The 57671-nt window shown below is 61.6% G+C and carries 53 protein-coding genes (2 of these 53 cut by a window edge); 25 read left to right on the forward strand and 28 right to left on the reverse strand.

Translation table 11 applies throughout. The features are described from left to right. Both metX and metW read left to right on the forward strand, forming a co-directional pair. Nucleotides 1-1142, forward strand: the 3' portion of a protein-coding gene (metX, locus tag M0H32_RS19565; protein ID WP_248156909.1) for a homoserine O-acetyltransferase MetX. The gene continues 61 nt to the left of window position 1, outside the view; 1142 of the gene's 1203 nt are visible here — the last part of the coding sequence; its start codon lies beyond the left edge, outside the window; it ends in the stop codon at nt 1140-1142. A 1-nt stretch (nt 1143) separates the two neighbouring features. Beyond that, the gene (metW, locus tag M0H32_RS19570) at nt 1144-1776 is read left to right on the forward strand and encodes a methionine biosynthesis protein MetW (RefSeq protein WP_248156911.1); all 633 of its coding nucleotides are present in this window, start codon (nt 1144-1146) and stop codon (nt 1774-1776) included. 400 nt (nt 1777-2176) lie between these two features. On the opposite strand, the gene M0H32_RS19575 is transcribed toward metW, so the two are convergent. Beyond that, nucleotides 2177-2950: a class I SAM-dependent methyltransferase gene (locus M0H32_RS19575; RefSeq protein WP_248156912.1), complete on the reverse strand. Its 774-nt coding sequence runs from the start codon at nt 2948-2950 to the stop codon at nt 2177-2179. Between the two features lie 402 nt (nt 2951-3352). Between M0H32_RS19575 and gloB the strand changes: the two genes are divergently transcribed. From gloB to M0H32_RS19595, 4 genes are all read left to right on the forward strand, one after another. Continuing rightward, the gene (gene gloB / locus M0H32_RS19580) at nt 3353-4135 is read left to right on the forward strand and encodes a hydroxyacylglutathione hydrolase (RefSeq protein ID WP_248156913.1); all 783 of its coding nucleotides are present in this window, start codon (nt 3353-3355) and stop codon (nt 4133-4135) included. A 120-nt stretch (nt 4136-4255) separates the two neighbouring features. After that, nucleotides 4256-4471, forward strand: coding sequence for a hypothetical protein (locus M0H32_RS19585; RefSeq protein WP_248156914.1), 216 nt, complete (start codon nt 4256-4258; stop codon nt 4469-4471). Nucleotides 4472-4519: 48 nt separating this feature from the next. Beyond that, entirely contained in the window at nt 4520-4963 is a 444-nt protein-coding gene (locus tag M0H32_RS19590; RefSeq protein ID WP_248156915.1) for a cupin domain-containing protein, read from the forward strand. Then, the gene (locus M0H32_RS19595) at nt 4960-5466 is read left to right on the forward strand and encodes a hypothetical protein (RefSeq protein ID WP_248156916.1); all 507 of its coding nucleotides are present in this window, start codon (nt 4960-4962) and stop codon (nt 5464-5466) included. The genes M0H32_RS19590 and M0H32_RS19595 overlap by 4 nt, the downstream gene beginning before the upstream one ends. 284 nt (nt 5467-5750) lie before the next feature. Here the strand turns inward: M0H32_RS19595 and ftsY are convergent, their stop codons facing one another. From ftsY to dapF, 3 genes are all read right to left on the reverse strand, one after another. After that, nucleotides 5751-7034 carry a signal recognition particle-docking protein FtsY gene (gene ftsY / locus M0H32_RS19600; RefSeq protein WP_248156917.1) on the reverse strand — a complete coding sequence of 428 codons (1284 nt, stop codon included), beginning with the start codon at nt 7032-7034 and terminating at the stop codon, nt 5751-5753. A gap of 248 nt (nt 7035-7282) precedes the next feature. Beyond that, entirely contained in the window at nt 7283-8551 is a 1269-nt protein-coding gene (mtaB, locus tag M0H32_RS19605) for a tRNA (N(6)-L-threonylcarbamoyladenosine(37)-C(2))-methylthiotransferase MtaB (RefSeq protein WP_248156919.1), read from the reverse strand. Then, complete coding sequence (gene dapF, locus M0H32_RS19610; RefSeq protein ID WP_248156921.1) at nt 8548-9459, reverse strand: diaminopimelate epimerase; 912 nt, start codon at nt 9457-9459, stop codon at nt 8548-8550. The genes mtaB and dapF overlap by 4 nt, the downstream gene beginning before the upstream one ends. Before the next feature lie 535 nt (nt 9460-9994). On the opposite strand from dapF, the gene M0H32_RS19615 reads away from it, so the two are divergent. Beyond that, entirely contained in the window at nt 9995-11893 is a 1899-nt protein-coding gene (locus M0H32_RS19615) for a flavin monoamine oxidase family protein (RefSeq protein ID WP_248156923.1), read from the forward strand. 84 nt (nt 11894-11977) lie between these two features. Here M0H32_RS19615 and ypfJ read toward each other — a convergent pair whose 3' ends face one another. Together ypfJ and M0H32_RS19625 are read right to left on the reverse strand one after the other, a co-directional pair. Beyond that, on the reverse strand, nt 11978-12868 hold the full coding sequence (ypfJ, locus tag M0H32_RS19620) for a KPN_02809 family neutral zinc metallopeptidase (RefSeq protein ID WP_248156924.1): 891 nt from the start codon (nt 12866-12868) through the stop codon (nt 11978-11980). 26 nt (nt 12869-12894) lie between these two features. Further along, a complete protein-coding gene (locus tag M0H32_RS19625; protein ID WP_248156925.1) occupies nt 12895-13845 on the reverse strand; it encodes an asparaginase in 951 nt (316 codons plus the stop codon). 216 nt (nt 13846-14061) lie between these two features. On the opposite strand from M0H32_RS19625, the gene M0H32_RS19630 reads away from it, so the two are divergent. Next, on the forward strand, nt 14062-14547 hold the full coding sequence (locus M0H32_RS19630; protein WP_248156926.1) for a hypothetical protein: 486 nt from the start codon (nt 14062-14064) through the stop codon (nt 14545-14547). 36 nt (nt 14548-14583) lie between these two features. Here the strand turns inward: M0H32_RS19630 and M0H32_RS19635 are convergent, their stop codons facing one another. Beyond that, entirely contained in the window at nt 14584-15123 is a 540-nt protein-coding gene (locus tag M0H32_RS19635; protein WP_248156927.1) for a L,D-transpeptidase family protein, read from the reverse strand. 195 nt (nt 15124-15318) lie between these two features. On the opposite strand from M0H32_RS19635, the gene M0H32_RS19640 reads away from it, so the two are divergent. Together M0H32_RS19640 and M0H32_RS19645 are read left to right on the forward strand one after the other, a co-directional pair. Beyond that, nucleotides 15319-16002 carry a response regulator transcription factor gene (locus M0H32_RS19640; protein ID WP_248156928.1) on the forward strand — a complete coding sequence of 228 codons (684 nt, stop codon included), beginning with the start codon at nt 15319-15321 and terminating at the stop codon, nt 16000-16002. A 25-nt stretch (nt 16003-16027) separates the two neighbouring features. After that, the gene (locus tag M0H32_RS19645; protein ID WP_248156929.1) at nt 16028-16534 is read left to right on the forward strand and encodes a Crp/Fnr family transcriptional regulator; all 507 of its coding nucleotides are present in this window, start codon (nt 16028-16030) and stop codon (nt 16532-16534) included. A 187-nt stretch (nt 16535-16721) separates the two neighbouring features. Here M0H32_RS19645 and M0H32_RS19650 read toward each other — a convergent pair whose 3' ends face one another. The 7 genes from M0H32_RS19650 to M0H32_RS19680 all read right to left on the reverse strand — a co-directional run bounded on the left by M0H32_RS19650 (nt 16722) and on the right by M0H32_RS19680 (nt 22655). Beyond that, entirely contained in the window at nt 16722-17594 is an 873-nt protein-coding gene (locus tag M0H32_RS19650) for a protein-methionine-sulfoxide reductase heme-binding subunit MsrQ (protein WP_248156930.1), read from the reverse strand. A gap of 136 nt (nt 17595-17730) precedes the next feature. Continuing rightward, a complete protein-coding gene (locus M0H32_RS19655) occupies nt 17731-18522 on the reverse strand; it encodes a substrate-binding periplasmic protein (protein WP_248156932.1) in 792 nt (263 codons plus the stop codon). 762 nt (nt 18523-19284) lie between these two features. Beyond that, nucleotides 19285-19890, reverse strand: a complete 606-nt coding sequence (gene leuD / locus M0H32_RS19660; RefSeq protein ID WP_248156934.1) for a 3-isopropylmalate dehydratase small subunit — start codon at nt 19888-19890, stop codon at nt 19285-19287. A 22-nt stretch (nt 19891-19912) separates the two neighbouring features. Next, entirely contained in the window at nt 19913-20863 is a 951-nt protein-coding gene (argC, locus tag M0H32_RS19665) for an N-acetyl-gamma-glutamyl-phosphate reductase (RefSeq protein ID WP_248156936.1), read from the reverse strand. A 130-nt stretch (nt 20864-20993) separates the two neighbouring features. Next, entirely contained in the window at nt 20994-21563 is a 570-nt protein-coding gene (locus tag M0H32_RS19670) for a hypothetical protein (RefSeq protein WP_248156937.1), read from the reverse strand. Next, nucleotides 21547-22047 (reverse strand): hypothetical protein, encoded by a 501-nt coding sequence (locus M0H32_RS19675; RefSeq protein ID WP_248156938.1) that lies wholly within the window; start codon nt 22045-22047, stop codon nt 21547-21549. Before M0H32_RS19675 ends, M0H32_RS19670 begins: the two co-directional genes overlap by 17 nt. 41 nt (nt 22048-22088) lie before the next feature. Next, nucleotides 22089-22655 carry a peroxidase-related enzyme gene (locus tag M0H32_RS19680; protein WP_248156939.1) on the reverse strand — a complete coding sequence of 189 codons (567 nt, stop codon included), beginning with the start codon at nt 22653-22655 and terminating at the stop codon, nt 22089-22091. A gap of 107 nt (nt 22656-22762) precedes the next feature. On the opposite strand from M0H32_RS19680, the gene M0H32_RS19685 reads away from it, so the two are divergent. The 3 genes from M0H32_RS19685 (at nt 22763) to M0H32_RS19695 (ending at nt 29587) form a co-directional block, all read left to right on the forward strand. Next, nucleotides 22763-27574 (forward strand): NAD-glutamate dehydrogenase, encoded by a 4812-nt coding sequence (locus tag M0H32_RS19685; RefSeq protein WP_248156940.1) that lies wholly within the window; start codon nt 22763-22765, stop codon nt 27572-27574. Between the two features lie 247 nt (nt 27575-27821). Next, nucleotides 27822-29201 (forward strand): MFS transporter, encoded by a 1380-nt coding sequence (locus M0H32_RS19690; protein ID WP_248156941.1) that lies wholly within the window; start codon nt 27822-27824, stop codon nt 29199-29201. Further along, nucleotides 29198-29587 carry a hypothetical protein gene (locus M0H32_RS19695; RefSeq protein ID WP_248156942.1) on the forward strand — a complete coding sequence of 130 codons (390 nt, stop codon included), beginning with the start codon at nt 29198-29200 and terminating at the stop codon, nt 29585-29587. The genes M0H32_RS19690 and M0H32_RS19695 overlap by 4 nt, the downstream gene beginning before the upstream one ends. 82 nt (nt 29588-29669) lie before the next feature. On the opposite strand, the gene M0H32_RS19700 is transcribed toward M0H32_RS19695, so the two are convergent. The 5 genes from M0H32_RS19700 to htpX all read right to left on the reverse strand — a co-directional run bounded on the left by M0H32_RS19700 (nt 29670) and on the right by htpX (nt 38100). Continuing rightward, nucleotides 29670-31781, reverse strand: a complete 2112-nt coding sequence (locus tag M0H32_RS19700) for a methyl-accepting chemotaxis protein (RefSeq protein WP_248156944.1) — start codon at nt 31779-31781, stop codon at nt 29670-29672. Nucleotides 31782-31997: 216 nt separating this feature from the next. Next, a complete protein-coding gene (gene purH / locus M0H32_RS19705; RefSeq protein WP_248156946.1) occupies nt 31998-33614 on the reverse strand; it encodes a bifunctional phosphoribosylaminoimidazolecarboxamide formyltransferase/IMP cyclohydrolase in 1617 nt (538 codons plus the stop codon). Between the two features lie 95 nt (nt 33615-33709). Continuing rightward, nucleotides 33710-35476, reverse strand: coding sequence for a heparinase II/III family protein (locus M0H32_RS19710; RefSeq protein WP_345779350.1), 1767 nt, complete (start codon nt 35474-35476; stop codon nt 33710-33712). Nucleotides 35477-35605: 129 nt separating this feature from the next. Beyond that, a complete protein-coding gene (locus M0H32_RS19715; RefSeq protein WP_248156948.1) occupies nt 35606-36982 on the reverse strand; it encodes an RsmB/NOP family class I SAM-dependent RNA methyltransferase in 1377 nt (458 codons plus the stop codon). A 149-nt stretch (nt 36983-37131) separates the two neighbouring features. Further along, nucleotides 37132-38100 (reverse strand): zinc metalloprotease HtpX, encoded by a 969-nt coding sequence (htpX, locus tag M0H32_RS19720; protein ID WP_248156950.1) that lies wholly within the window; start codon nt 38098-38100, stop codon nt 37132-37134. Nucleotides 38101-38244: 144 nt separating this feature from the next. Between htpX and M0H32_RS19725 the strand changes: the two genes are divergently transcribed. Then, nucleotides 38245-38508: a DUF1674 domain-containing protein gene (locus M0H32_RS19725; RefSeq protein WP_248156952.1), complete on the forward strand. Its 264-nt coding sequence runs from the start codon at nt 38245-38247 to the stop codon at nt 38506-38508. A 10-nt stretch (nt 38509-38518) separates the two neighbouring features. Beyond that, entirely contained in the window at nt 38519-39037 is a 519-nt protein-coding gene (locus tag M0H32_RS19730) for a hypothetical protein (RefSeq protein ID WP_248156953.1), read from the forward strand. Between the two features lie 2 nt (nt 39038-39039). Here the strand turns inward: M0H32_RS19730 and M0H32_RS19735 are convergent, their stop codons facing one another. Continuing rightward, the gene (locus M0H32_RS19735) at nt 39040-39693 is read right to left on the reverse strand and encodes an SGNH/GDSL hydrolase family protein (protein ID WP_248156954.1); all 654 of its coding nucleotides are present in this window, start codon (nt 39691-39693) and stop codon (nt 39040-39042) included. 225 nt (nt 39694-39918) lie between these two features. Here M0H32_RS19735 and M0H32_RS19740 point away from each other — a divergent pair, with 225 nt between their 5' ends. The 8 genes from M0H32_RS19740 to M0H32_RS19775 all read left to right on the forward strand — a co-directional run bounded on the left by M0H32_RS19740 (nt 39919) and on the right by M0H32_RS19775 (nt 49875). Further along, nucleotides 39919-41142: an aminotransferase class I/II-fold pyridoxal phosphate-dependent enzyme gene (locus tag M0H32_RS19740; RefSeq protein WP_248156955.1), complete on the forward strand. Its 1224-nt coding sequence runs from the start codon at nt 39919-39921 to the stop codon at nt 41140-41142. Then, entirely contained in the window at nt 41139-43883 is a 2745-nt protein-coding gene (locus M0H32_RS19745) for a DNA translocase FtsK (RefSeq protein WP_248156956.1), read from the forward strand. The genes M0H32_RS19740 and M0H32_RS19745 overlap by 4 nt, the downstream gene beginning before the upstream one ends. A 116-nt stretch (nt 43884-43999) precedes the next feature. Continuing rightward, a complete protein-coding gene (locus tag M0H32_RS19750) occupies nt 44000-44647 on the forward strand; it encodes an outer membrane lipoprotein carrier protein LolA (RefSeq protein ID WP_248156957.1) in 648 nt (215 codons plus the stop codon). Continuing rightward, the gene (locus M0H32_RS19755) at nt 44644-45612 is read left to right on the forward strand and encodes an ATP-dependent carboxylate-amine ligase (RefSeq protein ID WP_248156958.1); all 969 of its coding nucleotides are present in this window, start codon (nt 44644-44646) and stop codon (nt 45610-45612) included. Before M0H32_RS19750 ends, M0H32_RS19755 begins: the two co-directional genes overlap by 4 nt. A gap of 93 nt (nt 45613-45705) precedes the next feature. After that, entirely contained in the window at nt 45706-46695 is a 990-nt protein-coding gene (locus M0H32_RS19760; protein WP_248156959.1) for an NADPH:quinone reductase, read from the forward strand. A gap of 96 nt (nt 46696-46791) precedes the next feature. After that, nucleotides 46792-47973, forward strand: a complete 1182-nt coding sequence (bktB, locus tag M0H32_RS19765) for a beta-ketothiolase BktB (RefSeq protein WP_248156962.1) — start codon at nt 46792-46794, stop codon at nt 47971-47973. 180 nt (nt 47974-48153) lie between these two features. Then, nucleotides 48154-48915, forward strand: coding sequence for a hypothetical protein (locus M0H32_RS19770; RefSeq protein ID WP_248156964.1), 762 nt, complete (start codon nt 48154-48156; stop codon nt 48913-48915). A 426-nt stretch (nt 48916-49341) separates the two neighbouring features. After that, nucleotides 49342-49875, forward strand: coding sequence for a hypothetical protein (locus M0H32_RS19775; RefSeq protein ID WP_248156966.1), 534 nt, complete (start codon nt 49342-49344; stop codon nt 49873-49875). A 73-nt stretch (nt 49876-49948) separates the two neighbouring features. Here M0H32_RS19775 and M0H32_RS19780 read toward each other — a convergent pair whose 3' ends face one another. From M0H32_RS19780 to yddG, 4 genes are all read right to left on the reverse strand, one after another. Next, entirely contained in the window at nt 49949-50155 is a 207-nt protein-coding gene (locus M0H32_RS19780; protein WP_248156968.1) for a DUF1737 domain-containing protein, read from the reverse strand. Nucleotides 50156-50173: 18 nt separating this feature from the next. Next, complete coding sequence (locus tag M0H32_RS19785; RefSeq protein WP_248156970.1) at nt 50174-51058, reverse strand: HpcH/HpaI aldolase/citrate lyase family protein; 885 nt, start codon at nt 51056-51058, stop codon at nt 50174-50176. A 122-nt stretch (nt 51059-51180) separates the two neighbouring features. Further along, nucleotides 51181-51396: a hypothetical protein gene (locus M0H32_RS19790; protein WP_248156972.1), complete on the reverse strand. Its 216-nt coding sequence runs from the start codon at nt 51394-51396 to the stop codon at nt 51181-51183. Nucleotides 51397-51467: 71 nt separating this feature from the next. Further along, the gene (yddG, locus tag M0H32_RS19795) at nt 51468-52382 is read right to left on the reverse strand and encodes an aromatic amino acid exporter YddG (protein WP_248156973.1); all 915 of its coding nucleotides are present in this window, start codon (nt 52380-52382) and stop codon (nt 51468-51470) included. Nucleotides 52383-52563: 181 nt separating this feature from the next. Between yddG and M0H32_RS19800 the strand changes: the two genes are divergently transcribed. Further along, nucleotides 52564-53025, forward strand: a complete 462-nt coding sequence (locus tag M0H32_RS19800; protein ID WP_248156974.1) for a GNAT family N-acetyltransferase — start codon at nt 52564-52566, stop codon at nt 53023-53025. 105 nt (nt 53026-53130) lie between these two features. Here the strand turns inward: M0H32_RS19800 and M0H32_RS19805 are convergent, their stop codons facing one another. Continuing rightward, nucleotides 53131-54180 (reverse strand): DUF2125 domain-containing protein, encoded by a 1050-nt coding sequence (locus M0H32_RS19805; protein ID WP_248156975.1) that lies wholly within the window; start codon nt 54178-54180, stop codon nt 53131-53133. Between the two features lie 96 nt (nt 54181-54276). Here M0H32_RS19805 and M0H32_RS19810 point away from each other — a divergent pair, with 96 nt between their 5' ends. Further along, nucleotides 54277-54807, forward strand: coding sequence for a gamma-glutamylcyclotransferase (locus M0H32_RS19810; RefSeq protein WP_248156976.1), 531 nt, complete (start codon nt 54277-54279; stop codon nt 54805-54807). Nucleotides 54808-55319: 512 nt separating this feature from the next. On the opposite strand, the gene M0H32_RS19815 is transcribed toward M0H32_RS19810, so the two are convergent. The 3 genes from M0H32_RS19815 to M0H32_RS19825 all read right to left on the reverse strand — a co-directional run. Further along, nucleotides 55320-55709 (reverse strand): hypothetical protein, encoded by a 390-nt coding sequence (locus tag M0H32_RS19815; RefSeq protein WP_248156977.1) that lies wholly within the window; start codon nt 55707-55709, stop codon nt 55320-55322. Between the two features lie 530 nt (nt 55710-56239). Next, complete coding sequence (locus M0H32_RS19820; RefSeq protein WP_248156978.1) at nt 56240-57016, reverse strand: lysophospholipid acyltransferase family protein; 777 nt, start codon at nt 57014-57016, stop codon at nt 56240-56242. Between the two features lie 55 nt (nt 57017-57071). Next, nucleotides 57072-57671, reverse strand: the 3' portion of a protein-coding gene (locus M0H32_RS19825) for a YdcF family protein (protein WP_248156979.1). It continues 90 nt past the right edge of the window; the window shows 600 of its 690 coding nt (coding positions 91-690); its start codon lies beyond the right edge, outside the window; it ends in the stop codon at nt 57072-57074.

Raw genomic sequence — 57671 nt, forward strand, 5'->3', positions numbered from 1 at the left:
CGCCTTCCAGCAAGCTTGCCCGGTTTCCGGCCGAAGAGCCGCTGGAACTGGATTCCGGTGCCCGGCTCGGCCCCTGGCAGATCGCCTATGAGACCTATGGCACGCTCAACGCGGACAAGACCAACGCGGTCGTGGTCTGCCATGCCCTGACGGGCGACCAGTATGTCGCCTCGACCAATCCGGTCACCGGCAAGCCAGGCTGGTGGAGCCTGATGGTCGGGCCAGGCCGGCCGGTCGACACCAACCATTATTTCGTGATCTGCGCCAATGTGCTCGGCGGCTGTCTCGGCACCACGGGTCCCGCGTCGATCAATCCGGCCACCGGCAAGGCCTATGGCCTCGACATGCCGGTCGTGACCATTCGCGACATGGTCCGGGCCCAGGCGCGTCTGGTCGATCACCTCGGCATCGATACGCTGTTTGCCGTGATCGGCGGATCCATGGGCGGCATGCAGGTTCTGCAATGGGCCGTCAGCTATCCGGAGCGGGTCTTTGCCGCCGTGCCGATCGCCGCGGCCGCAAGGCACACGTCCCAGAACATCGCCTTTCACGAGGTCGGCCGCCAGGCGATCATGGCGGATCCGAACTGGTGCGGCGGTGCCTATATCGAGGAAGGCGTGCGCCCCACCAAGGGCCTGGCGGTTGCCCGCATGGCGGCCCACGTCACCTACATGTCGGATGAATCGCTGCATCAGAAATTCGGCCGCAACCTGCAGGACCGGGACAGCAAGACCTTCGGCTTTGACGCCGATTTCCAGATCGAGAGCTACCTGCGCCACCAGGGCATGACCTTTGTCGACCGGTTCGACGCCAATTCCTATCTCTATGTCACCCGCGCGATGGACTATTTCGACGTCGCAGAAGAATTCGGCGGCTCGCTCGCAAATGCCTTCCAGGACACGAAGACACGCTTCTGCGTCATGTCCTTCACGTCCGACTGGCTGTTCCCGACGTCTGAAAGCCGGCGGGTGGTCAAGGCGCTGAACGCCGCGGCGGCCAACGTCTCCTTTGTCGAGATCGACAGCGACCGCGGCCACGATTCCTTCCTCCTGGACGTGCCGGAAATGTTCGACACGATGTTCGGTTTCATCACCGGTGCCGCGCATGCCCGTGGCATTCCGGCGCCTGGCGAGGAGGTCTGACATGAACCTTGCCCCCATGCAGACCCGGCCAGGTGAGGTGCGCGGCGACCACAAGGTCGTTGCCGAACTCGTGCCGCAGGGTGCGCGCGTGCTCGACATCGGTTCGGGCGACGGCGAGCTGCTCGATCTCCTGGTGCGCGAGCGCAATGTCGACGGGCGCGGCATCGAGCTGTCCCAGGACGGCGTGAACCGCTGCGTCGCCCGTGGCCTCTCTGTCATCCAGGGCGATGCCGACATGGACCTGACCGATTATCCGGACCGGGCCTTTGACGTCGCCATTCTCAGCCAGACTCTGCAGGCGACCCGGGCACCGAAGGAAGTAATGAGTGAGCTCCTGCGCATCGGCAAGCAGGTGGTCGTGTCGCTGCCGAATTTCGCCCATTGGCGCAACCGCGCCCAGCTCCTGTTCCGCGGCCGCATGCCGGTGACCAAATACCTTCCTTACGAATGGTATGACACGCCCAACATCCATTTCTGCTCGCTGCGCGACTTCGTCGAACTGTGCCGGGAACTGGATGCCGATGTCGAAAAGGCCATCGCGCTCAGCGCCAGGGGCAACAAGATCCCCGTCAACGCCCCCTGGTGGGTCTGGAACATCGTCGCCGAACAGGCCGTGTTTTTGCTGAAGCGGTAATACTCACCGTTTCGGACCGGGGCGAGAAATTCATTTTCTTCAGGACCCCCACCCCTAACCCCTCCCCACAAGGGGGAGGGGAATACCGCCGTACTCGAACACAAGGCCCAGTTTCATGAGCGAAGCCTTTTATGGCACTTAAGTTGTTGCGGTACAGCGCATAATCCCCCTCCCCCTTGTGGGGAGGGGCTAGGGGTGGGGGTCCTCTAAAAAAATATTCAAACCGCACCGTCATGTATGGACAAGCGCAGCGTGAGCTGCGTGCCGATCCGAAATCCAGCGAATCCTCGTGAGCGAAGCGATTTCAAAAAAGGGCGCGCCTGCGGCGCGAAAGATGTCTGGATTCCGGATCAGCGCTCGGCGTTGCCTCACTTGTCCGGAATGACGGAAGAAGGGTTTCTTAGACGTCCACCCGCCGATGCACGGAGCGGACGGGTTTGAGGCCTGTGGCGACGCCTTCCGGGATGAACACCGGACGCAGGACGTGCAACCGGCTTTTCCGGCCGCCCGAGGGCAGGCTCTGGAAGACGACCTTTTCCGCCTCCACCACCAAGATGCCGCCGAAAACCGGCCAGATGCGCCGGCCAACGCTTTCCCAGGTCCGCGCGGCCCGCAGCACAGCCCGTTTGCTCGACGGCGGCATGAACAGGGCTTCCTTGTCCTCCAGCACATTGAACTGGCAGCGCTTGAGCAGATCCTTCAACTGTCCGCCCGAATAGGGGCGGCCATAGCCGAAGGGCGAGAGTTCGGACCGCGCCCACAGGCCGCGCCGGTTGGGCACGACGGTGATCAGCCGGCCACCGGGCGCCAGCACCCGCCAGGCCTCCCGCAGGAGCGCTGCCGGATCGGCACAATGGTCGAGCGCGTGGACCAGCATGACCCGGTCGAAAAAGGCATCGGGAAAGGGCAGGTCGTCGTCTTCCACCAGCGCGCAGGCGCTGTCGCGTTCGCGCGGCCAGGACACCGCGCCCTGGGGCGCCGGCATCGCCGCGATGGCCCGTTCGGCGCTGTCGAGATAGGGCCGCATGAACGGGCCTGCATAGCCGATGCCGAGCAGGCTTTTGCCTTTCATGTCCGGCCACATCTTGTGAATCGGCGCACCGATCAGGCTGCGCAACAGACTTCCGAGCGGTAAATCGTAAAAGGCACGCAGATGGACGACGTCGAGATACATTCAGGCAGGCTCGATGGTTCCGGACGCCGCGATTGAACATGGAACGGGCCGTCAGCGCAAGATCTCATGGCTTGCCCTTGAAGACGCTCTTTGCCACTTAATACCAACCTCAATAGATAGGAACCGATCTGACCGTGTTTGGGGTCTGTTCGGCAAGGAGCAGGTTGCAGGGCGATACGGTTTATCGTTCAAAACCTGGGACGCAGCTGAACAGTCCCCAAACACGGCCTTCGGTGGCCTGCTCCGGCCCGCCGGACAGCGTTGCGCCGCTTGAACGGCCAACCAGGCCGTCCTGCGCAACGCGCCTTGCCGGCCAATCCGGACCAGCGCCATCAGATGGGTTTCTATCTATCGAGGTTGGTATTACGTTTCAACAAGCCTTCCCCGACACGGAGCCCGCCCATGGCCTTGCGCGACACCACCGAGATTCACCAGTTCCCCTGCCTCGACGACAATTTCGGCGTGCTGGTGCACGACACGGACACTGGCACCACCATCGCCTTCGACGTGCCCCATGCCGGTGCCTACGAGCAGGCGCTGGAGCAAACCGGCTGGACTTTGACCCACATTCTTGTCACCCACCACCACTGGGACCATGTCCAGGGTCTTGGCGAACTGAAACAGAAAACTGGTGCCACGGTGATCGGCCCGGAACGCTCCCGCCAGAAGATCGCGGAATTCGACCAGACGGTGGAAGACGATGACGACGTCCGCTGCGGCCCCTACGAAGTCAAGGCGATCTCGACGCCAGGGCATACGCTGGACCAGATCTCCTGGTACATCCCATCGATCGGCATGGCCCATACCGGCGACACGCTGTTTTCGCTCGGTTGCGGCCGTGTCTTCGAGGGCGACAAGGAAATGATGTGGTCGTCCCTGTCGAAACTTCTGCGCAAGTTGCCGGGCGACACCACGATTTATTGCGGCCACGAATACACGGAAGCCAATGCCCGTTTCGCGCTGACCATCGAGCCGGACAATGCCGACCTGAAGGCCCGGGCAGAGGAAGTCGCGGCTCTGCGGGCAAAGGGCGCGCCGACCCTGCCGACCACCATGGCCGCGGAAAAGGCCACCAACCCGTTTCTGCGCGCCGGCGAAGCGACGGTTGCCGCCGCCCTCGGCATGGAGGGCAAGTCCGCGGTGGACATCTTCACCGAGATCCGCACCCGCAAGGACAACGCCTGAGGCAGGCCGGTTTGCAACGCAGAATTGACAAGAGTTCCGTCTTTCTGCGCAGCGTGACTTAAAACCATGAGGTTTTGCCCCCATATGCACTTGTACCGTGTTCATGAAGGGGCAAACACCATGACACCTGCCAGTTCCGAAGCCCATCTTGCGCGCTCCGCCGAAGAACGCGCCAGAGACGTGGTCCACCGGATCATTAGCCAGGCCGAGGCCATCCCGGTCGATCATGGCGGCGGCCACAAGCTGGACATGCAAGTGCTTTACGAGGAAGTGGTTGCGGCCCTGCGCGAAACCATCGATGATCTGGCCTTCTGCTCCGGATCGAAGCCGTCCTGACCGGCCGGGTCCGGGCACGCAAATCACTTTCCGATCCCGGGACCCATCATGACTGTGTCTTCCGACCTGACGGCCGATCAGGTCGTTTCTCTCCTTAATATGCAGCCGCATCCCGAAGGCGGTTTTTATGCCGAGACCTTCCGCGACACTGTCACGGACGCGAACGGCCGTGCCGCCTCGACCCTGATCTATTTCCTGCTGCCGGAAGGGGTGCTGTCGCGCTGGCACAAGGTCGACGCGGTCGAGACCTGGCACTGGTATGCCGGCGCGGCGCTGGAGCTTTCGATCAGCGCGGATGGCGGACGGAAAGACATTCTGACCCTCGGCAACGACCTCGCCGAGGGCCAGCGCCCGCAGGGCATCGTCCCGCGCGACGGCTGGCAACAGGCCCGCTCGCTCGGCGCCTGGACCCTGGTCGGCTGTACGGTCGCGCCGGGCTTTCAGTTCGAGGGATTTGTCATGGCGCCGGAGGACTGGGAGCCGGGGATTTGACCGCAAACGCATCCCAAGCAGAACAAGGCGCGCCCGCATCGCGTTTCGGACGCCTTTTTCTCGGGTACGTCGCCGCCAGTGCGGCCGTGAGCGTCACGTTTGTCTGGCCTCCGCTCCTGCTCGGCCTCGCCTATTCCCGCAATTGGACCTTGGAGCATTTTGCGCTCTTTGCGATCGGGCCGACATTCCTCTTTCTGTTCGTGCTGCTACTGGCCTTGCTGCCATTCCTGCTCTGGTCAGTCGCGTCGGAACGATGGTCGCTTCAGAGTAAGGCCGCTCATATTCTGGCCGGTGTTTCCGCCGGTTTTCCGGTCTGGGCGGTCCATGTCTGGTCGAGATTATCCAGCGACGGGCATATCCTTCATCCACTCCGGGAGATCCTTTTGTCGCTGATCTGGATTGGTGCCTGCGCCAGCATTGGCGGCTACGTGTATTGGTATCTTTCCGGCAGACACGCAGGCTCTGTCCCGCAAAGAGCCAAATTAGCGCGTCCTGCGGACTAGGGCCTGTGGACAATTAGGATTTGGTCTTGGTTTGGATGCAAATGGCTCGAGTTCTAGAAGCAAAGGCGCGGGAAGGGCTGGCCCTTTCAAGCCTTTGCGACGCCGAAATGAGCCATTTGAGCCAAATCCCTTCAGGACGCTGCGGATTTCGGTTTCGCGTGCGTCGGAAAGTCCTTGTGGTGTTGACACAACTGCGAACTTTCCTCCTACTCGAAGACCGAAATCCGACAAGCGCCAAGACCGAAACCTAATTGTCCACAGGCCCTAGACTTCTCCCGGTTTCTTTAAGCCAGCCCGGCAATCGCGCTGGCAAAATCCTTCGCCGAGAACGGCTCCAGATCCGCAACGCCTTCGCCGACGCCGATGAAATGCACCGGCAGGCCGTGTTTCGCGGCGATCGCCACCAGAATGCCGCCGCGGGCGGTGCCGTCAAGCTTGGTCATCACCAGACCGGTCACCCCGGCGACCTTGCCGAAAATCTCGACCTGGTTGAGGGCGTTCTGGCCGGTGGTGGCATCAAGGGTCAGGAGAACCGTATGCGGCGCGTCCGGATCGTGTTTCTTGATCACGCGGATGACCTTTTCCAGCTCATCCATCAGCTCGGCCTTGTTCTGCAGCCGGCCCGCCGTGTCGATCAGGAGTACGTCGACGGCCTTGTCCCTGGCTTCCTTCATGGCGTCGAAGGCGAGCCCGGCCGCATCGGCGCCGGTGTCGCGGGCAATCACCTCGGCACCGGTGCGCTCGCCCCAGATCTTCAGCTGCTCGACCGCGGCCGCGCGGAACGTGTCGCCGGCCGCCAGCATCACCGACCTGCCTTCGGAGCGCAGCTTCTGGCTGAGCTTGCCGATGGTGGTGGTCTTGCCGGTGCCGTTGACGCCGACCATCAGAACCACATGAGGCTTGTGCCCGGCTGCAAGATCGAGCGGTTTCGCCACCGGCTCCAGAACCTTCTCGACCTCTTCCGACAGGATCGCGCGGACTTCCTCCGGCGAGATTTCCTTGTCGTAGCGCCCGTCCGACAAGCGCTCGGTGATCGCCATCGCGGTGTCGACGCCAAGATCGGCCTGGATGAGAATGTCCTCCAGCTCCTCCAGCATGGAGGCATCCAGCTTGCGCTTGGTGAAGATCGAGGAAATACCCTCGGTCAGAGAGGCGGAGGAACGGGACAGGCCGTTTTTCAGGCGCTGGAACCAGGACTGTTTCGGCTCTTCTTGTGCCGGTTCCGGCTCCGCCGGGGGTTCGATCACCGGATCGGACTCGGCCTCCAGCGACACATCCGTCGGCAGGATCTCCGCGGCGGGCGGCACAGGCGATGGCACGGAGGACATGGTCTGGCCCAGACCCTGTGCCGCGTCGAGCTGCATGGGGCGGGGCGGCTCGTTCATGGAGGCGACGGGCTGCACTTCCATTTCAACGTCGACACTCGGGTCGTCCGTTTGAACCTCTTCGGAAGCGGATTCCTCCGCGACCGTTTCAGAAGTTGTTTCCGGGGCCGGCTCCGCCTGGCTTTCAGCCGTCTCCTTGCCGCCGAAGAGCCGTCCCAGGAAGCCGCGCTTTTTCTCGCTCATGAACCCGCCTTAAAAATCTGTCCGCCATTGGGTCTCCCCGCCACCGGCGAGACCACAACCCCATGCGTCATCCTGAGGAAGCGCGTGAGCGCTGTCTCGAAGGATAGGCCGCTTGCTCCGAGTATGCCGCCTGTCCTTCGAGACGGACCTTTTGGTCCTCTCCAGGATGACGGCGTTTGTCTGTTTGCAGCTCAGTCCGACGCCTTTCATAGGGCAAGCTGCCAAAAAGCGACACCGAAAACGGCCGCTCAGGCCGCGCTGGAAAGAGCTTCGCCCAGAAGATGGCGCCCGGTATGGCCGATAATTCTGGTTTCGACAATCTCTCCGGCCGCGCCACCATTCAGTTCGACCTGGGTGAACTGCTCGGTCCGGCCAAGGCCGTCCTTTTCGATCAGCACTGGCTGTATGCCGCCGACTTCCGCCGCCAGATGCCGCGCGAGCGCTTCCTCACCCTTCGCCCGCAGCCGCGCGCCGCGTTCCTTGACGATCTGACGCGGCAATTGCGGCATGCGCGCCGCCGGTGTGCCGGGTCGCGGCGAAAACGGGAAGACATGCAGATGGGTCAGGCCGCACTCGTCGACGATCTTCAGCGAATTTTCGAACATCTCTTCGGTTTCCGTCGGGAAGCCTGCGATGATATCGGCGCCGAAGACCACATCCGGGCGCATGCGCCGGACCTCGTCGCAGAAGCGGATCGTGTCGGCGCGCAAGTGCCGCCGCTTCATCCGCTTCAGGATCATGTCGTCGCCGGCCTGCAGCGACAGGTGGAAATGCGGCATCAGCCGCTTGTCCTCGGCAATCACCCGCATCAGGTCGTCATCGGCTTCGATGCTGTCGATGGAGGACAGGCGCAGGCGCTTCAGCTCCGGCACCATTTTAAGGATCTTGGCCGTCAACGTGCCGAGTTTCGGCGCACCGGGCAGATCGGCGCCATAGGACGTGATGTCGACACCGGTCAGCACGATTTCATTGTATCCGTTGCCGACCAGGCGCTTGATCTGGTCGGTGACCACGCCCATCGGCACGGAACGGGAATTGCCGCGGCCATAGGGAATGATGCAGAAGGTGCAGCGGTGGTCGCAGCCGTTCTGGACCTGAACGAAGGCGCGGGCGCGGCCCGTCAGACCATCGATCAGGTGGCCGGCGGTCTCCTCGACACTCATGATGTCGTTGACACGCACCTTTTCCGTTTCCGCAATGCCGAAGGCGGCGACATCAGAATAGGACTTGCGCTCCAGCTTCTCGGTGTTGCCGAGCACCAGATCGACCTCCTCCATGGAGGAGAAGGTCTCGGCTTCGGTCTGGGCGGCGCAACCGGTGACGATCACCCGTGCGTCCGGATTGTCGCGCTTGGCCTTGCGCACCGCCTGGCGCGCCTGGCGCACCGCCTCGTTGGTGACCGCGCAGGTGTTGATCAGGATGGCATCCTTCAGGCCCGCGGCCTCCGCTTCGCGCTTCATCACCTCCGACTCGTAGGAATTGAGCCGGCAGCCGAAAGTTACGACATCAACGCTCATGACGCGGCTCCGGCCTGCAGCGGCGTGTCGCCCGCACCGGTCTTGCGCCAGGTCAGCGTGTCGAGATCGATCTCGCCCTCATATTCCACTTCCGTCAGGCCGGTCATCAACACATGACCGTCACTCTCGCGCCACTCGATGCCGATCGGGCCTCCGGGCAGGTGAATGGTGGTCTTGCGGCCGGTCTTGCCGTCGCGGGCCGCAGCCACACCGACCGCGCAGGCCGCCGTTCCGCAGGCCAGCGTCAGGCCGACACCGCGTTCCCAGACCTTCACGCGGATCTGGTCCTCATCGAAGACATGAGCCAGCGAGATATTGGCGCATTCGGGGAAAATCGGATGCGTTTCCAGAAGCGGTCCGATCCGTTCCAGATCGTAGGCCTCAACATCCTTGACCCAGAAGATCGCATGCGGATTGCCCATGTTGACCACGGCCGGCGTGTGCAGGATGGGATCGTCGATCGGGCCGATCTGCAATTCAATGGCGCGCGTGTCGGCAAATTCCTCGGCGAGCGGGATCTCGTCCCACTGCAAACGCGGCACACCCATATCGACGGTCACGCTGCGCGGCCCGGCGGCATCGAAGGCATGCAGCAGACCGGCGGCGGTCTCGATGGTCACCAGATCCTTGCCGGCTTCTTCCATCAGCAGACGGCCGATGCAGCGGGTGGCGTTGCCGCAGGCGGACACTTCGCCGCCATTCTGGTTGTGAATGCGCATGAAGGCGTCGACGCCGAGCGAAGACCGCTCCACGGTGATCATCTGATCGAAGCCGATGCCGTTTTCCCGGTCGCCAAGCGCGGCAATGACGTCCTTGCCCAGGAGCAGCGGTTTTTCCCGCGCATCCCAGACCACAAAGTCATTGCCGAGGCCGTTCATCTTCAAAAAGGGTCTGGTTTCAGACGCCATGCCGGGTGCACTTCTTGTTGAGCTTGAGGAAAGGCGTCCGCCATCTTGCGGACATTAGAGCATCGGGCGTTATGTTTGCAGCATTTGACCGGATTTCCTTTGACTGCTGACGAGGCGGGTTGCGCGCCGTGGTGCTTCCCACCACAAACGCAAGCCAACGACGTCAGCGGGCAAAGGAATCCGGCCCTTCGGGTGATGGAAAGCTGCTCATCGGCAGCGTTCCATCATCAGGTGCTTCAAACTTAACGCCCGATGCTCTAGCCCCTATATGGCGGAAATCACCGCAAATTACCAGTGGGGCAGGCTGTTGGATCAGATATGCGTAAATGGCGGGAGTGATCCATTGCCACTTCGCTCCGGCAGGGCGAGACGGGCCTCGCTATCCGTACCGCAACCGCGCCGGAATTGAATTCTCATCCGCTGTCGTCAACGCTCGCCGCCACCTTTGACTCAACCGCTAGTAAATGTAGACTTGGGTAGCAACCGAAGTGACTTAATCCGTTTTTTCCAGTCGGTTGACCAGGAGGACCTTATCATGACCTCAGGCGTGTCCAGACGGCGTTTCCTGCAAGGCGCCACGGCTCTCATGGGAGGGGTTGCTGCTCCTCCTTTGCTTTCGGGGTTCTGGCAGGCAAGGGCGGGTTACCAGACGAGCCGCCCCGATCTTGGACCTGACTTCGGACAAGGTAAGTCGGTCGCGATCCTCGGCGCCGGCGTTGCCGGTTTGACCTCGGCCTATGTGCTGGCGAATTCCGGTTTCAAGGTCGCCGTCTTCGAGGCGGATGACCGCTATGGCGGGCGCAGCCTGACGGCACGCCCCTCCAATGAGGAATACAAGGACTGGTGGTTCGCCAAATACAATTCCGAAAAGCTGTTCCCGAAAATGTACGCCGACCGCTATCAGGAACGGTCCGACAGCCCTGCGCCGCAGGAACAGGTCTGTACCTTCATGGATGATCTCTGGCAGGCCAACAAATACGAAGGCGATCCGGTGGAGCTTTTCCTGAATGCGGGTCCGGGCCGTATTCCGTCGAACCACTACAATCTCATCGCTCTGTGCCAGGAGATCGGCGTTGCGCTGGAACCCTATTTCTTCCAGTCCATGTCCAATGTTCTTCAGAGCGAAAAATTCAACGGCGGGCAGCCCGTCGCCATGGGGCAGGTGACCTACAGTCTCTTTTCCGAGATGGCGGAGATGATGGCCAAGGTCAACATGGAGGCCTGCAAGCTCGGCGGCAACTCGGAAAAACAGATCGCCGAACTGATGCAGATCTTCGGGGATCTGAAACGCACCAACCCCAACGATCCGTGCAATCTGGTGATCGACGCCATGTCTTCGCGCATCGGTTACAGCGACGTGCCCGGCGGCTGGCGGGATGCGGGCGCGTTACGCGACCGGCTCGGCTTTCAGTCCATTCTCGATTCCGGCTTCATTGGCGACCCGGCGGCCAATCCGGAACTGTCTCCGGGGTCGTTCCTCTTCAACAGTTACAACATCGACTGGCAGCCAAGCCTGATGCAGCCTGTCGGTGGCATGGACCGCATCTGGCAGCAGCTGCTTCTGCAGGATGTGCAGGCGGAGTCTCTCAAATATGGCTCGGACGATGTCCAGGGGGAGACGCCGAAGGTCGGCGACCTCGTCTTCCTCAACACCGAAGTGACCGAAGTCTACGCGGATTCCGCCCGGACCGTTGTCGGCCTGATGGGAGGCGATCATGGCCGCGAGTGGAACGACGGCAGGGAAGAGTTCGATTTCTGCATTTCCACCATGGCTCCGTCGCTGTTGAACCGCATATTGGACAAGCAGAACATGCCCGCCGCGTTTCTCGCCGGGCTTGAGGCCTTCAGCGTGACGGGGCATTGGCCGAACGATCCGACACCCGATCTCTGGACTCCCGCCATCAAGGTCGGCTGGCAGAGCAGGACCAGGTTCTGGGAAACGGATGACGAGATCTATGGCGGGATTTCCTGGACGGACGATATCATCAGTCAGATCTGGTACCCGTCCGAGGACTTCACTGCCCACACGGGCGTCCTGACCGGCGCCTATAACCGGGGCACGGAGGCAGTCACCTTCGCCGCCTTCCCCCAGGAGCAGCGGATCGATGCCGCGATCAGCGGGCTGGGTCTCCTGCATCCAGGCAATGAGAAGGACATCTATGTGGATCGCGGCATGACGATCGCGTGGCAATACATGCCACATCAGGTCGGCGGATGGGCGTCGGATACGGCGAAGGAAACGCCGGCGGTCTATGAGCAGATCACGACCTTCTCGACCGCCCTTCCGTTCTTCTGCGCCGGGGACACTTGGAGCTACTGGCCGGGCTGGCAGGAAGGCTCGGTCTCGTCGGCCTATTGCGCCATCTCCGCCATCGCACTCATCATGGACCCGGCCAATCAGGGCTTCGCCGACAAGGCCTGCAATATCAAGTAGGCAGAAAGCGGCCGTGACCTGGTGATCCGCGCAGTTCCGTCCGCGCGGCGGAACTGCCATGTTCCAGCGTCATCCGTCACCTGACTACAAATTCGCAGCGTTAAACGTGTCACAGGCTTCGAGCTGTCCAGCCTGGAAACCCGTCTTGAACCACCTCGCCCGCTGCGCCGACGTGCCGTGGTTGAAGCTTTCGGGAACCACATAGCCCTGGGACTGGCGCTGCAGCGTATCGTCGCCGATCCGGCTGGCCGCATTCAGCGCCTCGTCGATATCGCCCTCTTCGACAAAACCGCGCTGGCGCGCGGCATAGTGTGCCCAGATGCCGGCGAAGCAATCGGCCTGCAATTCAACCCGCACGGACAGCGCGTTGCCCTCGGCCTGGCTCATGGTGCGCTTGGCCTTGTGGAACTCCGGCAGGATACCGAGCACGTTCTGGATATGGTGGCCGACCTCATGGGCCAGCACATAGGCCTGGGCGAAGTCGCCTGGCGCGTTCAGCTGCGCGGCCAGCTGCTGGTAGAACGAGAGATCGATATAGAGCTTGCTGTCGGCGCCGCAGTAGAATGGACCGGTCGCCGCACTGGCATAGCCGCAGGCGGAGGAAACCGAGCCGGAAAACAAAACCAGCGTCGGCTCCGGATAGGTACCGCCACCGTTCCGGAAAATGTCGCCCCAGGTGTTTTCGGTGTCCGCCAGGATGACGGAGACGAATTGGGCGGTCTCAGTGTCGGCGGCGCCGGTTTGCCGCTGGCCCTGGGAAGGCGCCGGCTGATAGCCGCCGCCACCGTCCAGCTGGCCGAGCAGGGTCAGGGGATTGACCCCCGTCAGCCAGGCGATGCCGACCACGACCAGTATGCCGGTGAGGCCGAGGCCTCCGCCAGCACGTACCCTACGGCCGCGCGGCACACGCATGCCTCCGCCACGCGAGCGCCTGTCATCGATATTGCTGCTGCCGCGGCGACCTTTCCAGCGCATGACCCGTCGTCCTTCCCTTACTTGCCTTAAGGCGTAAACTCTCCGCACAGACAGGTTTCCAGCCGCCGCCTGCGATCCTCCGGATCATCCGCATAGGCCAGTGTGTGCGCAAGCTTGGCATAAGCCGCCTCCACCGTCATGTCGCGTCCGTCGACAACATCGTGATCCAGCAGGATACGCGCCGCTGCGTAGGTCCCCAGCGCCATGCCGCCCTCCGGACACTGACTGACGCCGACAACCGGAATCCGCCGCGACTGGGCGATTTCCAGGGCGATCTTCAGCCCTTCCGTGTCCGGCGCAGTGCCGGAACCGAAGCAACGCAGCACCAGGCCGTCACAGGTTTCGGCCGCATTCTGGAGCAGCGCTGCCGGCATTCCGGGTGCCATGGCCAGGATGCCGATGGCCGGTGCCCCGACCAGATGCAGGCAGGGTTCACCGGCAACCTGCAGCGGCGGAATGTCGCTCGGATCGGCGTTGAAACCGTCGAAGGCGCGGGAATGGGATTTGCGGACCCGGCCGCCATGCAACGTCTTGCCGGCAAACCGCACCCAGACCCCCGGCGTTACCGTTTGAACCAGCTGGAAGGCCTCGACGATGTTGCGCACACCGTCGGAGCCGTCCACGGTCAACGGCAGCATCGCCCCGGTCAGCACGACGGGAATACGGAGTCCTTCGAGCGCAAAACAGAGGGCTGCGGACGTATAGGCAAGCGTATCCGTGCCGTGGGTGACGACGACGCCGCGAAACCGGTGCTGGTTTGCGTGAGCAACGCGGGCAATGCGGTTCCAGTCTTCCGGTGTGGCATTGGCACTGTCGATGAGCGGCTCCAGAACCTCGATATCGACCCTGGCGGGCAGCCTGCCCTCGGCCTGCAACGCAACCACGACCTCCTCGACGACGCCACGGCGCGGCGCAAAGCCGCCCTCCGTCTGCGCCATGCCGATGGTGCCGCCGGTGTGAACCAGTAGAATGCTCATTTTTCCTCCAGCGCCGGGAACCGGGCCGCAACGGGCCAGTGTCCGGTTTGCGGGCGTCATATCGGATTTGCCGGCCCTTCGCCATCCCCTGAGGCCGGACCTGCGGTAACAGGAGCCGCATCCCCAAACCTCACGGGAATGTGATCCCCGTTACAGCGCCGACCCCGATGCCTCCTTAAGCTCCCGATCATGGGGCAGTAACGAAGGATCTTGCAGATGCCCGACGTAAATGCACAGCAGGCACAGCGCCTGATCAGTTTCGCGACAGGACGACTGGGCCGGGTCGAAGGCAATGGCGAGTGCTGGACCCTGGTCAATAACGGCTTTCAGCATGTCGGCTTCATCAAGCCGGCCTCCACCTATGTCTGGGGCCGCGTGGTTGCCAACCTCTCCGATGCCCAGCCAGGCGACGTCTTCCAGTTCACCCGGTTCGAGGTCACCAGACGCGTGACCCAGCCCGACGGCAGTTGGGAAGAACAGACCATTTCACGCGGCGCGCCCAGGCATACGGCCATCCTGGAAAGTGTCAGCGGCAACATGGCGACCTTCCTGGAAAGCAACGTCACCGACGACCAGACCGGCAAACGCAACGCATTCGGCGTCCGCACCGCCACCACCACGGACGACAGCGGTGTCAGGACAGCGATCACGGTCAGCGGCAGCTTCATCATCTATCGGCCACAGGTCGCGGCAAATCCCTGATCGGGATCTTGCGTGCTCATTATTAGACCTGTCTGTTCAGGCGCGGATCACCATCTCCGCGTCTGCGCCTATTCGGGACAGGATCAGCCGCATATGCTCCGGCGCGACCGCCACGCAGCCTTCGGTCGGACGATAGTCCTCCCGGGCAATGTGAAAGAAGATCGCGCTGCCCTTTCCCTTCACGGCCGGCGACAGATTGCAGTCAAGCACCACAGCCACGTCATAGAGCCGGTCGTCCCGCCACATTTTCTCGTGGCTTGCTGCAAAGGGCAGGGTCACGGGCCGATTGTACAGAGGATGACCCGGGTCATCGCACCAGCCGGCGTCCACGCTCAAAGGTTCCAGCGGCAGCAGCGTTCGCGGCGGCAGACCCTTGTCCGGGCGGTAATAGACATGGAGCAGCGCAAACCGGCCCGCGGGCGTGGCGCCGTCGCCTTCCCGCTTGCGCATCTTGATACCCGACCGGCCGAGCGCACACGGAACCGTGATCTCGCCGAGGCGCAGGATGCCCTTTGTCCGGTCGCGGGCCAGCGCGCGAACCTCTAGCGTATCCTTGGTTTTTTTGGCAATTGCCATGATGTGACTGGCTCCGTGCGTCTCTCACCTGCGAAGACGTTGATAAACCAACCCTAAACGTCGCGTGAAGAAGAATTGACGCAGCGCCGCTTGTAAGGCGAGAATTTCACGCGCACATAGAGGCAACAACGCGCTTGTGTCCTTTGCACAAGAGGACGTGATCTGTTTTGAAGCATTTGGCGAGGACCAACGACGATGACCGCCCGCACAATCCTGATTGTCGACGATGATAACGAACTGCGCGAAGCGCTGGTGGAACAGCTCTCGCTTTACGACGAGTTCGAGACCATCCAGGCGGATTCGGCCACAACCGGCATCGCAATGGCCAAGGAAGAACATGTCGATCTTCTGCTGATGGATGTCGGCCTTCCGGATATCGACGGCCGCGAGGCCGTGAAACTTCTGCGCAAGGGCGGCTTCAAGGCGCCGATTATCATGCTGACCGGCCATGATGGCGACAGCGACACGATCCTGGGCCTCGAGGCGGGCGCCAATGATTATGTCACCAAGCCGTTCAAATTCGCCGTGCTGCTGGCCCGGGTTCGCGCCCATTTGCGCCAGCACGAACAGAGCGAGGACGCCACCTTCGCCATCGGCCGCTATTCGTTCCGTCCTGCCGCCAAGGTGATGCAGGACGATGCCGGTTCCAAGGTGCGCCTGACGGAAAAGGAAACCTCGATCCTCAAATTCCTCTACCGCGCCGGCGAAAAACCGGTCACCCGCGATGTGCTGCTGCACGAGGTCTGGGGCTACAATTCCGGTGTCACCACCCATACGCTGGAAACCCACATCTACCGCCTGCGGCAGAAAATCGAGCGGGACCCGTCCAATGCGGAGCTTCTTGTCACAGAAGCCGGTGGATATAAGCTTGTGCCGTAACCGCTAATCATCGTAAATCTGGGGCATGAGCCTTGCCCAAGACATTGCGATTCTCAAACAAATCCCGATGCTTTCGGACTTCCAGGACGACCAGCTGCGCCTGCTCGCCTTCAGCGCCGAAAGCATGGATTACAGCCGCGGCCAGCGCCTGTTCGATCAGGGCGATCGGGCCGACGGTGGTCTCGTCATAACCGATGGAACCGTCAGCCTGCAAACCAAGAGCGCCGACGGCTACGAGGAGATCGAGCAAGTCGGCCGGGGCACGCTTCTGGGCGAGACCGCTCTTTTGGCGGAAAACAAGCGCCCCTGCCGGGCCGAGGCGGTCGGCGCCGTGCGCATCATCCGCATCCGCCGCGCGCTTTTCAAACGCATGATCCAGGAATATCCGGAGCTGGCCCAGCGGCTTCTGGACCAGCGCGTCAGCCATTTCCGCTACACGGTCGCGGCGCTGAAACCCATCGGCGAAAAAATGGCTGAACTGGAACAGCTCAACGCCGAACGGCGCGTCAAGGACGATAAAAAGCAGTCCTAAGGTTCGGCAGACTTCCGGCCTCCCATCCTTTCATACCAGTGAAATTGCTCTCAGGATTCGTCATTGCCGGACTTGATCCGGCAATCCATGCCGATGCTTTGCCTGATCAAAAGTGCGGTTGCGAGGACAGCAAACGGCGTGAACCATCCCATGGTCAAGCCATGGGATGGCGCCGGGGCAAGCGATTTCACACCCGCTTCAGCCCCAAACGAGGCCGTACCAGCCCGACGCCCATTTGCACCAGTGCCGCGACTGCAACACCAAGCCCGGTGAGACCAACCCAGATGGCCGGACGTATTGCGGTTGCCACATCAAAATTCGCGGCAAAAACACGGTCCGCCGGGATACCGGTGGCGAGCGCATACCAGGCATATTCAATGCCCGCCGTGCCGGCAGCCGCCAAAACGGCACAGCCCGCCAGAACAATCGGATTGGCCAGATCGAACCGTGCCTTGACGGCCAGACGGTAGAGCATCAGCAACAGGAACAGTCCGGACATCAGCGTCGCCTGGGTGACGTCGGATTTCGACTGCAGGAAGAAATGCACCAGCGCCAGAATGCCGATGCCGTAGACAAGGCTGTGCAGGCGCTGCCAGCCCCGGCCCAGCCTGCGGATGGCCGCATCGAAGGATGTCGCCCCCAAAAGCGATAGGCCGAACAGGGCCGTGAAACCGATGGTCAGATAGATCCGTTGCACGATCTCCGAGGCGACCTTCGCCAGGTTCCATTGCTCCTCGGCGGCATAGAGCCCGAGATGCAACAATGCGTAGGCCAGAACGGAAACCCCGATCATACGCCGCACACCGGCAATCCGGTTCCAGGAGAAAATCCTGCGGATTGGTGTGATCGCCAGGGTCAAAAGCAGCAATCGAACGGTCCAGTCGCCGGCGGAATGCAAGGCCGCCTCGTAGGGCTCGGCCAGAACGGGCCCAAAGGCAAGGTCATAGAAGATCTTCGCCGCCGGCAGTAGCAGGCCGGCAAAGACAGCCAGCCGTAACCAGGAAAGCTGGCCGCGCCGGTCGGTCCAGGGGGCGTAGCGGGCAAAACTGAGAATGTGCATGGCTGCCGCTTTATCAAACTGGGTCTGGAACTTCAGCCAACGACTTTTCAAGCTTGTGTGAACCCCCCGACCGCTTTTCATCACGTAACTTGTTTGCGGGAACGGTCAGAGGCTTCCTGTCCACCATACCATCAGGTTAATCGTCTCCAATATACTTCCGCACTATGCCGTCAATAGTCCCGTCCGCTTTAAGCTCTTTGATCACTGCGTCGTATCTCGCCGGCAGGCTCTCGATTCCTGGATAGGTCGACGCTTTCACAAAAACATTGTAATAGGGTTTTGATTTCAGCGGCTTAGCGAGGTAAGACACCTCGTCCAACTGATCATTTTGCTTAAGCTCGTACAACGTGCTCATGGTGTTCAAAGGCACAGCATCGAACCTACCCGCCACAAGCTTGCCAATTTGAAGATGATTCTGGACATCCACGTCAAATCTCAGTCCGGAGTTCAAGAATTCTTCCGTGTACGAAATGTCGCGCGTAATTCCTATCAAAAGGCCTTCGAGGTCTGCGAGAGACTCATACTTGATCCTATCTTTGTCTTCTGCTCTGACAAAGAAATTCCAACTGATGTTGACGTAGGATTCCTTCGGATAGACCAGATACTCTTCCCGTTCCGGGTTTTTCGAGAAGAGCAACAGCATGTCCATGCTGCCATTTCGAGCTTCCCGAAGAATACGCGAATCCGTCTCAATAAAGTCAACCTTGTAGGAAATATTCAAACGCTCAAAGACTTTATCGATAACCTCGATATCTATTCCTTTAGGAACACCGTTCTCCTCGAACTTATGTGGCGCTTGCGGATTGGCGATTACGAGCAGGTCACGCACCTGCGCCTGAGGGCCAGATGAGGGCATCAACCCAGCAAACGCCAATAGGACTGCGATCCCGATTTTGAGGTTTCTGATTGTCTTGCCAAATACGATCATCTCGGAAGGTTACCGGGCTTTCGTGTAGAAACCGTTTTCCAGTTAGAATACCTAAAGCCGGAGTTACTTTGGTAGAGGCGGCATCCGAGGAGAGGCCTGCTGTTATATCCAAACGTGGCAGCAAATGGCGCCGAGCCAAGGGCCTGTCAGACGGGCATCCCTTATTGCGCGTATTTACCCGGAAGGAGGAGGCAGTCTGAGTGGAAAGGTAGAGTTGGAAAATCACCAGCCAAGCGGCGTTTGAGTCTATTTGTTGCCACATGACTATTTAGGCCGTGTGGAAGACTCAAGAAAGCATGCCACATGTTTGGCGTGGCTTGCTTTTGTCAAAACTATGTGAACTGCGGGAATCTGTCAGGCAGCAGCGCCATCTTATCGATTGGCAGCGCCGTGCGACTTTTGGGTCATTTCAAGGAGCAAGGAGAACGGACATGCAACGCGGAAATACCCAATGGTCGCGGAGCCCTTTCGGGGTTGGAGCAGGATCGCCACTGCTGGCGTTGAAAATGCTCGGAAGTGGGTTGCGTTTCCTTGCCTTTTCCGCTTGCTCATGAAAGTTCCCGACCCCAACGATGCCGGTCGTGAATTGTGACTGCAGTCTAGTGTGGTGAATTTGAAATTCGCCTCATTGTTGCAGCGACCATCGAAGCGAATTTCAAATTCGAAAACCACACTAGAAACATATGCTTGCTAGTCACCCTTTTGAATCTGAAGCTCGTTCCGAGTGTGCCGGGAAATAAGACGAACTTCAGATTCGGGTGACTAGACCCAGGGGCGGTCGGTGCCCATCTTGCCTTCGAACGTGTCGATCTGCTCCGCCTTGGCCATGGTCAGGCCGATGTCGTCGAGGCCGTTCATCAGGCAGTGCTTGCGGAAATGGTCGATCTTGAAGGCGATGTCGCCGCTTTCCAGACCCTGGATCTCCTGGTTTTCCAGATCGATGGTCAGGGTGAAATTGGAGCCGCGTTCGGCCGCATGCATCAGGGTCTCCAGCTCGTCCTCGGAAACCTGGATCGGCAGGATGCCGTTCTTGAAGCAGTTGTTGTAGAAAATGTCGGCGAAGCTGGTGGAGATCACGCAGCGGATGCCGAAATCGAGCAGCGCCCAGGGCGCATGTTCACGCGACGAGCCACAGCCGAAATTGTCGCCGGCAATGAGGATCTTGGCGTCGCGATAAGCGGCCTTGTTCAGGATGAAATCCGGATTCTCCGAACCGTCGTCATTGGTCCGCATTTCATGAAACAGCGCGGTGCCGAGGCCGGTGCGCTTGATCGTCTTCAGAAACTGCTTCGGAATGATCATGTCCGTGTCGATGTTGACGATCGGCAACGGCGCCGCGACACCGGTCAGGGTTTCGAATTTTTCCATTTTATTCTCCCGAAAGGATGGCTCAAGCCGCGAGGCTTGTGGTCTGGTCGACACCCAGCATCAGATTGAGGTTCTGAACGGCCGCCCCGGAGGCACCCTTGCCCAGGTTGTCATAGACGGCGAGGATCACGGCCTGGGCGCGCGCATCGTTTGCAAAGACGTGCAGGCGCAGCGTGTTGGTGTCGTTGAGGGCTTGCGGATCGAGACTGTCGGCGCGCTCCAGCGCTTCCAGCGGCGCGACCTCGACAAAGCCGTTGGCGCTTGCCGCGAAGTGGTCGGCGAGGGCCGTATGGATCTGCTCACCCGTCGGCACGGAGGCAAGACCGGCCAGGTTCAGCGGCACGGCGGTGAGCATGCCCTTGTAGTAGTTGCCGACAGACGGCGTGAACAGGGGTGCCGCGTCCAGCAGCGCGTATTCGGTCATTTCAGGCAGATGCTTGTGGTTGAAGCCGAGCGCATAGGGGGCGAACTCGTTGGCCGAGGGGCCGGCCGCCTCGTAATCGGCGATCATGCCCTTGCCGCCGCCGGAATAACCGGAAATGCCGTGATAGGTGAAGTTGAATCCGGCCGGCAGAAGCTCGGCAGTGATCAGCGGACGCAGCGCTGCGATCAGGCCTTGCGGCCAGCAGCCCGGATTGGCGACCCGCATGGCGGCGGCAATGATGTCGCTCTGGTCCGCGTCCATTTCGGCAAAGCCGTAGGCCCAGCCTTCGGCGACGCGGTGCGCGCTGGAAGCGTCGATCACCCGCGTGGTGTCGTTCTCGATCAGGGCCACGCTTTCCTTGGCCGCCGCGTCGGGCAGGCACAGGATGGCGACATCCGCCTTGTTGAGATAGTCGGCCCGGGCCGCCGGATCCTTGCGGCTTTCCTCCGGAATGGAGATCAGTTCCAGGTCGCGGCGCATGGCGAGGCGCTCGCGGATCTGCAGACCCGTCGTACCGGCTTCACCATCGATAAATACGCGCGCGACCATGGCCCGCTCCTCTCCTTCTGATAAGTCGGAAGCGTCATACACCCAAACGGCACCCTTGTCACCGCCGTGTCATGCGCCAAGAGCTCAACGGGCTCTTGAGTGATCCTCATCATTCGCGAAGGGTTTGCGCTCACTTGAGAAGTTTGGTGATGCAGCCGCCGACACCGATCAGATCGCCGATCACTGGGCCGGTCGCGATCGAAAAGGAATCGTAGTCGATGGCATTTCCACTTTCCGAAAAATCGTCCCGTCTAAGGGCATTTCGGACCATGCGCTCCAGAGCGCCGCTCGCCCTTGAATAGGCCACCACCAGATCCCTGCTGCTGGCATCGGTGATCTCGATGCCCTGACGCCGCAGAAAATTCTGCAGATAGCGAAATTCGGGCTCCCGAAGCCGACTGAGGTCCACATCGCCGAAAGAGTCGTGATTTTCTAGCATTTGCGCAATCACGGCATTGGCGTTGGTAATCTCGGCCTCAACCGCTTCCAACGTTTTTTCGGCTTCCGCAAGCTCGCCCTCTTCGGCCAGGGCCAGTGTTTTGGTGAGGCTTTGCATCGTCTGAACGAGCGATTGCGCCGCCTTGAGAGATTCCACGGCGGCATCGGTGTTGCTGCCGATATTGAACACCGGATAAGCGCCCACCGGCATCATCTGCAAGGCAAACAGGGACAGGATCAGCAGCCTAAGGACACCAGCCATTTTTCATCTCCGTGAACTTGGTCGCGGTGACAGGATTTTTCAGCGCCGCTTCCCAATAGGACTTGATGATCCCGCTCTTGGTACCGAGGATGCCGCAGAAATCCTGCCCGAATTCGTCATAGACACCCGCAGGCAGTGCCGATCTCTTGCCCAACTCGAAGACATCGGAATAGAAGCTGAAGATCATTCCGACCGAGACAAGAGCCTGCCGCATGTCGGTCTCGGACGCGTCGCCGGGCGTCGGGGCGAACAGCAGTTTCTGCAGGGCCGGGTCGTTGAAGACAGACGACACGATTTTCCGCGCATCGGTCTGGATCATGTAGGCATTTCCGTTTTCAAGCGTGCGCTGCGCCCGCGCGATCTGTTCCGAGGAATTGCCGAGCTGAATGATCGTGACAATGAATCCGATCGCGACACCCGCGGCGCCGAAGATGGCGCTGCAGGTGAGGATTTCCTTTTCCCGTCTGACAAGAAAATTCGGCATGACGACCTATGGTAGAGGATATCACACCGTCACGACCACGCTCAACGCGCCTTTGCGTGGTACTCGTCATTCGGGCGCATGTCGGATGCCGCCGCAACCCGGTTGGACATGTTGAAGAACGCGGCCACGGAGGCGATGTCCCAGATGTCCCGGTCGGAGAAGCCGGCTTCCCGCAGCGCCTGGCGGTCGCTTTCCAGGATCTCCGCGGGTCTTTCCGTCAGCTTGACGGCAAAGTCGAGCATTGCCCGCTGCCGGTCGGAAAGATCCGCCACCCGGTAGTTCATTACCATCAATTCGCCGAGCACCGGATCTCCGGACAACTCGCGCACGGCGGCGCCATGGGCCGTCAGGCAATAAAAACAGCGGTTGACCGCCGATACCGCAACGGCAATCATCTCCCTCTCGAGTTTGCTGAGCCCGCATTCGGCCAGCATGAGGTCGTTGTACATGTCGGTGAAGGCACGCAGCTTCGTTTCGTCGAAGGCATAGGCCCGGAGCACATTGGGCACCAGACCCAGTTTCTCCTCGCACAAGGCGAAATACGCCTGCGTTTTTTCACTTAATGTTTCATTTGAATCGATTTGCAAGGCCGTGACTTTACTTGACAATTTGCTCCTCCCGTCATGAAACCTTCTATGTCGCTGAAATATGAACTTAAGTCTAAAACCGATGTAGCGACAGAGCCAAACCATACGACCGTCTAGGGGGATGGAAAATGCCGGACAAACACGACGTCGAGAAATTGAAACTCATCGACGCGGTCCAAGCCAACTTGAGCCAGAAAGACCCGGCCCTCGCCGAATTCGCCCGCGCCTTTTATGACCGCGGCGCGGCGGAAGATCTGGTCACCTACACGGCCGACGAACTGATCGGTTTCGTGACGGATGCCTGGCAGGATTTCCAGAACCACGAACTCGGCACCCACAGGGTCAGCATTTCGGACCCGGCCTTCAAATCCCAGAGCAAGAAGATCAAGGGGTTGAGCGTCATTGAAATCGTCAATGACAACATGCCCTTCCTGGTCGACTCGGTCATGGACGAACTCCAGGACAGCAAGCTCGAAGTTCACCTGGTGCTGCACCCGATCTACATCGTCGAACGCAGCGAGGACGGCAAGCTGACCTCGTCCATCGCACGTAAGAAACCGCCGAAGCGCACCGACCGCCAGGAAAGCCTGATCCATATTCACGTGACCCGGATCGATTCCGACGAGGCGCGCGCGGACCTGAAGGTCCGGCTGGACAAGGTGCTGAACGATGTCCGCTCCGTGGTGTCCGATTTCAAGCCCATGCAGGAACGGCTTGCAGAAGCGATCGACACCTACAAGACCACCCAGATCCCGAGCAGCAGCGACGATCTTTGGGAGGCCATTCACTTCCTGGAATGGATGGAAAACGACAACTTCATCTTCCTCGGCATGCGCGAATACACCTTCGAGGGTGGCGTCGAGGAAGGCGAGCTCTCGCCCCACGAAGGCACCGGCCTCGGCCTCTTGAGCGACCCGGATGTGCGCGTGCTTCGGCGCGGCTCCGAATTTGTCCAGATCACGCCGGAAATCCGCGAGTTCCTGAAGAAACCGGAACCGCTGATCATCGCCAAGGCCAATGTGAAGAGCACCGTCCACCGGCGCGTTCACATGGATTATGTCGGCGCCAAGCTCTATGACGACGACGGCAACCTGATCGGTGAACTGCGCATCGTCGGCCTGTTCGCGTCCACCGCCTATACCGAGCCGACCAGCACGATCCCGTTCCTGCGCCGCAAGGTCGCCAGTGTGCTCGCCCGCGCCGGCTACGGCTCGGAAAGCCACTCGGGTCGCGCGCTGCGCAACGTCCTGGAAGCCTTTCCGCGGGATGAACTGTTCCAGATCGAGCGCGAACGCCTGTTCGATTTTTCCATCGCCATCCTGCAGCTGGACGAGCGCCCGCGCATCCGCGTCTTGTCCCGGCCGGACAAGTTCGACCGTTATGTCTCGATCCTCGTCTTCGTGCCGCGCGACCGCTATTCGACCGAAGTGCGCCTGAATGTCGGCACCTATCTTGCCTCCATTTATGAAGGCCGCGTGTCCGCCTGGTATGTGACCTATCCGGAAGGCCCGCTGGCGCGGGTGCATTACATCATCGGCCGCGACAAGGGCGAAACTCCAACACCCGGGCAGGAGGAACTGGAAGCAGCGGTCGCCGACATGGTGCGAACCTGGTCCGACAGCGTTCGCGACGCCCTGCAACACGAGTTTGCCCCCGCCCAGGCCCGCAAGCTGGCCGACCGCTACGCCTTGTCCTTCCATGGCGGCTACAAGGAAGTCTACAACGCCCAGTCGGCGCTCTACGACATCGTCAAGCTGGAAACCCTGTCGGACCGCAACGACACCACCATCTCCTTCCATCGGCCGCAAGGCACCAAGGACAACCGGCTGGCCCTCAAGGTCTATCACCGCGGCTCGCCGATCCCGCTGTCGGCGCGCGTGCCGATGCTGGAAAACATGGGCTTCCGGGTGATCAACGAGCGGACCTACCGCATCACCCCGGCCGACGCGCCGATGTCCTACCTGCATGAAATGACACTGGAAGCGCGAGGCGGCGAGGAGATCGCCTTCACCGACCAGCTGCAGACCCGGCTGGAAAGCATGTTCATGGCGGTCTGGACCGACAGGGCCGAGGATGACGGTTACAACCGTCTGGTGCTGACCGCGGATCTCGCGTGGCGCGACATCGCCGTGGTCCGGGCCCTGTCCAAATACCTGCGCCAGGTCGGCATCCGCTTTTCCGAAGACTACATGTGGTCGACGCTCAACAACTATCCGGCGATCACCGCCAAACTGGTCGAACTGTTCCACTTGCGCTTCAACCCGGCCGTCACCGAGAAGGACCGCGACCTCGGCACCGAGCGGCTCCAGGGCGAACTGACCGCCAATCTGGAGGAAGTCGCCAGCCTTGACGACGACCGCATCCTGCGCCGGTTCCAGAACGCCATCGAATCGATCCTGCGCACCAATTTCTACCAGCTTGACGCCAAGGGACAGCCGAAACCGGTCTTTGCCTTCAAGGTCGACAGCCGCAAGATCGACGACCTGCCGCAGCCGCGCCCGTTCCGCGAGATCTTCGTCTACAGCCCGCGGGTGGAAGGTGTGCATCTGCGCTTCGGCATGGTCGCCCGCGGCGGCCTGCGCTGGTCCGACCGGCCGCAGGATTTCCGCACCGAGGTGCTCGGCCTGGTAAAAGCCCAGCAGGTCAAGAATGCCGTGATCGTTCCGGTCGGCGCCAAGGGCGGCTTCGTGCCCAAGAACCTGCCGCCGATGACCGACCGCGATGCCTGGTTCAAGGAAGGCACCGAGAGCTACAAGATTTTCATCAACGCGTTGCTCGATGTCACCGACAACCTGGACGAGGACAAGATCGTGCCGCCGGAACAGGTCAACCGCTTCGACGGCGACGACCCTTACCTGGTGGTTGCCGCCGACAAGGGCACCGCGACCTTCTCCGACACCGCCAACGGCATTTCCGAAGGCCGCCACTTCTGGCTGGGCGACGCCTTTGCCTCGGGCGGATCGGCCGGCTACGACCACAAGAAGATGGGCATCACCGCCCGCGGCGCCTGGGAAGCGGTCAAGCGGCATTTCCGCGAGATGAACCGCGACATCCAGACCGAGCCCTTCACCGCCGCCGGTGTCGGCGACATGTCCGGCGACGTCTTCGGCAACGGCATGCTGCTGTCGAAGGCCACCAGGCTGGTCGCCGCCTTCGACCACCGCGATATCTTCATCGATCCGGACCCGGATCCGGCCACGACCTGGGAGGAGCGCAAGCGCCTGTTCGACATGGGCCGCTCGTCCTGGAAAGACTACAATGAAAGCCTGATTTCCAAGGGTGGTGGGATCTTCTCGCGCCAGCTGAAGTCGATTACGCTGTCGCCGGAAATCCAGGCGCTCCTGAACCTGCCCAAACCCAGTGCGCCGCCGCAGGAAGTCATGACGGCCATCCTGAGGATGGATGTCGACCTTCTGTGGTTCGGCGGCATCGGCACCTATATCCGCGCCACCACCGAGACCGACGCGGATGCCGGCGACCGCGCCAATGACCCGATCCGCATCACCGCGCCGCAGGTCGGCGCCAAGGTGATCGGCGAAGGCGCCAATCTGGGCCTGACCCAGCTGGCCCGGATCGAGTTCAACAAGAAGGGTGGCCGCTGCAACTCCGACGCGATCGACAATTCCGCCGGGGTCAACTCCTCGGACATGGAGGTCAACATCAAGATCGCCCTCGGCGCCGCAGTCAAATCCGGCAAGCTGACGATCGAGCAGCGCAACGTGCTACTCGCCGAAATGACCGACGAGGTCGCGGAGCTGGTGCTGCGGAACAACTATCTGCAGACCCTGGCGATCTCCATGACCCATCTGCGCGGCATGGAGGATTTCGGCTACCAGGTGCGTATGATGCGCCAGCTGGAGCAGGCCGGGCTGCTCGACCGGGTTGTCGAACAGCTGCCGGACGAGGCGACGCTCGACGAAATGCGCAAGGCGGGGCAGTTGATGACCCGGGCCGAGCTCGGCGTCTTGCTCGCCTATGCAAAGATCACGCTTTACGATGCGCTTCTGGAAAGCACGGTGCCGGACGACGACTACCTCGCCCGCGAACTGTTCCGCTACTTCCCGGACCAGATGGCGGCGATCTATCAGGACGAGATCAACGGCCACCGGCTGCGCCGCGAGATCATCGCCACCATGCTGGCCAATTCCATGGTCAACCGGGGCGGGGCGACCTTCCTGACCCGCCTGATCGACCAGACCGGGGCGACGCCGACCGACATCGCCCAAGGCTTCGTCGCCGTGCGCAACAGCTACGACCTGACCGATCTCAACACCGAGATCGACGCGCTCGACACGACGATCGACGGCGAGTTGCAGCTGGAACTCTATTCGGAAGTCCAGTCCCTTCTGCTGGAACGTGTCGTCTGGTTCAAGCGCAACGTCTCCTTCGAACAGGGGCTCTCGGCGGTGGTCGAACGCTTCGGCTCCGGCATTGCCGCCCTGCGCGGCCGGCTGGAATCGGTCCTGCCGGAAGAACCCGCCGCCCTGCTCAACCAGCGCGCCGCGGACTATGTTGAAAAAGGCGTGCCGGAGGCGCTGGCGAAACGCATTGCCTGGCTTCTGGCCGAGAATGCCATTCCGGACATCGTCATCGTTTCCGAGGAAACCGGCGCGGATCTCGACACCGCCGCGACCGCCTATTACCAGGTCGCCCACAACTTCCAGATCGGCTCCATGCACGAGCGCGCCAATGATCTGGATGTACGCGACTACTACGACGGCCTGGCGCTTGACCGGGCTCGAGCGACCCTGTTTGGCGCCCATCGCGCGCTGGCCGTGGAAGCGGTCCGGGACGGCGGCTTCTCCTGCTGGCTGGAAAAACACGAAACCCAGGTGGTGCGCACAAAACGCGCGGTCACCGAGATCCTTGACGGCGGCCTGAGCGTCTCCAAATTTTCCGTCGCCGCCAGCCTGCTGTCGGAAATCTGCGGCACGGCGTAACGTCGGCGAGATCGGCAATTGCGGCCGGCGGTCTCCGCCGGTCGTGGATTTAAGGTGGAATCAATTCTACTCTCCTCGTCATCCTGAGGAGGCGCAAAGCGCCGTCTCGAAGGATCGGCGGCAAATTCCAACATATTTAGCCGATCCTTCGAGACGGGCTTCGCCCTCCTCAGGATGACGGTGAACAAGTTGATTGGCTTGGCAGTTCGGCGCCTTTGCCGCCGCCCCTCCACAAGGATTTTCGAAATTGACTGTCGCTCCCGAGAATCCTCCCACGAAATCCGACCCGCGCGCGGTGCTGTCCTGGGCCCTGTTCGACTGGGCGGCGCAGCCATTCTTCACGCTGATCACCACCTTCGTTTTTGCGCCCTATTTTGCCTCCACCCTGACGGCGACACCCGCCGAGGGCCAGGCACTGTGGGGCTATGCCACGGCCGCCGCCGGGCTCGGCATCGCGCTCACCGCCCCCGTGCTTGGCTCCATTGCCGACGCGACCGGCCGCCGCAAACGCTGGATCTTCGCCTTTTCGATCCCGTTTGTGATCTGCTGCTGGGCGTTCTGGGAAGCGGTTCCCGGCAGCGCGAACGGCATTCTGATCGCGCTCACCGCCTTTGCCGTCGGCACGTTCTGCATCGAGGTCGCCACCGTCTTCAACAACGCCATGATGCCGTCCCTGGTGCCACCGGAACGAATCGGCCGCCTGTCAAGCTTCGGCTGGGCGATGGGCTATGCCAGCGCGCTGATCACGCTGCTGATCACCCTTGGCTTCCTGGCTGGCAGCGCTGACACGGGCAAGACACTCCTGGGCTTTTCACCGCTGTTCGGCCTCGATCCGGCGACCGGTGAGGGCGACCGTGCGTCCGGGCCGTTTTCGGCGCTCTGGTATCTTGTATTTGCGTTGCCAATGTTCCTGTTTGTTCCGGACACGCCGCATCAGGCAAAACTTGGCCCCGCGATCCGCGCCGGCCTGAAAAGCCTGAAGGCCAGCCTTGTCCATGCACGGTCGAACCGGAACATTTTCGTGTTCCTGCTCGCCAACATGATCTTCAAGGACGGCCTGGTGGCCCTCTTCGCCTTTGGCGGCATCTATGCCGGTGGCCAGCTTGGCTGGGGCGCCATCGAAATCGGCAGTTTCGGCATCATCCTGACCATCACCGGTACGCTGGGTCTCCTGCTTGGCGGCCCCATGGACGACCGCTTCGGCGCCAAGCCGGTCATAGTCTTTTCGCTGGTGGTGCTGATGTTCTGCGGGCTCGGCATGATCTCGGTCGACAAGACCACCGTGTTCTTCGTGATCGAGACGGCGGCGGCCCCGGAGGGCAAGCTCTTTGCCTCGCTGCCGGAGCAGGTGTTCATCGGCCTCGGCGCGATCATCGGAGCGGTCTCCGGCCCCTTGCAGGCCTCCTGCCGCAGCCTTCTGGTGCGTTTGGCACCTCCCGAGCACATGACCCAGTATTTCGGCCTGCTGGCGCTCTCGGGAAAGGTCACGAGTTTCCTCGCACCGCTTACGGTCGGCATCGTCACCGGGCTCACCGCCAGCCAGCCGGCCGGCATGTCGGTGATCCTGGTGTTCTTCGGCGTCGGGCTGGTGTTGCTTTTGAAGGTGCGGGAGCGGGGTGCGGGATGAATTCTGATTATGTTGGTTTCCCCCGAAACAGGAAGGAAGAACAGCTTTCAGCGCTGCCAATTGTGTTGTTGCTGGATTATGCAAACACGGTTTTGAGCAATCCCGAATCGCTCGAAAGACTAAAAACGGGTTGGGATCGCAATATCAGATCTCACTGGACGGATGATCAATTTGCAGAGCTCGCATGGCTGGAAGAAAAACAAGGCGAACAGTATCTCTCCTCCAAGGGATACGGCGGACTGTACAAACGGCACATGGTCGCACTGGCGATGGTAGAGAAAGCCATCTTTGAATACCTGAATAACCCTTCGGCAGAATTCGAAACCTTCCTAAGGGAAAGACTTGTAGGATCCCCATATGTCCTAGAGACCTATTCAACGGATTAATGCAGTCACGGTTGGACGGTCTTAAACAAACAATCGCGCCGGCTTTCACCGGCGCGTCTTTCACTTCCGAAAGGACTTTTTGTCAGGCGACCTGGCGGACATTGGCGAGGAAACCTTCGACCTCCTGTTTCAGCCGGTTGGCTTCGGTCTGCAGCACATTGGCGGAGGCCGAGACCTGGCGGGCGGCGTTGCCGGTGTCGTCGGCCGAGGCCGCCACCTTGACGATGTTCTGGGCAACTTCCTGGGTGCCGTTGGAGGCTTCCTGGATGTTGCGGGCAATCTCGTCCGTTGCCAGGCCCTGCTGTTCCACAGAACTCTGGATGGAAGAGGAGATCTCGTTCATCTTCTCGATGGTTTCAGAGATGCCCTTGATCGCCTCGACCGAGCCCGCGGTTTCCGTCTGGACCGACTGGATCTGCAGCGAGATTTCCTCGGTTGCCTTGGCGGTCTGATTGGCGAGTTCCTTCACCTCCGCGGCAACGACCGCAAAGCCCTTGCCGGCTTCGCCAGCGCGCGCCGCCTCGATGGTGGCATTGAGCGCCAGCAGGTTGGTCTGCTCGGCAATGTCGGTGATCAGCTTGACCACTTCGCTGATCCGGTTGGCCGCGACCGCAAGCCCCTCGATCTTGTTGTTTGTCGACTGGGCCTGATCCACCGCATGGGAGGCGATTTCAGTCGACTGGGTCATCTGGCGGGAGATCTCGCCGACGGAGGCCATCAGTTCCTCGGCGGCCGAGGCGACGGTTTCCACGTTGGAGGAGGCTTCCTCGGAAGCGGCTGCCACCGCGGTGCTCTTGTCGCTGGTGTCGTCGGCGCCGGCCGTCAGTGTGTTGGAGGCGGCGTTCAGGTCTTCCACCTGGGTCATGACGATCTGGGTCAGCTCCGAGATCTGCCGGTCGAAATTCTGCGACAGCTCGCTGATCCGTTCCGCCCGCGCCAGCTGCTGGCGCTGCGCTTCTTCCTGTTCGGCGGTCAGCGCCTCTGCCTGCTGGGCTTTTTCGCGGAAGACCTCAAGTGCCTTGCTGATTTCACCGATTTCGTCGGCCCGGTCCGTATCCTGGATCGGCTCGTCGTAACGGCGGTCGATCAGCGCCTGAATGCTGGAGACGGCGCGTTCCAGCGGACGGCGGACGATCGTGTTGCCGACGACATAGATGGAAAGCGCTACGACAAGAAGCAGAACGACGCCGACGCCAATGATCAGGGTGGTGATCTGGGACGATGCCGCGTTCAAGGTGTCGAGCGGCACATTGACCACAACCGCCAGCTTGGCGTCGGTGCCGGTAACATTCACCGGCATGACGATGCGATAGACATCGGTGCCGAGCGTGTTGGAATACCCCTGGTATTCAAAGCTTTCGCCCTTCTTGACGGCCGCCAGCAGCTTGTCCTGTACGGCAAGATCCACTTCCGAGCGACCTTCCGCCCAGGGCTTGCCGAGAACGGCGCCGTCCGGATGCGCGATCCAGACCCCGTTCTGGGACAGAAGATGCACCGAACCCGTCTCAAGCGGTTTCTGCTTGCCAAGCTCGTCGGACAGGGGCGTCAGCAGGATGTCGCCGCCGGCGACCCCGATCACCTTGCCCTTGTGGCGGATTGGAACGGAGAAGGACACGCCGGTGACCGTCTTGTTGTCGGCTTCCCAGCTGTATGGCTCGGTCATGTAGTCCTTGCCGGACACATAGGCGCCATTGAACCAGAGTTCATCGGTGACGGACATGTCGCCGATGGAAATCTTCTCGATCGGACGATAGGCGAGCGAACCATCCGCCTTGCGGAAGTAATAGGGCTGCCATTCGCCGCCCTCGGCCCATTTTTCATCGCCCTTGAAGTCGCCATCCTTGCCGTCGAGCTGGTTCTCGGTCACCACGCCCCAGGCACCGGAAAGATCCTTGTTGTCCTGGGCCAGGTTTTCAACGACGGCGCTCCAGGCGAGCCGGTCAACCGCTTCGGCGTTTTTCATGCCACCAAGCGCACTGGCGAGAGACTGGGCCGACTTCAGCCCTTTTTCCAGACCGCGCCGGACAAATTCGGCTTGTTCGCTGGCCACCGTCGCGGCCTCCGACTTGGCCAGTTCGCTAGTAATCCCCGAGGCTTTCCAGCCGATAAAGCTGATGCCGACCACAAGGGCGACCGTCAGAGCCGCCGCGCTGGCCCCGATAAGCTTTGTTGTGACCTTCGCCTTTTTAAACACCCGAAATCTCCGCAGTTCTCAAGAAAGCGGCAGAAAAACTGCCCCAACCTCGCTCAGATTAGCTGCGGGACGTTAACAAGGTCTTCAAAAGGTGAAGGATTTCTAAAGACACCCTGTCAATTTTTACAATTACTTCAAGTTGTTAGCCGGCGCACTTGCAGGCAGGGCGTCCCGGTCCATGAGGGACCGCGACGCCTTCACTGCGAAGGTCCAAAGTTAGTGCCGGAAGTGACGCATGCCGGTCAGGACCATCGCAAGGCCGGCCTCGTCAGCGGCGGCAATCACGTCGTCGTCGCGCATGGAACCGCCCGGCTGGATGACCGCGGTGGCGCCAGCCTCGGCCGCCGACAGCAGACCGTCCGCGAACGGGAAGAAGGCATCGGACGCCACCACGCAGCCCTTGGTGAGCGGTTCGGAGAGACCGGCGGCTTCGGTCGCGTCCAGCGCCTTGCGCGCGGCGATGCGGGCTGAATCCACCCGGCTCATCTGGCCGGCGCCGACACCCACCGTGGCACCGTTCCTGGCATAGACGATCGCATTCGACTTGACGTGCTTGGCAACGCGGAAGGCGAATTTCAGATCGGCCAGTTCCTGCTCGCTCGGCGCGCGTTTGGTAACAACCTTGAGATCCAGATCGTCGACAACACCATTGTCACGCGACTGCACCAGCAGGCCGCCGGCCACGGACTTGACGAACAGGCCCTTGGCCCGGGCATCGGCGAGACCGCCGGTGACCAGCAGGCGCAGGTTCTTCTTGGCTGCGATGATCTCGCGGGCGGCATCGTCCGCGTCCGGGGCGATGATCACCTCGGTGAAGATCTTGACGATTTCCTCGGCCGCGGCCGCGTCCAGCGTCTTGTTGAGCGCGACAATGCCGCCAAAGGCCGACACCGGGTCACAGCGCAGCGCCAGTTCATATGCCTCTTTCAGGCTGGCGCCTTCCGCAACACCGCAGGGATTGGCGTGTTTGATGATGGCGACGGCGCTGGTGCGCGCCGGATCGAACTCGCTGACAAGTTCGAAGGCCGCGTCCGTGTCGTTGATGTTGTTGTAGGAGAGCGTCTTGCCCTGGAGCTGGGTCGCGGTGGCAACGCCGGGACGGTTTTCCCCGGTCTTGTAGAAGCCTGCCGTCTGATGCGGGTTTTCGCCATAACGCATGACTTCGGCAAGCGCGCCGCCAACGGCCCGGTGCGCCGGCGTTGCTTCTTCCAGCTGATCCGCCATCCAGTTTGAAACGGCCGCGTCATAGGCCGCCGTGCGGGCAAAGGCCTTCAGCGCCAGCTTCTTGCGCAGGGCGACCGGGGCCTGGCCGCCATTGGCGTCAAGTTCGGCGATCACGGCGTCATAATCGGCCGGATCGGTGACCACGGTGACATAGGCATGGTTCTTGGCGGCAGCGCGGGTCATGGCCGGCCCGCCGATGTCGATGTTTTCAATCCCGGTCGCGTAGTCGGCGCCGGAGGCGACCACGTCCTCGAACGGATAGAGATTGCCGCAGAAGAGATCGATGCCGGTGATGCCGTGCTCGGCCATGGCGCTCTGGTGATCGGCGTCATCGCGGATTGCGAGCAGACCGCCATGCACATTCGGATGCAAGGTCTTCACCCGGCCGTCCATGATTTCCGGAAAGCCGGTGACCTCGGAAATGTCCAGAACCTGAAGCCCCGCGTCCTTCAGTGCCTTGTAGGAGCCGCCGGTCGACACCAGCTCGACGCCCCGGTCGGCGAGTGCCCTGGCAAAGTCGACCAGACCGGTCTTGTCGAAGACCGAAAGAAGCGCGCGCTTGACGGGAACGAGTTCGGGAACGGGTACGGCTTTGGACACAATGGCCATGAATTTGCCTCGCGATTGGGGACGCCTTGGGAGAGTTGGCGTCGCCCTAGCACGCTTTCAGGCAAATCGGAAGCTCACGTCGGGGGCAGGCGGTGTTATTCCTCCAACGGAAGCTCTTCCAGCTCTTCGATCTCGTCGAAATCGCTGGTGCCGCGCCGGCTGAGCTTGGCCGTGGCCGTCTTGCGAAGCTGCCAGCTGACGGACGGGGCTTCGTTGAGCAGGCCATTGACCACGATCTGATCCGTCTTTCGGTGGCCATAGACATCCGACAGGTAGATGCTTTCTTCCAGCATGACCTCGTTGCCCGGCGCCTCGAACTCCCAGGCCTCACCGTCCCGGCAGACGAGAAGCACGGCCGAGCCGCCGCGAATGAGCGAACTGCGCAGGCTCGGATGCAAGTGAAACCGGAGTGCGTATTGGTGCTCCGGATCGATCGGCCCGACCGCCCTGAACGTGTCGACGCCGTCCAGCACCGTACCGTCGGCGGCAAGCCGCAGATCGCGCTCATGCACCACCCGGAATTCGGCGACATACCCGTCATGAGACGCAATCACCCGGCTACCGGCGGCATCGTCCTCGCGTTCGACCGGGACCTTGGAGGGACCGGAGAGGATCGGCGCACCGAGAATGTGACCGAAGGGCCGGTCCGACAGAAACCGGCAGGACGAGGTGTCCTCTATGACGGCCGTGGAATGTGCCGCCGTCGACCGGCTGACCCGGCGCCACAACGGGTTCGATTTCGGCGAAACGCCGCAATTGACGATGAGCCGGTGTGCTCCGGACGAAAATTCCAGGGCCAGGCAGCCGGCATGGGCATTGCCGGAGACATTCAAGGCCGGGGCAGGGCCCGTGTCGATCAGCACCACGGAAGCGCCGCCGGTCAGGCGCTGATAGCCGGAATGGGGCGCATTGCTTGGTGGCGCGCCCCGGGCGTCGTCATAGGCCAGGATCGTCGCGACCAGGTCGCTCGGGGTCGAGCCCATGCCGTTGAAATGCGCCAGCGTGCCATCGCCATGCCGGAAGAACCTCAAGAGCGGCATCATCCGGTCCACCGACTGAACCATGGCGGGCGGTACTTCCAGGCCTTGCGAGACGAAGGCCTGGCGGATCGGTAGAAGGTCGGCAAGGATATCGATCAACGCTCTTGGATTGCGCGAGATATGGCCGCCATCGGGCAGGATCTGGCGGGTCAGCTCCTGATCGAGCCGGCGGATGCTCTGACGGGCAAACCGGCCCTGGCCAGCCATCGAGATACAGGCCGAGGCAATCGCAAGCGCTCCGTGCAGCCGCTCGACCCCGTCTTCGGTCTCGTTGATCGTCTGGCGCAGAAAGCGCACCTGCCGTGCCAGCGACTTGACGAAACTCCGGTAGAATTCGTGATCGCCGTCCTGCAGGATGAAGGGCGAGTGGGCCAGCCAGGACAGGATCCGGCGGGTGACCACCTCGGCTTCCCAGCCGATCTCGTGCCAGCGGCCGGAAAACCGGATCCAGTCCTCCACAAGCGCGCGGGCGTTCTGGCGCGAGATCTGGCTGTCCGAGGCCCTCAGGTCTCGCAGCCAGCCGAAACTGTGCAGTTCCCGCTGCCAGTCCTCATGCACCGCCTTCAGTTCAAACGGCGACCGGCCCTGCGTTTCCACCAGATGCCCAGAGAACAGGAACCGTCCGCCATAGATATCGGCCGCGTTGGTGGCATCGGCCGTGCGCAGGTCCTGCGGCGCGATCAGAAGACGCGCCGGCACGGCCGAAAACGGCTGCATGCGGAACAGCGGACCGCCATGCATCCATTTCAGGGAGCGTTGCCAAACATGCAGGGCCACAAGACGCCAGATCCGGCTTCTTTCACTCAGGCTTGCGATATTCACCAAACCATCCCCAATACCGATGGTTCATGCGCGTCTATGGGAACTCTCCGGCTTCAAAAATACGGAAACGAACCATTAAGGTTAGCATTTCATTTAAAGAATCATTGCAAGTGAAGGGTTTATGCAGCGTTAAAGACGCCGGAATCTGGCAGCGAAAAAGCCGTCCATCCCCTTGAAATCGCCGGTGCTTGCCGCATCGTGACAGGGCAGGCAGCGCAAATACCCCGTATTTGTGACAAGGTGATCGAGTCCGCCCACCTCACCAGCCACAACCGGCACCAGCTCGACACGGCCGGCCTGGCGGTCCAGAAAAGCCGTTGCCTGGGCCTCTCCCTCCGCCACTTCAAGCGAACAGGTGCAATAGACGATCAGACCGCCCGGCTTGACCCAGTCGATTACCCGGTCGAGCAGTTCCAGCTGGATTTCAGTCAGCTTTTCTATGTCATAGGGCTTCTTGATCCAGGGCACGTCCGGATGCCGGCGGATCGTACCGGTGGCGCTGCAGGGCGCGTCGAGCAGCACCGCATCGAACGGCGCCTCAGGTTCGAACTTTCGAAGATCCGAGACAATGGTGGCCACACTGAAGCCGAGCCGGGTCATGTTTTCCTCAAGCCGTTTTAACCGGCTCTTGGAGATGTCGACGGCGGTCACATTGGCACCGGCCGCGGCCAGCTGAGCCGTTTTGCCGCCGGGCGCGGCGCAAAGATCCGCGACGCTCTGGCCGGCAATATCGCCGAGCAGCCGCGCGGGCAGGGCTGCGGCGGCGTCCTGGACCCACCAGCTGCCATCGCCATAGCCTTCGAGCGCGTCGACCGCGCCTTTTTTCAGGAGCCGGACACTGCCGCCGCCGACGACGACACCCTCAAGCTTGCGGGCCCAAGCTTCCGGATCCTCTTTTACCGTGAGATCGAGCGCTGCCTCGGAGCGGTGGGCCTCGGCGATCCGCCTGGCGGTGTCCTCGCCATAGGCTTCGCGCCAGCTCTCCAGCATCCAGTCCGGCGTGTTCAGGAGGATCGGGTCGAGATCTCCGATGAGCTCGTCGCGCTCCCGCCCGAGCCGGCGCAGCACCCCGTTGACCAGTCCCTTGTACGGCCTTGCCCGCCGGTCGAGACCGGCATGATCGACGGCCAACGACACGGCGGCGCGGTCGGGAATGTCGAGATACAGCATCTGGGCGATGGCGACATGCAGGATATCAAGCACGCGGCCGGTCTTTTCCGGGATCGGCCGATCGAGCAACCGCTCGAGAATTTCGGCGATTTCGCCGCGATGGCGCAGGGCGGCGCCGACGATAGCCCGCACAAGCGCTCGATCGTTCCCGGCAAGTGCCCGGAACCCGGAATGACCGGAGCCGGCCTCCAGCTCCCCGTCGAGCGGCCGTTTCTTGTAAACCACGTTGCCGAGAATGTCCGCGGCCACCTTGCGCGCGGCAAAGCCCGGTTTTTCTGACTGTTCCGGTGCCGGTGCGGTGGCGGGTTTCTGCTTGCTGTTCGGCCGTCTGGTCACGGAGCCATTCCAATCCCATCATCGGCCGGTTCGCTCCGGCCGGTCCTAAAACCAAGCGCCGCAGTCCGGTCCTCCGGCTGCGGCGCAATTTCAGTATTCTAAGGCGCACGACGCTTTGAACAAAGCGGTTTTTGTCTTGCCCTGAGCCGTCAGCCCCACGGACCCTTCGGGCGGCTTGGCCGGCTGGAGGGCCCAGCACCGCTCCAGGGGCCCGCGGCCCGGGAGTCGCGCTGAGCGAAGGAGGCCCGGCCTCCCGAGCTCGGCCCACCGCCATTTCCCAGGCCGGCAGCGGCGAGCTTGCGCAATTCGTCGATCCGGTTCTGGGTGTTCGGGTGGGTGGAGAACAGATTGTCCATGCGCTCGCCCGACAGCGGGTTCATGATGAACATGTGCGCCGTCGCCGGGTTGGCTTCCGCATCCGGGTTGTGAATGCGTTCCACGCCGCCGGCGATCTTGGCGAGCGCGGAGGCCAGCCACATCGGTTCGCCGCAGATCTCAGCGCCCATGCGGTCGGCGGCATATTCGCGGGTCCGCGAAATCGCCATCTGCACCACCATGGCCGCCATCGGCGCGACGATCATCATCAAGAGCACGCCGACAAATCCGAGCGGGTTGTTGCGGTTGCCGCCGAAGAAAAACGCGAAATTGGCCAGCATGGAAATCGCACCGGCAATCGTCGCCGTGATCGTCATGATCAAGGTGTCATGGTTTTTCACATGGGCAAGCTCATGGGCCATGACACCGGCGACCTCTTCCGGGCTCAGCATGTCCAAAAGGCCCGTGGTCGCCGCCACGGCGGCGTTTTCCGGATTGCGGCCGGTGGCAAAGGCGTTCGGCTGCGGATTGTCGATGATATAGACCTTGGGCATCGGCAGATCGGCGTTTTGCGCAAGCTGCCGGATCATGCGGTAGAAATCCGGCGCGCTGCGCTCGTCGATCTCGCGCGCATGGTGCATGCGCAGCACCATCTTGTCAGCGTTCCAGTAGCTGAACAGGTTCATGGCCGCGGCAATGGCAAGGGCAATCATCATGCCCGACTGCCCGCCAATCATGAATCCGATCCCCATGAAAAGAGCGGTCATCGCCGCCAGAAGCATTGCTGTGCGAATATAGTTCATCGCCGCGTCTATCCGGTCCTTGTCCTTGACGGTGGGTCGGGCCGATCCGGCCCATGCTCGTCCAAAAGATGGGGAGTGCTGCCAATCTTGGCAAGATTAGCCTATATAGACTGACAGGAACGTAACCCGAAGCAACCGGAAGCCATGACGGAACAGCAAGACAAAAACACCGCCAACTACAGCCAGAGCGATGCGCCCTCGCTCAAGACCGATGTGGCGGAAGCCCCGAAAAAGCGGTTCGAGGACCTGCCGCCGGCCGCCCAGCGCGCGCTCATGGAAGCCGAGGAGCGCCGCAGGCAAATCGACGAACGCCAGAAAGCCATGCCGGAAGAGGTCAACGGCCGCGGCGGGCTGGAACCGACCCGTTATGATGACTGGGAAATCAAGGGCCTGACCGTCGACTTCTGAGGAGCCCGCCTTGCCCTGTCCGCTGGATGCCGAACTTGCTGTCTGGGACGGCAAGGACACCGCGTTTCTCGAAGCGCTCTTCCGGAAAAATCATGACAACAGCGATTTTCTGGAAAGCCTGATCATCGCCTGCAACACTCAAAGGCTGCAGCGTGGTGCCACCTGGTTGCTTAAACAGTATTTCGATCAGAGGGGCACACCCTTGCCGGCGGATTTGTCCCGGGCGCATATCGGGCAATTCGCCGGGATCGAGGACTGGCAGGCGAAACTGCACGTTCTGCAATATCTGGAACATCTAGACCTGGCCGACGACGCCGAAGCACCGTTATCTGACTTTCTGAACGAGACCCTTCAGTCGGATCAGAAATTCGTCCGCGCGTGGAGCTATTGGGGACTCGCCGTTCTGGCTCATCGGTTTCCGGATCGCACAAGAAAGACCGGGCAATTGTTGGCAGAAGCACAGACCCGGGAAACGGCTGCATCCGTCAAGGTCCGCATTCGCAAGGCCTTGGACTTGCTGCCGACCTGACCTCAGGCCTCAGCCAGCTTGCGCACTTCATCCGCAACCGCTCTGGCCAAGTCCGCCTGCGGTTCGGCCTCGAAGTGGATCGCATCGATCGGGCTGGCCGAAATCACTGTGCCGGTGTCGAAAAATGCCACGCCATAGTCTTCCGCCAGATTCCGATAAACACCGGCCAGCCGGCGGGACTGTACTCCGCCATGCGCGTTGGAATAAACGCCCGCATATTCCTTGCCCGTGAAATCGCCCAGGGGCGGCGGCGCCATCAAAAGGACCTTCGGTGCCCGGCCCTCGACGTCGTCCGTGGCTTGCAGGGCAGCATAAAGGATGCGGCCCATGGCCAGGCCAATCGCGTCGGCGCTCATGGAAAACCGGTCCTGCAGATCGTTCGATCCGAGCATGATGATCAGGACATCGATGGGCATATGGGTCTTGCGCACACCGGCCAGATGCTGGAGCCCGTTCTTGTCGCCGCGGACCGGATCCTCGAACACGGTGGTGCGGCCATTGATGCCTTCCTCAACCACATAATACGCCTCACCCAGCTCCTTTTGCAGACACCGGGTCCAGCGGATGTCATGGCCGTAACGCGACTTGTCGGCCGGGTTGAAGCCCCAGGTGAGGGAATCGCCGAAACAGACGACGGTCAAAGGCTGCGGTGTCAATGGGACTGTCTCCTTGCTGGGCGTCTTCCGCGCGTGTTGAAATCTAATCGAACCGAAGCATTTGTCTAATCGTCTGAGGCCGGAGGGGATTCACGGACCCTGTCCGCGGCCCGGTCAATAATCCAACCGGGAAAGTCGGCCCCCTGCCCCCTTGGTTAATAAGAGATTTACCAAGGAGACGATAGGGTGAACGCAAAGTTATGCGTCACGACTGCCGGATCATAAATGATTGCCAGCCCAAAGCCCTATCAACGCGGTGTCTCCCTGCCGAGCTCCAATCCGTTTCAGCGCCTTGCCGAACTCCTGGAAGGGGAGGCCGCCGGACAGGATCCGATCATCATGACGATCGGCGAGCCGCAGCACGCGATCCCGCCCTTCACGGCGGAAGTTCTGATGGAGAACATGGCCGGCTTCCGCCGCTATCCGCCGATCAACGGATCGCCGGAATTCCGGCAGGCGATCGCGGCCTGGCTCGACAGACGCTATTCGCTTGGTGGAGCCATCGATGAAGAGCATGGCGTCTTGCCGCTGAACGGCTCCCGCGAGGGCCTGTCCTTCGGTGCCATCGCCGCACGTGACCAGCTGGACAAGGGCCTTGATCATCCGGCCGTGGTCCTGCCCAACCCGTTTTACCAGACCTACGCCGCCGCCGCACATGTGGCCGACGGCGAAGCGGTGCTGCTCGACGCGGTCGCCGGCAACAACTTTCTGCCGGATCTCGACAGTCTCGACGAGGACCTGCTCGAGCGCACCGTTGCCTTCTATGTGGCCTCTCCGACCAATCCGGAAGGGTATGTCGCCGACATCGCCTATTGGCAACGCCTGATCGGAATGGCCCGCAAGCACCGGTTCATGATCTTCGCCGACGAGTGTTATTCGGAAATCTACCGGGACACACCGCCCCCGGGCATTCTGGAAGCCGCGCTGCCGCTCGGCGGCGGCTTCGCCAATATCGTCGTGCTGAATTCACTGTCCAAACGCTCGAACCTGGCGGGGCTCCGATGCGGTTTTGCCGCCGGCGATCCGGACTTCCTGAAAAAGTGGGCCAAGTTCCGCGGCCTCGCCGCACCGCAAGTGCCCCTGCCGGCCCAGGCCGTCGCCGTGCGCGCCTATCAGGACGAGGCCCATGTCATCGAGAACCGGCGCCTCTACAACGAGAAATTCGCCGCCGCCGAACGGATACTGAGCCCGATCCTCGGCCCGGTAACGCCGGAAGCCGGTTTTTTCCTCTGGCTCGATGTCAGCCGCTGGGGTGACGGGGTCTCGGTCACGAAATCCCTGTGGCGCGACACCGGGCTGAAGGTCCTGCCGGGCAGTTTCCTCGCCTCCGATCAGTCGGACGGCAGCAATCCGGGGCGGAACTACATCCGCATCAGTCTGGCGGCACCGCTGGACCAGGCTGTGGTCGCCCTGACCCGATTGGCCAACTGGATGGGAGAGACGAAATGAGGCGGGCTAGCACAGTTCGCGGCAATGGCCGCAGGGCCTCGGTCGATCTTCTGGACACCGAAAGCCCGTTCAAACGGTTTCTCCGCCGCAATCTCGTCGGCGCAGCCGGACTCGGCATCATCGCAATCGCCGCGATGCTGGCGGCCGCCCTCGCGACCTGGTCGGTCAGCGATCCGAGCCTCAATCATGCCACCGGCGGCCAGGTGCGCAATGCGCTCGGAACGCCCGGCGCCGTGCTTGCCGATATCCTGATGCAGACCATCGGTCTGGCAACCGCCGTCTTTCTGGTTCCGCTGGTTCTGTGGGGCTGGCGCCTTTTGACCGGCCACGCGCTTGGTATCGGCCGCCGCCGACTGATCTATTGGCTGATCGGCTCCAGCCTGGCGGCGGGTGCCCTGGCTTCGCTGCCCGTGCCGGAAAGCTGGCCACTGCCGACAGGTCTTGGAGGGTTCTTCGGCGACACGGTCCACCGCATTCCTGCCCTGATCACCGACAACATGACCAGCGGCGCGGCAACCATCGTCGGCGGCCTCGGCCTCGGCGTGCCCGCAGTCCTCTGTCTGCTCGCCGCCGCCGGCTGGCTGGGCTCGGTCGGCGCGCCTGCTCCGCACGTCGAACCGGCAGCAACGCCGAAAGGCCATGGCAAATCGATCGAGGACGACCTTGGTCTCGATGACGACGAGGGCGAGTCCCGCCTGTCCCTGGTGGCAAGTGCCTTTGTCGGCCAGATGGAACATTGGGGCCTGCTTGCCGCGGCCCAGCTGCGCCGCGTCACCGGCCTGCGCCGCAGCCATCACCAGGACGACGTGGACTGGGACGAGGAAGAGCACGATACGGATTACGAGCCGGAAGACAGCCATCAGGGCAGCCGCCTGAAGGCCTTCCGCAGGGCCCTGACCGGCCGGTTGATGCCGGAAGACGACGACGGCCTTGAGGAATTCTACGAGCGCGGCCGTCACGGCGACGATGACGAGGAAGACCCCTATGCCGAGCCGCCCTTCGACGAGGACGGCGAAAGCTTCGCGCCGGACGATCTTCTGATCGACAAGGGTCCCGTGGCTGGCCGGCCCACCGTGCCCGTCGGCATCGCGGCACCGGAACCCGCGCCTCAAGCCGCACCCACGCCGCAGGCCGGCCGCGTGATGCCGCAGGCACCGCGGCCGAAACAGAGCAAACGCGCCATCGAGGAGGCCCAGCCGTCCTTCCTGGGCGCGCCGGAGGAATACGAACTGCCGCCACTCCGGCTGTTGGCCGAGCCTAAGGCCACCGGCAAGGTGCCGGGCCTTTCCGCGGATGCCCTGGAGCAGAATGCCCGCATTCTGGAAGGGGTGCTGGAGGATTTCGGCGTGCGCGGCGAGATCATCGAGGTCCGCCCGGGTCCGGTCGTCACCCTTTACGAGCTGGAGCCGGCGCCGGGCATCAAGTCTTCCCGAGTCATCGGCCTTGCCGACGACATCGCCCGCTCCATGAGCGCGATTTCCGCTCGTGTCGCCGTGGTCCCGGGCAAGAACGCCATCGGCATCGAATTGCCGAACGCACGGCGCGAGACCGTTTACCTGCGTGAACTGCTGGCCGCCCAGGATTTTGAAAAATCCAAGTGCAAGCTGGCGCTGGGGCTTGGAAAGACCATCAACGGCGAAAGTGTCGTCGAGGATCTGGCGCGCATGCCGCACCTGCTCGTCGCAGGAACGACCGGCTCCGGCAAGTCTGTTGCGATCAACACCATGATCCTGTCGCTGCTCTACCGGCTGAACCCGGATCAGTGCAAGATGATCATGATCGACCCGAAGATGCTGGAACTGTCGATCTATGACGGCATTCCGCATCTTTTGACACCGGTGGTGACCGATCCGAAAAAAGCCGTTGTTGCGCTGAAGTGGGCCGTCCGGGAGATGGAGGACCGCTACAAGAAGATGTCCAAGATGGGCGTCCGCAACATCGACGGCTATAACACCCGCATCAAACAGGCGCTGGAAAAGGGCGAGAACTTCACGCGCACCGTCCAGACCGGTTTCGACCGCGACACCGGCCAGCCGATCTACGAGGAAGAAAGCCTGCCACTGGAGGCGATGCCCTATATCGTCGTCATCGTCGACGAAATGGCCGACCTGATGATGGTGGCCGGCAAGGACATCGAGGGCGCGATCCAGCGCCTGGCCCAGATGGCCCGTGCCGCCGGCATCCACCTGATCATGGCCACCCAGCGCCCGTCCGTGGACGTCATCACCGGTACGATCAAGGCGAACTTCCCGACCCGGATCTCCTTCCAGGTGACCTCGAAGATCGACAGCCGCACGATCCTCGGCGAAATGGGCGCCGAACAGTTGCTCGGCATGGGCGACATGCTCTACATGGCCGGTGGCGGCCGCATCCAGCGCGTCCACGGACCTTTCGTCTCCGACGACGAGGTCGAGGAAATCGTCAAGCATCTGAAGGTCCAGGGCACACCGCAATATCTGGAAGCGGTCACCGAGGAAGAGGATGAGAGCGACAGCCCCTATGACGGCGGCGGCGGACTGGCCGGCGGCGACGAAGGCAACGACCTCTACGACAAGGCGGTCGCCATCGTCCTGCGCGACAAGAAGGCCTCGACCTCCTATGTCCAGCGGCGCCTCTCCATCGGCTACAACCGGGCGGCCTCCTTGATCGAGCGCATGGAGCAGGAAGGCCTGATCAGTGCCGCCAACCATGCCGGCAAGCGGGAAATTCTGGTTCAGAATGGCGTAGAAGAAGAATTTTGATACGCCATTTCCCACGATTTTGTGGAATTATGAACAAGGATGCCAAAGCTTTGCCACACCTGATGCCTAGGTAAGGCGAACGCCCGACGCAACGAACAGATTTAGGACATTGCAACATGCTGAAACGCCTCGCACACCGTCTGAGCAAGCCGTTTGCGGCGGCCGGTCTGGCCGCGGTCCTCACCCTGTCGGCGCTGCTTCCGGCAGCCGCCCTGACTGATCAGGAAAAGAAGACCCTTCAGGATCTGAACGCCTATTTCAACTCGGTGAAAACCATGCATGGCGACTTCATCCAGTTCGGTCCGGACGGCAGCCAGTCGGACGGCAAGTTCTACATGGCCCGCCCGGGCAAGGTGCGCTTCTATTACAACAAACCGTCGGTGCTCGACATCGTCGCCGACGGCAAGTCGGTTTCCGTGCGCGACCGCAAGCTCAACACCCAGGATATCTGGCCGCTGGGCCAGACGCCGCTGCGGTTCCTTCTGTCCGACAACATCGACCTGCAGAAGGACACAAACGTCACCAACGTGCTGGTCGAAGAGGATCTGGTCACGGTCACGATCTTCGACAAGACCAAGTTCAACTCCGGCACGCTGACGCTGATCTTCGATGCCAAGGACTATGCCCTGAAACAATGGACGGTCACCGACCAGCAGGGCTACGACACTTCCGTCGCGGTCTATAACGTCGTCTCCAACGGCCCGACCAATCCGGACCTCTTCAAGATCGACTATCTGGCCAATGCGCAGCAGGACAGACGTTGACCGGCGTCAACAGCAGCCGCTCAGTTGTCGCTCAGCTGCTGGAAAACTATTGCGCCGCCAGGGGCCTGCGCCTGACCCTTGGCGACCCGCATGGCCATGCCGGTCATGTCGAGAACCGCGCGGGCAAGCGCTGGTTCTTCAAGGGCACGCGTTTTGACCTGAATCCTTATGGCGCGGCCGAGGTCGCCAACGACAAGGCCTATACCTGCCGCTTCCTGAGCGAGGCAGGCATCGCCGTGCCCAAAAGCCACTTCGTGCCGGCCAAGGACATCCGCACCGGCAAACGCCCGCCCGAGGACGTGCTCGATTTTGCCGAGGACACCGGCTTCCCGCTTTATGTGAAACCGAATGAGGGCCAGGAAGGCATTGGCGTCATGCGCGTCGACACCTATCACACGCTGCAGAACGCCCTCCATATCCTCGCCAAGAGCCACGAGGCCATGCTGGTCCAGGAAGAGATACGCGGCACGGATCTGCGGATCCTTGTGCTCGACGGCGAAGTCTTGTGCGCGTTCGAACGCCACGCACCCGAAGTCACCGGCGACGGCACCAGCAGCCTTGCCGAACTGGTCGATGCCCACCCGAGCATCGATCCCGGCGACGGCCGCATCGATTTTGAACTCTCCCAACAGGCGTTGATGCTGGAAAGCGTACCGGAAGCCGGCCGCACCGTCAGCCTTCTGCCGGTCTCGAACCTCTCCTCCGGCGGCACCGCAAAGATCATCACCGCCGCGCTCGCGCCCGAACTCCACGCCATGGCCCGCCAGGCGGTGAAGACTCTGGGCCTGCGCTATGCCGGCGTCGACCTGATCGTGCCCTTTGTGCAGCGCCCGGACACCAAAGCCGTGGTGCTGGAAGTCAACGCCGCCCCGGGCCTGGCCAATCTCTACCGCCGCGGCTGGGAAGAAACCGCCGCCGTGAAACAGGTCTACGAAAAGGTCTTTGAGGCCACGTTCGGGGAGTGACCGTTAGGATCCGTCCTGGTCGTCGCGGCTCTTTTCGATCAGAGCTTGAGGCCCTCTAATTCCGTAATCAAACAGAAAATCAGGGAGACAGCGATGCGCGCGATCACCTATGACCGATTTGGCCCGGCAGAAGAGGTGCTGACACTCGAGGAGCTGCCGACCCAGAGTGCGGCACCGGGCGAGGTTCTGGTGCGGCTCGCCACTTCCGGCGTCAATCCGTCGGACATTCGCGCGCGCGCCGGCGGCCGGCCGGGTGTGACCGAACCGCCTTTTCCGAAAATCATCCCCCACAGCGACGGCGCGGGTGTCATCGAGGCGGTCGGCGAGGGCGTTTCCAAAGCCCGGATCGGCGAACGGGTCTGGATCTGGAACGGCCAGTGGCAGCGCGCCTTCGGTACGGCCGCGGACTATATCGCCCTGCCCGAAGGCCAGGCGGTGAAGTTGCCGGAGGAGACGTCGTTCGAGGAAGGCGCCGTGCTCGGCATTCCGGGCCTGACGGCGGTGCATGCGGTTCTGGGCGGCGGGCCCGTCGCGGGCAAGACGGTGCTGGTCAGCGGCGGCGCCGGCACGGTCGGTCATCTGGCGATCCAGGTGGCGGCGGCCTCCGGCGCCAAGGTGCTGGCAACAGCGCGCGGCGCGGCCGGCCTGCAGGCCGCTCGGGATGCCGGCGCCGCCCATGTCTTCGACTATGCCGCCGACGATCTGGCGGCGGACATCCTGGAGGCCACCGGCGGCAAGCTGGTCGACCGCATTGTCGAGGTTGAGTTCGGCAGGAACGCTGAAACAGACACAAAGGTCATCGCCGAGCGTGGCACCATCGCAGCCTATGGGTCGGCCAAGGACATGAGCCCGGTGCTGCCCTTCTATCCGATGATGTTCAAGGCCGCCACGCTCGACCTGGTGCTGGTCTATCTGCTCTCTGAGACCGAGCGCCGAAAGGCTGTCGGCAACCTGACGGATCTTCTGGAGCGCAAGGCCCTCAACTTCCGCGTCTCGCAGGTGCTGGACCTCGCCGACTGCGCCAGGGCTCATGGCATCATCACCGCGGGGGAGCGGGCCGGGTCGGTTTTGTTGAAGATCTGAAGCGCCACCGCAAGGGAACCTCACCGTTTTGCCGACTGGAAGTCGCCGGTCAAACGAGGCAAGGTCGGCGGAACACATCTCAACGGGGTCGATCCAATGACAGAAATCGTGATTGCAAGTGCCGCGCGCACGGCCGTCGGAAGTTTCGGTGGCGCGCTCAAGGACAGCCCGCCCTGTGATCTGGCGACCACGGTCGCCAAGGCGGCGATCGAGCGGGCCGGGATCGAGGCAGGCGTGATCGACCAGGCCTTTTTCGGCAATGTCATCCACACCGAGCCGCGCGACATGTATCTCTCCCGCGTCGCCTCCCGCCAGGCCGGTGTACCGGATCACGCGCCGGCGCTGACCATGAACCGGCTCTGCGGCAGCGGCTTGCAAGCCATCGTCTCGGCGGTTCAGGCAATCACCCTTGGCGACGGAGAGATCGCTCTTGCCGGCGGCGCGGAAAACATGAGTCGGGCGGGCTATTCGCTGCCCGGTGCCCGCTTCGGCCAGAAGATGGGCGACGCGCCGATTGTCGACATGATGACCGGCGCGTTGCACGATCCGTTCGGCATCGGCCATATGGGCGTGACGGCGGAGAATGTCGCCGAGGAACACGGCATTTCACGCGAGCGCCAGGACGCCTTCGCGCTGGAAAGCCATCGCCGGGCCAGCGCGGCCACCAAGGCGGGCTTCTTCAAGGACCAGATCGTGCCGCTGACCCTGGGACGCCCGGGCCGGGAAACCGTCTTCGACACGGACGAACATGTCCGTCATGAAGCGAAGATCGAGGACATGGAAAAGCTCCGGGCCGTCTTCAAGAAGGACGGCCGGGTCACGGCCGGCAACGCCTCCGGCCTCAATGACGGCGCGGCGGCGCTGGTGCTGATGAGCGCTGACAAGGCGAAAGCGCATGGCGTCACCCCGCTCGCCCGCATCCGGTCTTATGGCATTGCCGGCGTCGATCCGGCCGTTATGGGCATCGGCCCGGTCCCGGCGATGCAGATCGCCATGAAGCGCGCCGGGATTGCCGCAGGCGATCTCGATGTGGTCGAATCCAACGAGGCCTTTGCGGCCCAGGCCTGCGCCGTCAACGACCTGCTTGGCCTCCCGGAGGAAAAGGTCAATCCGAATGGCGGTGCGGTTGCCCTCGGCCACCCGATCGGCGCCACCGGCGCGATTATCATGACCAAGCTGGTTTATGAGCTTCAGCGCGGCGGCGGCAGCCTGGGCGCTGCCACCATGTGCATCGGCGGCGGCCAGGGCATCGCGGTGATCGTGGAAACGGTTGGCTGAAATACAGCGGCACCGTGATCCCCATGCCGACGGAACGGGGTCACGGCGCTGATGTCGCACTCTTGAATGCACAATCCCTGCAAACACTCCGCAAGGCTCCTGCAAACCTGGACGCCAGGATGAATCGAACTTTTAAACCACGTCCGGCATTCTCCAGTGCGCCATCTCTTGAGCCCGCCCATGAGGCTTTTCCTTCGGCCTCTTTGTATCTATCTGTGTCTTTGCGCGAGTGCATTTGCCCATGCGCCCTACTATTCCGATGAGATACGCCTTTCCGGGCCGGGCGGTGAAACGCTGAGCCTCAAGATCCTCAATGGGGACGGGATAATCGTCGCCGATCCGCAACAGGCCATCATAGTTGACGACACGGGCAGGTTCCTCGCCGGCTCCCCGATCGCCGAAGCGCTTTCCGCGTTTTGTGCGGCATCTGCCAGAGTTGAGGATTGCGTTGTCTACGACGCGCATTTTGGGATGCTCTATCAACCGCTCCCGTCTCGCTTCGAGCCGCGTTCTGTCATCGAGAAAGACGGCAAGCCGACCGTCTATCCCGACTATGGAACCGCGGTCTTCGGTTTCTCGGTCCGCAAAGCATCTCCTTGGGAAATCGCCGGATACGAGCTCCTGAACCTGCGCACGGCCCCTGTGATCACGGCCCTCGCCGTTGCCTGGTGGACCTTGCTGTTCCGGGTCGGGCTTCCGATCCTGACCGATGTTCGCGATCTGATTTTGGGTCGAACACCCACCCTGGAATTCGTTTCCGCTCTCAGCATCAGGACTTTCCTGGTTGCCCTGATCCTCTTCTTGACCTTCCTGGGATGGATGGTCTCGTTTTATTCTGTTTGGTACCTGGCCTTTTGCGCCGGATCGGGCTGCCTCCTGGCGAACCTGTTGCTCTTCTGGAGACGGAACCCGCAGGACGGGCACTCGGGAACAGCTTCCTGAATTCGGTCGTAGGCAAAGCAGACTCCCTTTGTGCCCTCGAAACCAATCTCGGCGCTGCCATCATGCGCCTCGGCGGTGGCCAGGACATCAAGGTGATTGCGAAGACCGTGAGAATGGTAGGAGTTTTCGTCACCGACACTCAGATGGTTATTGAAGCCTAACGCGGCACCTCTCAAATTGCCGTGCATAATTTAAATAAACACCTATAAATACATATTTGTTTTCTATTGCCACAAAAGCAAAATCCGCGATAATTAGAGTATCATGACAAGGCTTTCAACGACCTTATCAGGAATACTACGTATTAAACGCGTTGTATGTCTAATAGCCGGCTGTCTGACAACAACCGGAACAGCCTCGGCCTATTGTCCCGGACCCGTCGCCATTGTCGAAGATCTTGCCCTGAATGCGGTTGTCCTGCCTCTGGTGAAGGACCTTTATCGGCAGCTTGGCTGCGAGCTGACAACAGCGCCCTATCCGGGCCGGCGGGGTGTCGTCGCCTTCAACGCCCATGACGTCAGCGGGGAACTGTTTCGCCTTCGTATGATAGAGGGGTCGTATGAGGTCGAATTCGTTCGATCCGGGCAGCCGGTTCTGGAAGCCCAGGAAGCGATCTGGATTCACGGTTCCAGAACACTGAATGCAAACAGCAAGATCGGGTATGTCATCGGGCGCTGGTGGCAGGAAAACCATGCCCATGCCAATGTCGCGCAACACCGCTACGTCAAATATTCCAATTCGGGGGATCTTTGGCTCGACTATGAACGCCATCTCGTGGATGGGTTTCTGGCCAACAACATCCTGGTCGAGACCGTTTTGGAAGAGGGGAAAATCTCGGACAAACCGGTGCTGGCCCATCTGATCCGGACGTCACAGATGTACCACTACCTCGGCATCGAATTCACGCCCTTCATGTCCGATTTTTCGGACCTTCTCAAAGATCAAGCGCTTACACAGTAATTGACAAGACGATTGAGGCAGTCGAGCGCCAGCACTGGCCGGCACCCGAGATGATCGCATATGTCTTCGCTGCTCAATAATCGCCGAGCTTGATCTCCCGCGAATATTCCGCGCCTTCGACGTCCTTGGTCACCGCTTGGCCGCAGATGGTGGCGCCTCTTGTGGCGTCATAGGTGAGGGAAGGCGAGCCGGCGAGCTGCCAGCCCTTGTTGAGGGCCTGGGTGACCCGATGGCAGAACTCGCTGTCGTCGACGCCGGTGATGAAGCGGTAGAGTTTCATGATGGTCTCGCTAATGAATCAGGTTCGGGCCGCGATGGCGTCGGCGATGGCGATCACCCGCTTGCCCATCTCCGCATGTAGCCGCTCCACCATCTTGCCGTCCACCTGGATCGCACCCTTTTGCGCATTTTCCGGCTTGTCGAATTCTGCATTGATGAGCCGCGCCCAGGCTATCTCGTCCTCGGACGGGCTGAAGGCGGCATGGCACGGGCCGATCTGCTTCGGATGGATCAGCGTCTTGCCGTCCATGCCCATGTCGACGCCCTGCGCACATTCCGCGGCGAATCCGTCTTCGTCCTGAAAGGCATTGTAGACGCCGTCGAGAATATCAATGCCACCCAGACGCGCCGCGGCGACACAGGTCATCAGCCAGGGCATCATTGCCGCCCGGCCGGGCGTCAGCCGGGCGCGGGTTTCCTTGGAAAGATCGTTGGTGCCCATGACAAAACAGGAAAGACGCACGGCCGGGTCCTTGCCGCAAGCGCCGATGGCGCCGGCATTGAGCATGGCTTCCGGCGTTTCCATCATCGCCCAGAGCCTGACCTTGTCGGAAGCACCCAGAACGGAGAGCTTGTGCGCAATCAGCTGCAGATCGGCGGGCGTGTTGACCTTGGGCACCAGGATCGCGTCCGGGTCGGCCTTGACCGCGGCCGCCAGATCCTCCTCGCCCCAGGGCGTGTCCGAGCCGTTGACACGGATGACGACCTCTCGTTCGCCGTAACCGCCGGCCGAGACCGCGGCAACGATCTGCTCGCGGGCCAGCTGCTTGGCGTCGGGGGCGACCGCGTCTTCCAGGTCGAGCAACAGGCAGTCGACATCCAGGGTTTTGGCCTTCTCCAGAGCGCGCTGGTTGGAACCGGGCATATAGAGGGCGGAACGGCGGGGTCTGAGCGGTGACGTCATGAAACGATCCCTGAAGCTGACGGAACGGATTTCCGGTTAACCTAGTGGATCGCGCGGGCCGGGGGAATCCGCCGAAGGGGGAACGGCGGCGGAATTTCCGGCCCCGGGTGACAAGCCTTGCGTCAGGAGATGTGAAACGACCAGCGCAGCGCTGACGGGGAAGTCCGGGTTTCTTCGATTTTCTTTTTCAAAAACAAGCGGATACCGGCATTCATGCCGTTGGCCGCGGACTTTTCGCGGACCAGGGACAAATACATGCCAAGTCCGGCGAGGACATAGACACAGGCAAACGTGATCATGACCACATCCTGTCCCGATATCTCGACCCATTCCGGCATGCCTGGCTCCATTGGCTTAAAGCGACACCGAAAATTTGGCACAAGATCGACGAAAATTGAGACCGTCTGCGTCACACTTTGTTGGTTTGCGCCGCCGCGGCCTTTTTCGCCGGCGATCGGAAGATCATGTCCTTGGCCGCGATCACCGCGCCAAGCGTGATCGCCAGACAGGCGAGACCCACGGAAAGGGTCAGGGCGCCGAAGCCGAAGGCGATCAGCAGCAGGGTCGACAGCAAAGGCGCGGAATAGGCGGCCGCGCCCAGGACCTGGATATCGCCGCGCTTGACGCCGATGTCCCAGGTGAAAAAGGCGAGCCCGACCGGGAAGGCGGCCAGGGCCAGCACGGAGGCCCATTCCAGGGGTGCTGCCGGCCACACGGTCTCCTCCAGCAGCAGGTGGCAGAGCCCCGACAGCAGCGCCGTCATCAGGCAGAACCCGGCGACGGCCTCGGTCGGCACCGCGCCGAGGCGCCGCGACAACACCGAATAACTGGACCAGAACAGGCAGGAGGCCACCGCCGCGCCATAGCCGAGCATCGAGCCGCCGGCGAAGTCGACGCCTTCACCGCCGGTAATCAGCAGCACCGCTCCGGCGAGCCCCAGCACCGTGCCGAGAATGTGATGCAGGCGAAGCTTTTCACCGGGCAGCAGCGCGGAAAACAGTACGATCAGCAGCGGCCAGGTGTAGTTGATCAGGTTGGCCTCGACGGGCGGCGCGTTGCGGATGGCGGTGAAATAGAAAAAGTGAAAGCCGAACAGGCCGAATGTGCCGAAAGCCCAGACACCGAGCGGCTGGCGCAACAACCGGGTGCGGCCGGTCGCCAGCAGCCAGATCAGCGCGACGGAACCGGAAAAGCCGAAGCAGAGCGTGTTCAAAAGAAAGGGCGGCACATGGCCCGACCCCGCACCGAAGAGGCCAAGTGTGGCCCACATCAGCACCGCGCTCAGTCCGATCCCCGTTGCCTTCAGTCTGCCTGTTTCCGCCATGCCACCCTGCCGTGTGATTTGAACCAACGCTCATGGCACGAATTGACCTTTTGGGAAAGGGCGGGAAAGGCTTGTGCCGTTCATCTCGCAGCGCGCCATAATTGATCGTGGTCCTTGAAACCGGATCCGGTTTCGGGACATTGTGAGCGCAACGTCAGTCGATTTGCTTTCCGGAGACTTCATGACAACACTGCAAATCAGAGCTCTCGAGCTGGATGATGCCCATAAGCTCTCGCCGCTCATTGCCGAAAATGCCCAGGCCCTCAAGCGCGGCGCGCCGCGCCGGCCCGACGACTATTATGCCGAACGCATCCTTGCCGACAAAACCGCCGAAGTGCTCGGCGCGCTGAAGGACGGTGAACTGGTCGGCTTCGCGGTCTATTTTGACCTGCCGGAGCTGATCACCGGTCTGCGCATCGGCCAGTTGGACGACATCTACGTACATCCGGACCACCGCAACCAGGGCATCGGCCGCAAGATGATCGACACGCTGGTGGCAGAGGGCAAGACCCGCGGCTGGCTGCATCTGCGCTGGATCGTGCCGGGCAAGAACACACCCTCCGTCGCTCTTTATGAAAAGATCGCCGAGCCGGACCACCGCAAGAGCTACATCATTCCGATCGACCGCATCGCCGGCGACTGAAACAAAGGTGTTTCAAGGCGCTGGCCAGGTTTGAAACATGCGTCGCCCCGGGGACCGAACAAGCTCCGGGTCGACGTCGTTAAAGCATGTCGCGTTTGTTCAAGCTCAGCTTCCCGCGGCGAAAAGCGGCGGGATGCGGCCGACCGGCAAGAGGCCGACTTGAACCAGTCCGCGGTTGAGCGTGACCGGGATCTTGATGGTGCGCATACCATCGACCTCCGTTGCCGCCGGCTCCAGGCTTTTGACCATGCCTTCGATCAACGGATAGGTCTGGTCCTGCGGCGAAAACAGCGGTTTCAGTGTCTCAAGCAATACCTGTGCATTGCCGAGCGCCACTTCGAGCGTTCCGGACAGCGTACCGTCTCCGGCCAGCACCAGGTCGCCGCTTGCAACCGCGCGGCTCGGCCCGATGGCCGCCTCGGCCAACATCAAACGGAGCGGCAATTCGCCGTCATTCGCCAGAACCAGCGTCACAAGATCTGCTCCGGCAAGCAGCGCCATACCATTTGCAACGCGCACATGGCCGCGCAGCCGCACCGTCTCCATAAGGTTTGGCAATGACTTCAGCGCCAGATTGTCTATGGTGACAAAACCTTCCAGCATGCCGTCGATATCGGGGACCTCGCGCAGGTGAACTTCCGCCTTGTCGGCGGCAAACTGCCCGGCCGACGCAAGGGAGGCCAGCGAGGCTTCCGGGCTCTCGACCACGGCATCGAGCGCGCTCAAGGCGTTTTCCGACAATCTGACGCTGGCCCGGGCCGTGTCCCAGGTAACATCGCCGGTAACGCCGGAGACCGGCACGGCCATTGCCGCCGGCGACCGGGCCTCAAAAATCACGTGCCAGGGATTGTAAATCAGCGCGACGGCGTTCAACCCGCCAAGGGATCCGGTCGCCCCCCAGCGATCGATCGATTTCATGTCCCGGCAGGCAATTTCATAGCGGAAGGGGTAGCCGGCGATGCCGAGATCGGAGCAGGTGAGGTCCAGACCCTGTTCCGCCAGCCGCCGCATTTGCAGATCCAGCTGCCCGGCCAGCACCGAGCGGCCATAAAACCAGGCGGCCGACCAGCCGGCCACAACGATGACGATCGCGGCGATCAGCAGAATATAGCCCCGCCGGGACGGTTTCGGAGGTTTGGTCTTCGTATCGGACACGTGGGCGTGCTCTCTCTGTTTGGACCGGCAAGCGGCATTGAACTGACCGGTGCGGCTTGGTATCTCCGCATCAGCACGAACAAAAGACAGGACGATATGAGCGATTTTTGGGTCTTTGGCTACGGCTCTTTGATGTGGAACCCGGGATTTGACTATCTGCGTGCGGAACGGGCACTGCTCCGGGGTGCGCACCGGTCGCTCTGTGTCTATTCCTGGGTCCATCGCGGCACCGAGGAACGGCCGGGACTGGTCTTTGGTCTCGACAATGGCGGCGCCTGCCGGGGCATGGCCTATCAGGTCGATGCCGGCATCTGGCCCGATGTCCTGGCTTATCTGCGCGCCCGGGAACAGACCACGATGGTCTACAAGGAACATCACCACCACATCGAGCTCGACAGCGGCGAAAAGGTCGAGGCCCTGGTCTATATGGTCGATCACGGCCACCGGCAATATGCCGGCGCGCTGCCGCTGGAAGAGCAGCTCGAGATCGTCAGGGGCGCCGTCGGCAAATCGGGCGAGAACCCCGAATATGTGATCAACACCGCGGCCCATCTCGACGAAATGGGTATCAAGGACAGCGGCCTCGCCTGGCTTTCCGCCCGGCTGCGGGACCTTCCGGAGGACTGAGCGCGATTCCTTTGAACGGCATAGGCATATCCGCTTGTTCCCGTTTCCCCCGCGAGGCAGAGGACTCGCATATGACCGAGACCTGTCCGCAATCGCTCACACATCCTTTCGTGTGGGGAGAAGGCGCTAAGTTCTGCCACATGTGTTTCCTTGCCAAAGATGTCGGGAATGACATAACCCTCGGCGTCATCCCGGCCAAGCGGAGCGCGAGCCGGGACCCACTCGCAGATCCCCGTGCCAAAGCGTTGGGTTGTACTACAAAAGTGCCTCCTCTCATGCTCTCTGCAAACGAGTAGGCCCCGGGTCTCACTTCGTTCGCCCGGGGTGACACCGATATTTGTGGCGTGTCTGCCATATGCGATTGCCCTGCCGCGCATGGGAGAGAGGGATCCAAGAGGTTTGCGCCGTATTTCATGGATAAGACCTCGAACCGGGCGGCCAGAAACTTCCCCCGAAACAAGAAAGGCCGCGCTGAAGCGCGGCCCTTTCTTTGCTGCTGTGAGGCGGATCATTTACCGGCGCGGTCCGCCTTCCTTGTTGATCGGGCCCGCCGCGGAGGTGCCGTTCCAGTCGCCGAGGGACGGCAGGATCAACAGATTGGCCGAGGCGTGAGACCGGGTCTGACCACGGACGGAAATCGGCACGTCGCCATTGAGGTCACCATAAGCCTGGTCGGCGTAATCGGCAGTCGCCGCAGGGCCGTTTACCCGGACCGTCTGGCCGCGCGCAGAATTCAACGCCTTGGCATTGTCCGCCTGCAGCTGACGCACCGACACCGGCTCGTTGCCGGACAGGTCACCAAAGGTTTGGCGCGGAAAATCTGCCAGCGCGGTTCCGATCGCCGCTACGGATACGATCCCGGCGGCCAGCAGGGAGGTGAGGATTTTGCGGGAGGTCTGCATATTCAAGCTCCGTGTATTGATTGCTCCCGGTTTTTGCGTTTGTGAGGAGATCACATTGGCTACGACCGGGCGTTGACGTTTTGACACACCGGATATGGGAAATTTTTTTCAGCAAAAAACACGAATAACCCGCATGTGAAAACATGTTTACTTGGAAACAAGCAATCACATAGCCGTGTTACTTAAGTTATCTAAATAATAGTTACAAAATGAAGTATTTTAGAAGACAACCTCGCCTTCATTCCTAGGGTCAGGACCCATTCATTTGAGTGAAATGGTAGGGATAAATTTGTTCGGATACGAGGCGCAAAGCTGCAGGAAACCGTCCGGTTTCCAAAGATTTGCAACGACGTTGCCGGGCAAATTCACCCTATCCCGGAGGGACGCAAAAACGGCTTTGATTTGCTGCGTCAAACCGCTCAACCGGGCATGAAGCCCGCTTTTCGCGCTTTTCCTTGCAACTCGTTGCCGTTTGTTGCGCCATTTCGATCAAATGAATGAGTCCTGACCCTAGGCGGCGGGAGACTGCCCTATCCCTGCCGAGCCTGTCTAAGGGAGTCCACCTGATGGAGCACAGGCGACGGCCGCGCGGTCTGGCGGGCTTCCTCTATCAGCCGGTCGCTGGCGGTCTCAACCGAGGTCACCATGCGCTCATAAAAATCCTCGGGTGCAAGACCCGCCTCGATCGGCGGCAGGATTTCCACGATCACGGTGCCTGGATAGACTGTCCAGGAGGAGCGCGGCCAGTAGAGGCCGGCATTGTGCGCGATCGGCACCACCGGGCATTTCAGTTCCCGATACAAATGGGCGATGCCGTATTTGTATTTCGGCTCCGCGCCGGCGGGGCGGCGCGTGCCTTCCGGGAAAATCAGGATCTGGCGTTTTTCGGCAATCGCTTCGCGGGCGGCCTGCATCATCGCCGCCAGCGCCTCGGAGCGCTTGCCCCGGTTGATCGGGATCTGTTTGAACTTGGCCGTGTACCAGCCGAAAATCGGGATCCAGCGCAATTCCCGCTTCAGGATGAAGGTCGGGCTGGTGAACAGCGGGATCAGGGCCACCGTTTCCCAGGCGGACTGGTGTTTCATCGCGGCGATAAAACCGCCGTCAGGCAGGTTTTCCCGCCCCCGAACTTCCACCTTGATGCCGGCAAACACCCGCATCAGCAACTGCAGGATCCTCGACCAGGTCGGCACCACCCACCAGCCCCAGCGCCGCGGCAGCAGCATGACCGGGGCAAACAGGAGCATCAGAACCAGAGTGACGGAATAAAAAAGGATCTGAAACAGGGTCGAACGCAGAAGAAGCATGGCACCAAACAGGCTGAAGGATATGGACCACCCCGGAAGCGCAAATTGACCGCCGTCAGCTCACGCTCTTCACGGTAATCCGGAGTCTGGCGAGGATATACTTCACATATTCGCGCATGAGAAGCCGGATCGTGGCCGGTTCCCGGTACCAGGTGTTCAGTTTCAGATCCTTGGAGAAGACCGGATAGGCAATCAGCTCGACATTCGGCAGAGCACCGGAGAGCTCCGCCTCCGCTCTCGGCAGATGATAGGCGCTGGTGACCACCAGAAGGGAGGAAAAGCCGTTCTTGCGGACCCAGCTTGCGGTTTCCGCCGCGTTCCCCGCCGTATTGAGCGCGACCCGGTCGAGATCGACGGTCGATTTTTCAAGCGGCATGGTGGACGCGGTCACAGCCGCCAGCTGCTTGCGCGTGGTGCCGGGATGAACGCCGGAAATCAGGAGACGGTTGGCGCGGCCCTCTTCCAGGAGACGCACCGCTTCGCTGACCCGCGCATGCCCGCCGGTCAAAACGACGATGGCGTCCGCATTGGCTGTTTTGGGAACTTCGATGGTGGCGATCTTGTGGGCGAAGAGCGCGAACTGACCTGCGGCGCCGGCCAGCAGCGCCGTCACGACGGCGACAAAGACAATGCGAAGCCCAAACCGTCTCTTGCG

Source organism: Roseibium sediminicola, assembly GCF_023156505.1.
Taxonomy (GTDB): domain Bacteria; phylum Pseudomonadota; class Alphaproteobacteria; order Rhizobiales; family Stappiaceae; genus Roseibium; species Roseibium sediminicola.

Excerpts from the sequence above, each read along its gene's own strand:
- M0H32_RS19630 (WP_248156926.1), top strand. The coding sequence starts at position 14,062 with ATGCCCGACGTAAATGCACAGCAGGCACAGCGCCTGATCAGTTTCGCG.
- purH (WP_248156946.1), bottom strand. The coding sequence starts at position 33,614 with ATGGCCATTGTGTCCAAAGCCGTACCCGTTCCCGAACTCGTTCCCGTC.
- M0H32_RS19670 (WP_248156937.1), bottom strand. The coding sequence starts at position 21,563 with ATGGCTGGTGTCCTTAGGCTGCTGATCCTGTCCCTGTTTGCCTTGCAG.
- M0H32_RS19645 (WP_248156929.1), top strand. The coding sequence starts at position 16,028 with ATGAGCCTTGCCCAAGACATTGCGATTCTCAAACAAATCCCGATGCTT.
- M0H32_RS19785 (WP_248156970.1), bottom strand. The coding sequence starts at position 51,058 with ATGACGTCACCGCTCAGACCCCGCCGTTCCGCCCTCTATATGCCCGGT.
- M0H32_RS19695 (WP_248156942.1), top strand. The coding sequence starts at position 29,198 with ATGAATTCTGATTATGTTGGTTTCCCCCGAAACAGGAAGGAAGAACAG.
- M0H32_RS19615 (WP_248156923.1), top strand. The coding sequence starts at position 9,995 with ATGACCTCAGGCGTGTCCAGACGGCGTTTCCTGCAAGGCGCCACGGCT.
- htpX (WP_248156950.1), bottom strand. The coding sequence starts at position 38,100 with ATGAACTATATTCGCACAGCAATGCTTCTGGCGGCGATGACCGCTCTT.
- M0H32_RS19625 (WP_248156925.1), bottom strand. The coding sequence starts at position 13,845 with ATGAGCATTCTACTGGTTCACACCGGCGGCACCATCGGCATGGCGCAG.
- leuD (WP_248156934.1), bottom strand. The coding sequence starts at position 19,890 with ATGGAAAAATTCGAAACCCTGACCGGTGTCGCGGCGCCGTTGCCGATC.
- M0H32_RS19760 (WP_248156959.1), top strand. The coding sequence starts at position 45,706 with ATGCGCGCGATCACCTATGACCGATTTGGCCCGGCAGAAGAGGTGCTG.
- dapF (WP_248156921.1), bottom strand. The coding sequence starts at position 9,459 with ATGGCGTCTGAAACCAGACCCTTTTTGAAGATGAACGGCCTCGGCAAT.
- M0H32_RS19655 (WP_248156932.1), bottom strand. The coding sequence starts at position 18,522 with ATGATCGTATTTGGCAAGACAATCAGAAACCTCAAAATCGGGATCGCA.
- M0H32_RS19650 (WP_248156930.1), bottom strand. The coding sequence starts at position 17,594 with ATGCACATTCTCAGTTTTGCCCGCTACGCCCCCTGGACCGACCGGCGC.
- yddG (WP_248156973.1), bottom strand. The coding sequence starts at position 52,382 with ATGGCGGAAACAGGCAGACTGAAGGCAACGGGGATCGGACTGAGCGCG.
- M0H32_RS19640 (WP_248156928.1), top strand. The coding sequence starts at position 15,319 with ATGACCGCCCGCACAATCCTGATTGTCGACGATGATAACGAACTGCGC.
- M0H32_RS19800 (WP_248156974.1), top strand. The coding sequence starts at position 52,564 with ATGACAACACTGCAAATCAGAGCTCTCGAGCTGGATGATGCCCATAAG.
- M0H32_RS19575 (WP_248156912.1), bottom strand. The coding sequence starts at position 2,950 with ATGTATCTCGACGTCGTCCATCTGCGTGCCTTTTACGATTTACCGCTC.
- ftsY (WP_248156917.1), bottom strand. The coding sequence starts at position 7,034 with ATGAGCGAGAAAAAGCGCGGCTTCCTGGGACGGCTCTTCGGCGGCAAG.
- ypfJ (WP_248156924.1), bottom strand. The coding sequence starts at position 12,868 with ATGCGCTGGAAAGGTCGCCGCGGCAGCAGCAATATCGATGACAGGCGC.
- M0H32_RS19780 (WP_248156968.1), bottom strand. The coding sequence starts at position 50,155 with ATGAAACTCTACCGCTTCATCACCGGCGTCGACGACAGCGAGTTCTGC.
- metW (WP_248156911.1), top strand. The coding sequence starts at position 1,144 with ATGAACCTTGCCCCCATGCAGACCCGGCCAGGTGAGGTGCGCGGCGAC.
- M0H32_RS19685 (WP_248156940.1), top strand. The coding sequence starts at position 22,763 with ATGCCGGACAAACACGACGTCGAGAAATTGAAACTCATCGACGCGGTC.
- mtaB (WP_248156919.1), bottom strand. The coding sequence starts at position 8,551 with ATGAGCGTTGATGTCGTAACTTTCGGCTGCCGGCTCAATTCCTACGAG.
- M0H32_RS19675 (WP_248156938.1), bottom strand. The coding sequence starts at position 22,047 with ATGCCGAATTTTCTTGTCAGACGGGAAAAGGAAATCCTCACCTGCAGC.
- M0H32_RS19750 (WP_248156957.1), top strand. The coding sequence starts at position 44,000 with ATGCTGAAACGCCTCGCACACCGTCTGAGCAAGCCGTTTGCGGCGGCC.
- M0H32_RS19770 (WP_248156964.1), top strand. The coding sequence starts at position 48,154 with ATGAGGCTTTTCCTTCGGCCTCTTTGTATCTATCTGTGTCTTTGCGCG.
- M0H32_RS19585 (WP_248156914.1), top strand. The coding sequence starts at position 4,256 with ATGACACCTGCCAGTTCCGAAGCCCATCTTGCGCGCTCCGCCGAAGAA.
- M0H32_RS19740 (WP_248156955.1), top strand. The coding sequence starts at position 39,919 with ATGATTGCCAGCCCAAAGCCCTATCAACGCGGTGTCTCCCTGCCGAGC.
- argC (WP_248156936.1), bottom strand. The coding sequence starts at position 20,863 with ATGGTCGCGCGCGTATTTATCGATGGTGAAGCCGGTACGACGGGTCTG.
- M0H32_RS19635 (WP_248156927.1), bottom strand. The coding sequence starts at position 15,123 with ATGGCAATTGCCAAAAAAACCAAGGATACGCTAGAGGTTCGCGCGCTG.
- M0H32_RS19815 (WP_248156977.1), bottom strand. The coding sequence starts at position 55,709 with ATGCAGACCTCCCGCAAAATCCTCACCTCCCTGCTGGCCGCCGGGATC.
- bktB (WP_248156962.1), top strand. The coding sequence starts at position 46,792 with ATGACAGAAATCGTGATTGCAAGTGCCGCGCGCACGGCCGTCGGAAGT.
- M0H32_RS19590 (WP_248156915.1), top strand. The coding sequence starts at position 4,520 with ATGACTGTGTCTTCCGACCTGACGGCCGATCAGGTCGTTTCTCTCCTT.
- gloB (WP_248156913.1), top strand. The coding sequence starts at position 3,353 with ATGGCCTTGCGCGACACCACCGAGATTCACCAGTTCCCCTGCCTCGAC.
- M0H32_RS19820 (WP_248156978.1), bottom strand. The coding sequence starts at position 57,016 with ATGCTTCTTCTGCGTTCGACCCTGTTTCAGATCCTTTTTTATTCCGTC.
- M0H32_RS19810 (WP_248156976.1), top strand. The coding sequence starts at position 54,277 with ATGAGCGATTTTTGGGTCTTTGGCTACGGCTCTTTGATGTGGAACCCG.
- M0H32_RS19725 (WP_248156952.1), top strand. The coding sequence starts at position 38,245 with ATGACGGAACAGCAAGACAAAAACACCGCCAACTACAGCCAGAGCGAT.
- M0H32_RS19745 (WP_248156956.1), top strand. The coding sequence starts at position 41,139 with ATGAGGCGGGCTAGCACAGTTCGCGGCAATGGCCGCAGGGCCTCGGTC.
- M0H32_RS19790 (WP_248156972.1), bottom strand. The coding sequence starts at position 51,396 with ATGCCGGAATGGGTCGAGATATCGGGACAGGATGTGGTCATGATCACG.